This is a genomic window from Shewanella sp. KT0246 (assembly GCF_019654955.1).
In the GTDB taxonomy this organism is placed as follows: domain Bacteria; phylum Pseudomonadota; class Gammaproteobacteria; order Enterobacterales; family Shewanellaceae; genus Shewanella; species Shewanella goraebulensis.
Genome location: NZ_BPEV01000020.1, coordinates 57672 through 108660, shown reverse-complemented (window position 1 = coordinate 108660; position 50989 = coordinate 57672). Strand labels below are relative to the sequence as shown.

41 protein-coding genes (1 of these 41 running past the window's edge) are annotated in these 50989 nt (G+C 41.6%); 24 read left to right on the top strand and 17 right to left on the bottom strand.

The annotated features are described in order from the left end of the window. Positions 1-194, top strand: a 194-nt coding sequence (locus K5Q58_RS11835; RefSeq protein ID WP_220754136.1) for a hypothetical protein, incomplete at its 5' end; no start/stop codon positions are given. Between the two features lie 81 nt (positions 195-275). Here the strand turns inward: K5Q58_RS11835 and K5Q58_RS11830 are convergent. The 3 genes from K5Q58_RS11830 to K5Q58_RS11820 all read right to left on the bottom strand — a co-directional run bounded on the left by K5Q58_RS11830 (position 276) and on the right by K5Q58_RS11820 (position 2959). Beyond that, entirely contained in the window at positions 276-674 is a 399-nt protein-coding gene (locus K5Q58_RS11830; protein WP_055022855.1) for a hypothetical protein, read from the bottom strand. 299 nt (positions 675-973) lie between these two features. Then, entirely contained in the window at positions 974-2617 is a 1644-nt protein-coding gene (gene groL / locus K5Q58_RS11825; protein WP_220754135.1) for a chaperonin GroEL, read from the bottom strand. 51 nt (positions 2618-2668) lie between these two features. After that, a complete protein-coding gene (locus tag K5Q58_RS11820; protein ID WP_220754134.1) occupies positions 2669-2959 on the bottom strand; it encodes a co-chaperone GroES in 291 nt (96 codons plus the stop codon). A 223-nt stretch (positions 2960-3182) separates the two neighbouring features. Here K5Q58_RS11820 and K5Q58_RS11815 point away from each other — a divergent pair, with 223 nt between their 5' ends. Then, complete coding sequence (locus tag K5Q58_RS11815; protein WP_220754133.1) at positions 3183-4574, top strand: MATE family efflux transporter; 1392 nt, start codon at positions 3183-3185, stop codon at positions 4572-4574. 223 nt (positions 4575-4797) lie between these two features. Then, positions 4798-5151, top strand: coding sequence for a hypothetical protein (locus K5Q58_RS11810; protein WP_220754132.1), 354 nt, complete (start codon positions 4798-4800; stop codon positions 5149-5151). Positions 5152-5269: 118 nt separating this feature from the next. Here the strand turns inward: K5Q58_RS11810 and K5Q58_RS11805 are convergent, their stop codons facing one another. Then, a complete protein-coding gene (locus K5Q58_RS11805) occupies positions 5270-5935 on the bottom strand; it encodes an FxsA family protein (RefSeq protein ID WP_220754131.1) in 666 nt (221 codons plus the stop codon). Between the two features lie 254 nt (positions 5936-6189). Between K5Q58_RS11805 and cutA the strand changes: the two genes are divergently transcribed. The 4 genes from cutA (at position 6190) to K5Q58_RS11785 (ending at position 11083) form a co-directional block, all read left to right on the top strand. Further along, positions 6190-6513 carry a divalent-cation tolerance protein CutA gene (gene cutA, locus K5Q58_RS11800; RefSeq protein ID WP_220754130.1) on the top strand — a complete coding sequence of 108 codons (324 nt, stop codon included), beginning with the start codon at positions 6190-6192 and terminating at the stop codon, positions 6511-6513. After that, positions 6510-8384: a protein-disulfide reductase DsbD gene (locus K5Q58_RS11795; protein ID WP_220754129.1), complete on the top strand. Its 1875-nt coding sequence runs from the start codon at positions 6510-6512 to the stop codon at positions 8382-8384. Before cutA ends, K5Q58_RS11795 begins: the two co-directional genes overlap by 4 nt. A gap of 153 nt (positions 8385-8537) precedes the next feature. Next, positions 8538-10190 carry a cation:proton antiporter family protein gene (locus K5Q58_RS11790; protein WP_220754128.1) on the top strand — a complete coding sequence of 551 codons (1653 nt, stop codon included), beginning with the start codon at positions 8538-8540 and terminating at the stop codon, positions 10188-10190. Between the two features lie 113 nt (positions 10191-10303). Then, positions 10304-11083: an ABC transporter permease gene (locus K5Q58_RS11785; protein ID WP_220754127.1), complete on the top strand. Its 780-nt coding sequence runs from the start codon at positions 10304-10306 to the stop codon at positions 11081-11083. 204 nt (positions 11084-11287) lie between these two features. Here the strand turns inward: K5Q58_RS11785 and K5Q58_RS11780 are convergent, their stop codons facing one another. Next, the gene (locus K5Q58_RS11780) at positions 11288-13075 is read right to left on the bottom strand and encodes a flavocytochrome c (RefSeq protein WP_220754126.1); all 1788 of its coding nucleotides are present in this window, start codon (positions 13073-13075) and stop codon (positions 11288-11290) included. A 405-nt stretch (positions 13076-13480) separates the two neighbouring features. Here K5Q58_RS11780 and K5Q58_RS11775 point away from each other — a divergent pair, with 405 nt between their 5' ends. The 4 genes from K5Q58_RS11775 to K5Q58_RS11760 all read left to right on the top strand — a co-directional run bounded on the left by K5Q58_RS11775 (position 13481) and on the right by K5Q58_RS11760 (position 19500). Beyond that, complete coding sequence (locus K5Q58_RS11775) at positions 13481-15478, top strand: ATP-binding protein (protein WP_220754125.1); 1998 nt, start codon at positions 13481-13483, stop codon at positions 15476-15478. Between the two features lie 3 nt (positions 15479-15481). Continuing rightward, a complete protein-coding gene (locus tag K5Q58_RS11770) occupies positions 15482-16855 on the top strand; it encodes a sigma-54 dependent transcriptional regulator (protein WP_220754124.1) in 1374 nt (457 codons plus the stop codon). Positions 16856-17257: 402 nt separating this feature from the next. Further along, positions 17258-18400 (top strand): galactokinase, encoded by a 1143-nt coding sequence (gene galK, locus K5Q58_RS11765; RefSeq protein WP_220754123.1) that lies wholly within the window; start codon positions 17258-17260, stop codon positions 18398-18400. A gap of 65 nt (positions 18401-18465) precedes the next feature. Further along, positions 18466-19500, top strand: coding sequence for an aldose epimerase family protein (locus K5Q58_RS11760; RefSeq protein ID WP_220754122.1), 1035 nt, complete (start codon positions 18466-18468; stop codon positions 19498-19500). Between the two features lie 138 nt (positions 19501-19638). Here the strand turns inward: K5Q58_RS11760 and K5Q58_RS11755 are convergent, their stop codons facing one another. Both K5Q58_RS11755 and K5Q58_RS11750 read right to left on the bottom strand, forming a co-directional pair. Beyond that, positions 19639-20073, bottom strand: coding sequence for a hypothetical protein (locus K5Q58_RS11755; RefSeq protein WP_220754121.1), 435 nt, complete (start codon positions 20071-20073; stop codon positions 19639-19641). Positions 20074-20650: 577 nt separating this feature from the next. Continuing rightward, positions 20651-21631, bottom strand: a complete 981-nt coding sequence (locus K5Q58_RS11750; RefSeq protein WP_220754120.1) for an NAD(P)H-quinone oxidoreductase — start codon at positions 21629-21631, stop codon at positions 20651-20653. A gap of 319 nt (positions 21632-21950) precedes the next feature. Here K5Q58_RS11750 and K5Q58_RS11745 point away from each other — a divergent pair, with 319 nt between their 5' ends. The 7 genes from K5Q58_RS11745 to K5Q58_RS11715 all read left to right on the top strand — a co-directional run bounded on the left by K5Q58_RS11745 (position 21951) and on the right by K5Q58_RS11715 (position 28901). Further along, the gene (locus K5Q58_RS11745; RefSeq protein ID WP_259651328.1) at positions 21951-22736 is read left to right on the top strand and encodes an ABC transporter substrate-binding protein; all 786 of its coding nucleotides are present in this window, start codon (positions 21951-21953) and stop codon (positions 22734-22736) included. Between the two features lie 447 nt (positions 22737-23183). After that, the gene (locus K5Q58_RS11740; RefSeq protein WP_220754118.1) at positions 23184-25640 is read left to right on the top strand and encodes a M1 family metallopeptidase; all 2457 of its coding nucleotides are present in this window, start codon (positions 23184-23186) and stop codon (positions 25638-25640) included. After that, on the top strand, positions 25640-26155 hold the full coding sequence (locus tag K5Q58_RS11735) for a DUF6702 family protein (RefSeq protein ID WP_220754117.1): 516 nt from the start codon (positions 25640-25642) through the stop codon (positions 26153-26155). Before K5Q58_RS11740 ends, K5Q58_RS11735 begins: the two co-directional genes overlap by 1 nt. A 328-nt stretch (positions 26156-26483) precedes the next feature. Continuing rightward, positions 26484-27215 carry a DUF1538 domain-containing protein gene (locus K5Q58_RS11730; RefSeq protein WP_220754116.1) on the top strand — a complete coding sequence of 244 codons (732 nt, stop codon included), beginning with the start codon at positions 26484-26486 and terminating at the stop codon, positions 27213-27215. Between the two features lie 57 nt (positions 27216-27272). Next, entirely contained in the window at positions 27273-28130 is an 858-nt protein-coding gene (locus tag K5Q58_RS11725) for a DUF1538 domain-containing protein (RefSeq protein ID WP_220754115.1), read from the top strand. 22 nt (positions 28131-28152) lie between these two features. Next, positions 28153-28503: a P-II family nitrogen regulator gene (locus tag K5Q58_RS11720; RefSeq protein ID WP_220754114.1), complete on the top strand. Its 351-nt coding sequence runs from the start codon at positions 28153-28155 to the stop codon at positions 28501-28503. Continuing rightward, positions 28500-28901 (top strand): CBS domain-containing protein, encoded by a 402-nt coding sequence (locus tag K5Q58_RS11715; RefSeq protein WP_220754113.1) that lies wholly within the window; start codon positions 28500-28502, stop codon positions 28899-28901. Before K5Q58_RS11720 ends, K5Q58_RS11715 begins: the two co-directional genes overlap by 4 nt. A 122-nt stretch (positions 28902-29023) precedes the next feature. Here K5Q58_RS11715 and rfaD read toward each other — a convergent pair whose 3' ends face one another. The 8 genes from rfaD to K5Q58_RS11675 all read right to left on the bottom strand — a co-directional run bounded on the left by rfaD (position 29024) and on the right by K5Q58_RS11675 (position 37700). Beyond that, positions 29024-29977, bottom strand: a complete 954-nt coding sequence (gene rfaD / locus K5Q58_RS11710) for an ADP-glyceromanno-heptose 6-epimerase (RefSeq protein ID WP_220754112.1) — start codon at positions 29975-29977, stop codon at positions 29024-29026. A gap of 71 nt (positions 29978-30048) precedes the next feature. Further along, positions 30049-31065 carry a glycosyltransferase family 9 protein gene (locus K5Q58_RS11705; RefSeq protein ID WP_220754111.1) on the bottom strand — a complete coding sequence of 339 codons (1017 nt, stop codon included), beginning with the start codon at positions 31063-31065 and terminating at the stop codon, positions 30049-30051. Between the two features lie 217 nt (positions 31066-31282). Beyond that, the gene (locus K5Q58_RS11700; protein WP_220754110.1) at positions 31283-31579 is read right to left on the bottom strand and encodes a hypothetical protein; all 297 of its coding nucleotides are present in this window, start codon (positions 31577-31579) and stop codon (positions 31283-31285) included. Continuing rightward, positions 31576-32046: a DUF4405 domain-containing protein gene (locus tag K5Q58_RS11695; RefSeq protein WP_220754109.1), complete on the bottom strand. Its 471-nt coding sequence runs from the start codon at positions 32044-32046 to the stop codon at positions 31576-31578. Before K5Q58_RS11695 ends, K5Q58_RS11700 begins: the two co-directional genes overlap by 4 nt. A gap of 114 nt (positions 32047-32160) precedes the next feature. Beyond that, positions 32161-34146, bottom strand: a complete 1986-nt coding sequence (locus K5Q58_RS11690) for a TonB-dependent receptor domain-containing protein (protein WP_220754108.1) — start codon at positions 34144-34146, stop codon at positions 32161-32163. Between the two features lie 100 nt (positions 34147-34246). After that, positions 34247-35164 (bottom strand): LysR family transcriptional regulator, encoded by a 918-nt coding sequence (locus K5Q58_RS11685; protein ID WP_220754107.1) that lies wholly within the window; start codon positions 35162-35164, stop codon positions 34247-34249. 308 nt (positions 35165-35472) lie between these two features. Continuing rightward, positions 35473-36210 carry a single-stranded DNA-binding protein gene (locus tag K5Q58_RS11680; RefSeq protein ID WP_220754106.1) on the bottom strand — a complete coding sequence of 246 codons (738 nt, stop codon included), beginning with the start codon at positions 36208-36210 and terminating at the stop codon, positions 35473-35475. Between the two features lie 122 nt (positions 36211-36332). Next, positions 36333-37700 carry an MFS transporter gene (locus tag K5Q58_RS11675; RefSeq protein WP_220754105.1) on the bottom strand — a complete coding sequence of 456 codons (1368 nt, stop codon included), beginning with the start codon at positions 37698-37700 and terminating at the stop codon, positions 36333-36335. 343 nt (positions 37701-38043) lie between these two features. Here K5Q58_RS11675 and uvrA point away from each other — a divergent pair, with 343 nt between their 5' ends. From uvrA to K5Q58_RS11655, 4 genes are all read left to right on the top strand, one after another. Further along, positions 38044-40965 carry an excinuclease ABC subunit UvrA gene (gene uvrA, locus K5Q58_RS11670; RefSeq protein ID WP_220754104.1) on the top strand — a complete coding sequence of 974 codons (2922 nt, stop codon included), beginning with the start codon at positions 38044-38046 and terminating at the stop codon, positions 40963-40965. A gap of 64 nt (positions 40966-41029) precedes the next feature. After that, the gene (locus tag K5Q58_RS11665; RefSeq protein ID WP_259651327.1) at positions 41030-42163 is read left to right on the top strand and encodes a M20/M25/M40 family metallo-hydrolase; all 1134 of its coding nucleotides are present in this window, start codon (positions 41030-41032) and stop codon (positions 42161-42163) included. Between the two features lie 166 nt (positions 42164-42329). Then, entirely contained in the window at positions 42330-44156 is a 1827-nt protein-coding gene (locus tag K5Q58_RS11660; protein ID WP_220754103.1) for a DEAD/DEAH box helicase, read from the top strand. 127 nt (positions 44157-44283) lie between these two features. Continuing rightward, positions 44284-45372, top strand: a complete 1089-nt coding sequence (locus K5Q58_RS11655) for a lipid A deacylase LpxR family protein (RefSeq protein WP_220754102.1) — start codon at positions 44284-44286, stop codon at positions 45370-45372. Here the strand turns inward: K5Q58_RS11655 and K5Q58_RS11650 are convergent. Next, the gene (locus K5Q58_RS11650) at positions 45369-46319 is read right to left on the bottom strand and encodes a DMT family transporter (protein WP_220754101.1); all 951 of its coding nucleotides are present in this window, start codon (positions 46317-46319) and stop codon (positions 45369-45371) included. The two genes, K5Q58_RS11655 and K5Q58_RS11650, sit on opposite strands and share 4 nt — an antisense overlap. 245 nt (positions 46320-46564) lie before the next feature. Here K5Q58_RS11650 and K5Q58_RS11645 point away from each other — a divergent pair, with 245 nt between their 5' ends. Next, positions 46565-47668 (top strand): phosphoribosylaminoimidazolesuccinocarboxamide synthase, encoded by a 1104-nt coding sequence (locus K5Q58_RS11645; RefSeq protein ID WP_220754100.1) that lies wholly within the window; start codon positions 46565-46567, stop codon positions 47666-47668. 64 nt (positions 47669-47732) lie between these two features. Here the strand turns inward: K5Q58_RS11645 and K5Q58_RS11640 are convergent, their stop codons facing one another. Beyond that, positions 47733-48887 (bottom strand): DUF1624 domain-containing protein, encoded by a 1155-nt coding sequence (locus tag K5Q58_RS11640; RefSeq protein ID WP_374758500.1) that lies wholly within the window; start codon positions 48885-48887, stop codon positions 47733-47735. 342 nt (positions 48888-49229) lie between these two features. Here K5Q58_RS11640 and K5Q58_RS11635 point away from each other — a divergent pair, with 342 nt between their 5' ends. Continuing rightward, positions 49230-50989, top strand: partial view of a TonB-dependent siderophore receptor gene (locus K5Q58_RS11635; RefSeq protein WP_220754099.1) — the 5' portion only. The gene runs 388 nt beyond the window's last position; 1760 of the gene's 2148 nt are visible here — the first part of the coding sequence; the start codon lies at positions 49230-49232; its stop codon lies off the right edge, out of view.

The window sequence follows — 50989 nt, the reverse complement described above, 5'->3', positions numbered from 1 at the left end:
GCTCTATATATAAACGAAAGAAAACAAAGTTGCTTACTGGTTGTATGGGCTATGGCGCTTTTGTGGTTTTTAACGACTTGATTTATAAACTACAGTTTGTTCCAGAAAAGAAAGTTACTATTTTTATATACATTGTATTTTATCTAGTTTTATTGGCTTTATTTGATTTTTATATAAAAAAACATCAAAAGTGATAAGAGCAAGTGGTTAAAGTTTACTCTGCCCCTGACGAATCCCCCACTCTCTGACCCCACTTAATCCATCAAATTATAATCTTACTTTTTATCATCGACCTTACAGAATGATATAAAATCATTCTTGTATTTTTCGAAATAATCACTTTCACATATTTGATGTATATTAGTTTTGGCTGCGACTTCCTCTGCATCATAAAGTGACTCAACAATTACAGCATACTTTAATGCTTCTTGCGCATAACCTTGATAAAGCTTTATATCTCTCAGCATTGAATAGGCCATTGAACATTTCTTATCAAGATTAGGGCAGTATCGATTAATGGCTTCTAAATAATCAGTTTCAGCCTGTTTAAAGTCTTTCACTAAAAGATTATTAAAACCTTCACTCATCAATTCGTCAAAACTAAGTTGGTTCTTCTCTTCAGCAATTAAACTCCAATTTATACATAATAAAAACATAAGAAAATAACGTTTCATATCTGAAGACCTTGATTATGACAAACTTGAGTAAGAAATTAGTGAAGTCAGAATAAACTAACTTAAATTAAAACAAAATTACCCTAAGTAATGTTTATATGTCATAACATAAACAAAAGCCCCGATACCGTTAGGTATCGGGGCTTTCAACTTTTTAGTTTCTAAGCTTTTAGGCTAGAGACCAGCAGTGCATATAGCGCTGTATAAATCGGTTAGAACAAGGCGCTTTACCACGACGTTTAGTTTTTCATAAACGAGTGGTGAAGCAACGCAGTTATCACCAATTTAGACAAGCTAGATTACATCATGCCGCCCATTCCGCCCATACCACCGCCCATGCCGCCCATATCTGGCGCTGCTGCGTCTTGTGGAATTTCAGCTACCATTGCTTCTGTTGTGATCATAAGACCTGCAATAGATGCTGCAAACTGTAATGCACTACGGGTTACTTTAGTTGGGTCAAGAATACCCATTTCTAGCATGTCACCGTAGGTGTCGTTACCCGCGTTGTAACCGAAGTTACCTGTGCCGTTTTTAACTGTGTTCGCTACAACTGACGCTTCTTCACCTGCGTTAGTTGCGATTTGGCGAAGTGGCGCTTCCATTGAACGTAGTGCGATGATCACACCGTGTTTTTGGTCTTCGTTGATCACTTCAACTTCAGAGATTTTAGAAGCAACACGTACTAGTGCAACCCCACCTCCAGGAACAACGCCTTCTTCAACGGCTGCGCGAGTTGCGTGTAGTGCATCTTCAACGCGGGCTTTTTTCTCTTTCATTTCAACTTCAGTTGCTGCGCCAACTTTGATAACAGCTACGCCGCCAGCAAGTTTAGCCATACGCTCTTGAAGTTTTTCTTTGTCGTAATCAGATGTTGATTCTTCAACTTGAATCTTGATTTGCGATACACGACCAGAGATTTGCGCTTGCTCGCCGTTACCATCGATGATGGTTGCGTTATCTTTAGTGATAACTACGCGCTTAGCAGTACCTAAATCTTCTAATGTCGCTTTTTCAATCTCTAGACCGATTTCTTCAGCGATAACAGTACCGCCAGTTAAGATAGCGATGTCTTGTAGCATTGCTTTACGACGGTCACCAAAGCCAGGTGCTTTAACAGCTGCTACTTTAACGATACCGCGCATGTTGTTCACAACTAATGTTGCTAATGCTTCGCCTTCAACGTCTTCTGCAACGATAAGCAATGGCTTACCTGTTTTCGCTAACGCTTCTAGGATTGGTAATAATTCACGGATGTTAGAGATTTTCTTATCAACTAATAAGATGAATGGAGAATCTAACTCAACGCTGCCTGTTTCTGGCTTGTTGATGAAGTATGGTGATAGGTAACCACGGTCAAACTGCATACCTTCAACAACGTCTAATTCGTTTTCTAGGGCTTGGCCTTCTTCAACAGTGATAACGCCTTCTTTACCTACGCGCTCCATTGCTGTCGCAATGATTTCACCGATTGACTCGTCAGAGTTAGCTGAGATAGTACCAACCTGAGCAATCGCTTTAGAATCTGAACACTCTTGAGAAAGTGCTTTAAGTTCAGCAACCGCTGCGATAACCGCTTTATCGATACCGCGCTTAAGATCCATTGGGTTCATGCCAGCTGCAACCGCTTTAAGACCTTCAGTCACGATTGATTGTGCAAGAACAGTAGCGGTAGTCGTACCGTCACCAGCAGCGTCATTGGCTTTAGAAGCAACTTCTTTCACCATTTGAGCGCCCATGTTTTCGAACTTATCTTCTAGTTCGATTTCTTTGGCAACTGAAACACCATCTTTAGTGATTAGTGGTGCGCCAAAGCTTTTGTCTAAAACAACGTTACGACCTTTAGGGCCTAACGTTACTTTAACTGCGTTAGCGAGAATGTTTACGCCGTCTAGCATTTTAACGCGAGCGTCACTGCCAAATTTAACTTCTTTTGCTGACATTTGTCTGTTCCTTAAAATTTGAGATGTTTGAAAGCGAGTTAATAACGAGGATTAACCTACAACTGCCATTAAGTCTGATTCTGATAGGATAAGTACTTCTTCACCATCAATCTTTTCTTTCTTCACGCCGTAACCTTCATTGAAAATCACTACGTCGCCAACTTGTACGTCAAGTGCTTTAACAGTACCGTTCTCTAAAATACGACCATTGCCCACAGCAAGGATTTCACCACGTGTAGAAACTTCTGCAGCGCTACCTGTTAATACGATGCCACCAGCTGAAGTTGATTCTACTTCTAAACGCTTAACGATTACGCGGTCATGTAATGGACGAATATTCATCTACGGACTCTCCTAATGATTGCTGCCCACAAACGAGGCGATTAAAACAAATGATAAGGGCAATACTCCCTTTGATGTTTGATATATGGGGGTCGATGCTCACAGTTCCAAGGGGTTTAATAAAAAAACTGCGATTTTTTTGTAAAAATTGTAGCTAGTATTTATTAAACCATAATAAATACTGATAGAATTTGTCTCCCGTTGTCGTGTTAAGTCCAAATTGATGAATGATAAACATGGGTTGCTAAGTGCGCCGATTGGCCGCGTGCTATTAAATATGAGCCTCCCAAACCTTATCGGTATCCTCACCATTTATGGTGGCAGCCTCATAGATACATTTTTCATCAGTCAGTTAGGTACTGATGCGCTTGCTGCTGTCAGTTTTACTTTCCCTGTCGCCATTGTGTTTGCCAGCATTGCCATTGGTATTGGCGCGGCCACGTCGACAAACCTTTCTCGACTTATCGGTGCAGGCAACACCTCCAAAGCCAAAAGTTTCTTATTTGATGCCATGCTGCTGACATTTATCTTAATCAGTATATTGGTCTCGATTGGCATTATGGCAATTGACCCACTGTTTAATTTGATGGGTGCAAACGAGAAGAGCTTACCGCTGATCCACGACTATATGTTGATATGGTTTTGCAGTGCGCCATTATTAGTCCTGCTGATGGTAGGCAACCAAGGCATTCGTGCAACAGGCGACACTCGCTCACCGGCAATTATTATGGCGGTAGCAGCAATAATTAACTTAATTCTCGATCCGTTATTAATTTTTGGTTTAGGGCCTTTTCCCCGACTTGAGATTCAAGGGGCTGCAATTGCGACTTTAGTTTCGTGGGTGGTGGCTTTTACCGTTTCGGGCTACATCCTCATTTATAAAAAGCGCATCTTGGAGTTAATGACCCTTTGCCGAGTTCGTATTACTGCAAATTGGAAAAAGCTTGGTCATATTGCTCGCCCTGCCGCGTTAATGAATATGCTAAACCCTATCGCCAATGGCGTTATTTTAGCGATGCTCGCCCGTGCAGACCAAGCAGCTGTCGCCGCTTTTGGCGCCGGTATTCGCCTTGAAACATTATTTCTGGTGGTGATTATGGCGCTAACTTCAAGTTTAATGCCCTTTGTTGGTCAAAATCTTGGAGCTGGCCAACCTCAACGCGCTAAAGATGGCATGATGCTGGCTTTTCGCTTTGCGTTAGTGTTTCAAACCTTGCTGTATATCCCAATTTTCTTCAGCGGTCATGCTATTGCAGAGTTGTTCAGCCAAGATCCTGCGGTCATTGATTACCTCAGCTTTTATATTCAAGTTTTACCTGCTGCATACGGCCCTTTAGCCATCGTGATTATGTTTGCGACTTGCCTAAATGCTTACCACCGCCCAATGAAATCATTAGTAATTAACCTAGTGCGCTTATTTGCTTTAATGCTGCCTTTAGCGGCTATTGGCTTATATTTAGGTGGCGTTAAGGGCTTACTGATTGCACTGCCTGTGACTAATACCATTATGGGTATAGCTTGTTATGTTATGGCCAGTAAAATCACTGAACCCGACTCAGCCCATTTGCATTACAACAATGACGAAATCAATAGTTCTCCCGACTCTACGCTATAGTGTTATCAAAATAATTTGATCAAGATTACTTTGTGAAGATTGCTTTTATGAAGTTAGCTTCAAGAAATAGCTTTGCAAAGAACCTTTCGTCGAGATCATGATTAAGCTTAATTCATCAGCTATTGCAGCATTGGGCAATTAGTGGTGTATTGATTTAACGGCTCTATTGAAGAGTAAGCTAATTCGGCAAACAAGTAGGCCCTAATATCGCCAAGGAAAGTTCATGAGTAAATCGGTTAATGCTGCGCTGTTAAACGCTTTTGTATGCCCAGGAACGGGCCATTTATATTTAGGTAAAAAAGCCATTGGTTGGGGCATTATCGCGGCCAGTTTTGTGAGCCTATGTGTAATGATGACAGTAATAATAAAACGTGCTCAAGCCATTGCTGATGAGATCGTTGCTGGTAACATTCCGCTGGATTTTTATAGTATTTACGCTGCCGTGCACGACAGTGTCACCAACAACTTACCCCAATCGTTAAACTTAGCCCTGTGGGTTTTATTAGCTTGCTGGATTGGCGGCACGATTAGCGCATTCTGGATGGGTAAAAAAATGGATGACGCTGCTAAGCAGTAGTTTGTTAATAGTAAAGAATCGTTTAATCATTTTTTAAAACCATAGCTTACCAAAAACGCTCAATAAAAAGCCGCTTGAGTTATATGCTCAAGCGGCTTTTTTGTATTCAATTTACATCTTAACGTGTGCGGGTTTTATCCGTATCATTACTGTTATCTGAACTAGCAGGCTCTTTATTACTAGCAGTCTCGCTCGCAGCTTTACTTGAAGATTCTGCACCTTTATCTGTATCAGACTCTTTCGCTGGCGTAATGTCTTTTACTTCCACTTGATGAGTTTCAGGCGTTAGGTCATTAGGATCAAACTTACGCTCAAAATCACCATCAAAGGTATTACCGTCTTGCCCACCAAATGGGCCTTGATTACCAAAAGGGCTTTGGCCTGCTTGACCTTGGAAACCACCTTTAAATCCGCCACCAGCAACCACTCGCATTTGCATACGTTTAAATATATAGCTGGCGATAGGTGAGCGGGTGAATGGAGTTAATAACAACAAACCAATAAAATCAGTCACAAAACCTGGGAATAATAATAATAAACCCGCTGCCGCTAACATCATGCCTTCGACAATTTCTTTACCCGGTGCTTCACCACGTTCAAGCTTAGATTGCACCGACATTAAGGTGCTTAACCCTTGGCTGCGAACCAGCGATACACCGACAATAGCGGTAAGAAAAACTAGCGCAACAGTATTCAATGGGCCAAACACATCCCCTACTGAAATCAACACTGATAACTCAATAGCAGGAACAAGAATAAAAACTAAAAATAAAACTAACAGCATGTTGGCCTCAATTATTTCATTGGGTATGAACAATATATGGGGGTAATCGGGTCTTAATTCAAGACGCATCAAAATTATCGTTAATCACAACTGGATTACGCGACTCACAACGCTAATGTAATTTGCTATTGTACTGAACAAAAGTGAGATACATTAGCGAATTATGATTAAATTCAAAAAGCATTGGCATTAATCCATTTTAGGTGATTAAGCTTAAGCTAACTTTAAGATAAACCAAGGATGATAGACTCCCTATGTCAGCAAGCTATTTATTAGTTATAACAACTTGTCCAGATATCGCCAGTGCTAAAAAGCTCGCCACGGCATTAGTCACTGCGAAAGTTGCCGCTTGTGTACAACTGTATCCGCAAATTGAGTCAGTTTATATTTGGGAAGGTGAAGTTTGTCATAGTAGTGAAGTCGCGATGCACATAAAATGCATGGCAGATAATTATGATGTAATAGAAAAAATAGTGATCGATTTGCATCCCTATGAAGTACCAGAATTAATCGCTACGCCTATTACTCAAGGCTTGCCAAATTATTTACATTGGATAAAAGAAACCTCTCAATCATGAAAAAAATATTTACGTTTTTATTGACCAGTTTACTTCTGCTATCCCCGTTAGCACACAGTGAAGACATTTTTAGCAACAACAATAAGTTCAGCTTCCTTCAGGATGAACCTGAATTAATGCCTGTTGAGCAAGCGTTTGTTTTTGATTACAAGCAAGACGGTAATCGAGTGGCAATTAACTTTGTTATCGCTGAAGGCTATTACCTGTACCGTGACAAACTCACCTTTAGTGCTGATGGTGCCGTTATTGGTGATATCGCGCTGCCCAAAGGTAAGATGCACGACGATGAGTACTTTGGCGAACAAGAAGTTTATTACTCGTTTGTTGAACTGCCATTAGCGCTAAAAGAGGCCGCTACGGGCTCAAAAGTGCAAGTTACTTTTATGGGCTGTGCTGAAGGTAAACTGTGTTATCCGCCAACCAAGCGTGACGTAGACCTTGAAGCGGTTGCTGCCAATGATGGCAAACTGGCTAAAAAGAAAGCCATTATTGGCGATGCACCTAAAAAAGCTGACACCAGCTCACAGGACTATTCAGCGGCCAGTAATCAAGCTGATGCACAAGCTCCTATTACCCAACAAGACAGCTTAAGCCAAATGCTGGCTAACGATAGTCTAATGTGGACCTTAATCATCTTCTTTGGTTTAGGTATTGGTTTAGCACTAACCCCTTGTGTATTCCCAATGTATCCAATCTTGTCAGGCATAATTGTGGGCCAAGGCAAGCAGCTATCGACAGCCAAAGCATTCACTTTGTCGATGGCTTATGTACAAGGTATGGCTATTACCTATTCGCTATTAGGCTTAGTGGTCGCATCGGCAGGACTTAAGTTCCAAGCTGCACTACAACACCCTGCAATTTTGATTTTCTTAGCAGTGATGTTTGTCCTATTAAGCTTATCGATGTTCGGTCTTTACGAGTTACGTCTGCCGGGTAAATGGCAAGATAAGATGAATAATCTGTCGAATAACCAAAAAGGTGGCAACCTGATTGGTGTATTCTTCATGGGAGTGATTTCAGGCTTAGTTGCTTCACCGTGTACTACCGCTCCTTTGTCTGGTGCATTGATTTACGTGGCGCAAAGCGGTGACTTACTGCAAGGCTTCTTAGCACTTTACGTATTAAGCATGGGCATGGGCGTACCGCTACTCATTATAGGTACATCAGGCGGTAAGTTATTACCACGTGCAGGGGCTTGGATGGATATCATTAAGACCATTTTCGGCTTCTTACTGATTTCAGTGTCTATCGTGATGATCGATCGGATCTGGCCTGGGGTTGTCTCTGACGTATTATGGTCAATTTGGGGAATTAGCTTGACCGGTTACTTAATGCATCAGAATAAACTGTCTGAATTTAACTGGAAGCAAACCACTCGCGGCGTGTTGCTGATGCTAACCTTGCTGGCTAGCTTCTCTTATGGTTTTCAAGCTGTAATGTCGGCAATGGGATTACAAGCACCATCAATGAGCAACGAAATCGCACAAACAGCCCAAGTAAAAAAGGTAGAATTTAAACTAATTAAGTCAGTGGAAGATTTAGAGCTTGAGTTAGACAAAGCCAGCGTAAGCGGTAAAAATGTCATGCTAGATTTATACGCAGACTGGTGCGTAGCTTGTAAAGAGTTTGAGCACATCACCTTTAAAGACCCTGCGGTGGTTGAACGTTTAGATCAAATGATTTTACTCAAAGCTGACTTAACTAAAACCGACGCAATTGATATTGAGTTGATGGAACATTTCAGTGTTTTAGGCTTGCCTGCACTTATCATGTTCGATAAAAACGGTGTTCAACGTGAAGATATGCGAGTAACGGGCTTTATGAAGCCTAAACCTTTTGCTGAGCACTTGGATTTATTACTCGAAAAGTAAAATCGCAAAAGCATAACACACTGAAAAAAGACCAATTAAATTTTTAATTGGTCTTTTTTTTATTTTATAATGACTTTTTAATATCAAGTTAATTTATTTCTTATACAATCTACTTACCTACAACCTGTTTTCAACAATTAGAATTAAGGCATTATGGAACCAGCAATTTTCATTATCACCCTAGTCTGCGGCATGCTCGTTAGCCGAGTAGGACTTCCTCCGCTCATCGGATATTTAGCGGCCGGCTTCTTACTGTTTATCTTTGGTGTGCAAGATGAGAGCGTTCCATTATTGCAAGAGCTAGCTGACTTAGGAGTCATGCTATTACTATTCGCTATTGGCTTAAAACTCGATGTAAAAAGTCTGCTTAAATCTGAAGTCTGGGCCAGTTCCAGTCTTCACTTAGTCGGGTCTATTTTATTCTTTTTACCCATACTCAAGCTATTAGGTTTAGTCGGTTTAGATAGACTGATTGATCTTGAAATGAACCAGCTACTGTTGCTGAGTTTTGCGTTAAGTTTCTCCAGTACCGTATTTGCCGTTAAAGTCTTGGATGAGAATGGTGATGGTCAGGCACTTTATGGTCGCATCGCTATTGGTATCTTAATTATGCAAGATATCTTCGCAGTACTGTTCTTAACCATTTCTAAAGGTGAATTCCCCTCTGTTTATGCCTTAGGTTTATTGTTACTGCCCTTATTAAAGCCTGTGATTTATAAAGTGTTTGATCGAGTAGGTCATGGCGAAATGCTGATTTTGTTTGGCCTTGCTATGGCGCTAGTCATGGGCGCTTGGGTATTTGAAGCTGTGGGCTTAAAACCTGATTTAGGCGCCTTGATCATGGGAGTTTTACTCGCTGGTCATGCAAAGTCCTCTGAGCTTGCTAAATCGATTTATTACTTTAAAGAACTCTTCTTAGTCGCCTTCTTCTTAACCATTGGCTTAAATGGTTTACCGACAATTGAGGATGTTGGCTTAGCAGGCTTATTAGTGCTGTTAATGCCGTTTAAAGTGTTACTGTTTTTCTTCATTCTGACTCGCTTTAAACTGCGCGCACGTACCTCGTTGTTCGCCTCGTTTAACTTAGGTAACTACAGCGAATTCGGTTTGATTGTCGCCGCCGTTGCCGCGCAAAAAGGCTGGTTACCGGCAGAGTGGCTCATTATTTTAGCCGTCGCATTAAGTATCAGTTTCTTAATCGCTGCGCCATTAAATGCCAGTGTGAATCGCTTATATCAAAAATTCCACGACACCTTCACCACACTGGAAAGGCACCCACTTCATCCTGAAGATAGACAAATACCTGTGGGTAGCCCTCGCTTCTTAATTTTAGGGATGGGACGAATTGGTTCGGGGGCCTATGATGAGCTTCGTGGTAAGTACAGTGGTGAAATTTTAGGGATTGAACACAAGCAAGATTTAGTCGACTTCCACCGCCAAGAAGGCCGTAATGTCGTACAAGGCGATGCCAGCGATACCGACTTTTGGGAAAAGCTTGAACGTGCACCAAGCCTTGAACTAGTGCTACTGGCTATGCCGCATCATGTCGGTAATATGTTTGCGGTAGAGCAATTAAAAAAGCTCGAATATAAAGGTAAAATCAGCGCAATTGTGCAGTACTCTGAAGATGCACAATCACTTAAAGAGCAAGGTGTGAACAGTGTTTACAACTTGTATGAAGCAGCCGGCGCTGGTTTTGTTGATAACGTGATTCATGAGTTACTTGAGCCCTCATCTGATAATGATACTGAGGCCGATAAAGCCAGTGCGTCACCAGAAATAACTCAGACCTTGAGTAAACCTTAACAGCATAGTTAGCCATTCAATCAGCGTCTTATGATTTCATAAGGCGCTTTTTTATGCTTGAATCAAATCAGCGGTACTGTATTTATAGGAAGCACAAAATTAAATGAGGAATTATGGACATTAGCTGGCTAGCAATGAGTGTATTCATGCTGGTGCTTATCGCGCCACTGGCAATTAACCGCTACTTTCATTTACACCTTGGTAAAGATATTGCCGTTGCCGTACTGCGCATGACGGTGCAAATGGTATTAATTGGCCTTTATCTTAAATTCCTGTTCCACCTCGAAAGCCTTTGGGTAAACTTAATCTGGCTGTTGGTGATGTTATTGGTCGGTGCAAGCGCAATAATTAATAAAGCGAAACTCCCCAAATCGGCAATGATGCTGCCTGTTATCGGAGGCTTATTGCTAGGACTTGTGCCAATACTACTGATAATGATGTTATTTCTGTTTCAACCTACGCCAATTTATAGCACCCAATTTTTAATCCCGACTGCGGGCATGCTGCTGGGTAATAGCCTCAGTGGTAACATTATTGCGCTACAACGTTTATTTTCAGCCTTTGAAGAAAAGCAGCCGCAATATCATGGTGCATTGGCTTTAGGTGCGAGTCCCAAACAAGCGTCGGAGCCGTTTGTTCAACATGCTATGCAGCAATCATTTGCGCCTATTCTTGCTTCAATGACCACCACAGGACTGGTGAGTTTGCCTGGGATGATGACAGGTCAAATATTAGGTGGCGTTGATCCTATTATTGCCGTGAAATATCAAATCATTATTCTCATTGCTATCTTTGCCACCTTAACGATTTCAGTTGCCAGCGCAATTCAGTTAACCATTAATCAATTGCTAAACCACAGCGGAAAGTTGCGATTTAATGCTGCCGATCTTTAATGCTCATTGGATATAGTTCTGACTAAGCGACTAAGCGACTAAGCGACTAAGCGACTAAGCGACTAAGCGACTAAGCGACTAAGCGAAAAATAATAAGCATAAGAAGAGTGAGAATAATAACAAGACAAAAAAAGTGAGCCAAATGGCTCACTTTTAAGTTTGATAGCATCAGGGGAGTAATGCTATCGGTATCTAAATATAAGACTATTTTTTAGAGTAAGCAGCGGCTTGTTCACCCGCTAATCTACCGAAGGTAATGATGTCAGAGATTGCGTTACCACCTAAACGGTTAGCACCATGAACACCACCAGTGACTTCACCTGCGCCGTATAAACCTGGAATCACTTTCTTATCTTCAGATAGGATTTCAGCTTTATCATCAATCGATACACCGCCCATTGTATGGTGAACACCAGGGGTCACTTCAATAGCGTAGTAGTTACCTTCATTCAATGCACGCGGTAAGTTAGGACGTTCAAAGTCAGTATCTTTACCTGAAGCGACCAGTTTGTTGTACTGAGCAATCGATGCCGTTAAGGCTTTACCATCAATGCCAGCTACTTTACCTAGATTCTCAGGAGAGTCAGCTGATGGAACCACCCCAAGCTGGATATACTTATCAATTTTCTTCAGTGATTTACGCACTGAGTCATCAAAGATTAAGTAAGCTACTTTGCCGGTTTGATTAAGAATCGCCGCCGCTGCTTTATCACGAGTAGTGATTTCATTGACGAAGCGTTTACCTTCTTTGTTTACCAAAATTGCGCCGTTACCACGCACCGCTTCAGTTACCATCACGCCACCTTTAACCGATAAGGTTGGGTGAGCTTGAATGTACTTAACGTCAGTCATACCAGCACCAGCATTACCTGCAACATCAAGACCATCACCAGTTGCACCAGGTTGGTTAGTTGAAATAAAGCCTTTTAACTTAGGATCGTATTGAGAAACACGTTCGTTATTGCGACCAAAACCACCCGTTGCCATTACAACAGCATCCGCTTTAATCCAGTAGTAACCTGTGTATTGACCTTTAACCAGTAAACCTTCAACTTTACCAGCATCATCTTTGATGATTTCAACACCACGGGTATTCATGCGCATATCGACTTTACGCTCAAGGGCATTGTCGTAAAGCACTTGAATCACGTGAGCACCCACACCTGCACCACCTGTTGGGCGATGTGAACGGTTAGCAGATGCGCCACCCATACGGCCAACATCATTTAAATCAGCGCCCATTGCTGTCATCCAGTCAACAGAGCCTTTAGAGTGAGAAGTCAGTACTTCAACCAATTTAGGGTCGTTTAAGTCACGGCCACCTTTCATAGTGTCTTTGTACATAGACTCAACGCTATCTTTAATGTCTTTGGCTTTTTGTTGATCAGTCCAAGCTGCATTCATGCCGCCAGCTGCAAGTTTTGCGTTACCGCCAATCACAGGCTCTTTCTCAACTAAAATCACTTTAGCGCCTTTATCGCTTGCAGCCACTGCTGCAGAGAAACCTGCCCCGCCTGAACCTACAACCACAACATTCACTGTGTCACTAGGCGCTGCAGCTAATGCCGCTTTACGGTCTGCAGAATCTTTAGCTAGTTCAGCAATTGAAGGCTCGTAACGCTCCCATTTGCTGCCAAATGGCATATCGAAATCGAAGCTATGGCACGAATCACAATAGACCACTGATTTATCATGACCGCTATGACAAGTAGTACACGCTACATCGCCTGGGAAGTGAGATTCATGGGCATTGTAGTTTTCACGAGTATTGCTTTCAGCCACTTCTGCTAAGGTGCCATGACAAGAAACACATTGTTCATTTTCAAATGTCAGGCTGTCGTTTGATAGCTCGCCACTAGGTAAATGACAGCTTTCACATTCTTGATTTTCTGAGTGAAAATCTGCAAGATTATCAGCTGCAATTGCGCCGCCAACTAACCCTGCTGAACCGAGTAATGCAGCTAAAAGCGCTGCGCATCGTGTTAATTTCATGGTAACTCCTTAAATGTAGCCATGACGCTAATTCGTCACTCTCTGTCATGCCTTATTGGTCATCACATTTGCTACTGAATCTGATTTAACTTAATTTTCACGCTCAATGGCGCTTGGCTCAATCAAACAATTCAGACTCACTTCCAAAGTTAACAGCTGATCACATCTGTCATTTAAAGCTATGCAAAAGTGCATAGTCCAATTGACCACTATGCAATTTCGCATAGTTCTGAGTGATCATCTTCACAATCTCAGTTTGATTAATGGCGCCTATCATATTGGCCACTTTAGTCGCCTTACTGGCATAAGCTTTCTATCAAATTTACGCTCAATGCCACAGTTATGAAGATTATGATTTGCTAAAGTGCAAACTATATCTATCTGTTAGCCATTGAATTTATCTTGATGAAATATTGTCTCTGTTTATTGTTATTACTCAGTTTTCCTTTAACCGCGAAGGAAACGATCGTCTTTGGGGTGCACTCCACGACTGCCCCTTTAGAATGGCGAGATAATGGCGTTGATCAAGGCTTTCATGTAGAACTTATGGATCGCATTGGACAAATGCTAGATAGACCGATAATGGTACGCCGTAAAACCTTTCAACAACTCATGACCGACATGCACGATATTCATAGTCCAATTGATGTTGTGGCGGTAGTTAGCCCAACCAATGTAAGACGTGAGTTAAGCCAATCCGATCCTATTTATGCCACGCATGCCAAAGCGTATACCCTGCAGGGCAAAGATTACATCGACAATTGGTCTGATTTAGTAGGTAAAAGAGTCGCGATTAAAAGTGGTGCTTTTGTTGATGTGTTCTTAACTAATCAACCGCAAAATTTCACCCAAGTAAAAGTCGATTTATATGAAACAGGCTTTCAAAAGTTAATGACTAACGAAGTGGATGTGGTGCTGGCTGAAAACTTTGTCGCAAGACGGTTACAGCCTAAATACCCTTTGGTAAGAAGCTCAAGTGATGCATTGATTTTCGGCGCTTTCACATTTGTCAGTAACCCCTCTGATGCCGCTTTACTTCATGAAATAAATGATGCTTTAAGGCAGCTTAAAATTTCAGGGGAGTACGATAGATTAGTCAACAAATGGTTTGGCATGGGTCGTGAAAAATTCGATATTACTTCGACCCAAAGGAAAATGCTTATTCTATCTATCGTCATTTCGATAATTTCAGCCATAGGCATGTTGTATACCTTTTCAGTCAGCCGCCGCTTAAAGTTCCGCTCTGAAGCCCTTGCCCTTGAGCTGCAACAACGTGAAATTGCCGAGCAAAAAATTCGCTCTTTATCTCAGCAATTTCAGGCAGTACTTGATGGCATTCCCCACGGCATGACCATTTTTGATAAGAAAATGCAGTGCCTGTGGAGCAATGACAATAACCAACTACTAACCCATAGTCAGTTCCATTATGTCGATGGCGCTCCTTTTGTTTTAGCCACTGGTGTGAAATCGGTGATTGAATCTAAAAAGTCTCTTATCGCTGATATGAGATATTTAGCTCAATATTGGCAAGTACAAATTCACCCCATTGCAGAAGAACAAGTCGTTGTATTGCTAGAAGAAAATACCGAACAGCAACACCTTCGCCAAGCGAACGATGAGGCTAGCCGTCTTGCTTCGTTAGGAGAACTGTCAGCAGGGGTTGCCCACGAGATTAACAACCCAACTGGAATCATCATTCATTCAATTGCTCTGTTTGCCGAGGCGATGAAAGATTTGCGCCCTGCAGCAGATTATTACCAACAGCAAAACCCATTTTGGCTAGTGGCAGGGCTTGAGCCACAAGCCGCATTTGATGAAATCAATCACAGTACTGAAGTGGTTGAAGAAAGCGCCAAACGTATTTCACGGATTGTGAATGATTTAAAACGATATGCCTTGCCCAATCTTGCCTCCAATCATCAAGCGATTAGTTTAAATGAAGTGGTGCAAGTCGCTCAGCGCCTAACATCAAACCAACTAAAGCGTTACCAAGTGAGAATGGAACTAGCAGAACCGAGCCCGATGATTAACGGTGATGCCCAGCAATTACATCAAGTGATGATTAATCTGATCCAAAATGCCTGCCATGCGACACAACCCGGCGATGGTCAAATAACCATTAAAACTTATTCGAGTAAGTCAGCGGGCTACATTAGTGTCGAAGATAACGGCAGCGGAATGAACAAAGAAACCTTAAAGCGAATAACAGAGCCATTTTTTACCACGAGGCGATCCCATGGTGGCAGTGGCTTAGGCTTATCGGTTTGCAGCAGAATTTTAAAAGAGCACCATGGCCATATGAAGGTCACCTCAACCATCAATGAAGGCAGTTGCTTCACCTTAGTGTTTAGCTTGCTAACGCCAAACCAACCCAATAATGTTACAGAAGTAGCAAGGAGCTAAATCGTGAAACTCGCCCGTAATATTTTATTAGTTGATGATGAAGCGCCTTGGCTAAGAACATTAGCAGTAACCTTAAACCGTCTTGTGCCAGAGGCCGTGATTGATACTTGCGTTGATAGCCGCCAAGTGATGAACCGCTTAGAAGGAACGGATTATGCGTTAGTGCTATTAGACTTAACCATGCCATTTCATTCGGGTGAGGATTTGTTAGCGCAAATTCGCCTTGAGTACCCAAATACTCGAGTGATTATTGTTACGGGCGTAAATGAAGTCGATACCGCTGTTCGCTGCATCAAAAACGGCGCTTACAATTACTTTATTAAAACCGATGATGTAGCCGATTTAGCCCTAACTGTTCGCCGCGCTTTAGAAGTCGTTGGACTTGAACGTAACTATCACCGCATCAAAGAAAGCTTTTTAAGCAAAACTCTGGCTCAACCGAGCGCATTTAATAATATCCTCACATGCGAGCCTAATTTACTGGATCAATTCCGTTATTTAGAAGCTGTCGCATTTAGCCCAGAACCAATATTAATCTATGGTGAAAGCGGCACAGGTAAAGATGAGTTTGCCAAAAGCTGCCACCAGTTATGCTGTACCGACGCCCCTTTTGTGAATGTAAATTTGGCGGGGATCAGTGAAAGTGCCTTTGAATTACAACTATTTGGTAGACTAAGCCAAGAGCCTGGTAAATCCCAAGCTGGAGCCTTGCATACTGTGGGTAAAGGCTTGCTTTATTTGAACGAAATAGGCGATTTACCCTTATCTTCTCAAGCCAAATTACTGGATGTTCTGCAGCAAAAACAATACTACCCAATTGGCAGTGATCGCCCTTATCCAGTTAATTGCCGCATTATTACCTCAACTCAACACGATTTACTCGAACTGAATAAAAGCGGGCAATTCAGGCGCGACCTGCTGTATCGGTTACGAGCTCATAAAATCCATTTACCACCTTTAAGACAGCGTAAATTAGATATCGCGATGTTGATTAATCACTTTATATCGCTCGCCGCTGAAGAGATGAATTTAACGCCGCCCCAGCAACCCAGTGACTTAGCAATACAACTGCAAAGCTATGACTTTCCTGGTAATTTACACGAACTGAAAGGAATGGTGTTTGATGCAGTTAGCCGTAGTGATGGCATACAACTGAATATCTCGCCTTTTATGGAGGCAATCAACGAGCTCAAATCAACTGCACCTCATTCGAGTACTAGAATTATCTTCCCGCAAGTACTGCCGACTTTGGCTGATATGAGCCAAGCACTGATTGATGAAGCCATGAGCCGCACGGCAAATAACCAAACAGCTGCAGCGCAAATGCTGGGGATCAGTCAATCAGCATTGAGCCGACGCATCACCAAAAAAGACTGAATTTTTCAGAGTAAACAAGCTGACATATTCAAATTATGAATATGTCAGCTCACTTCAGCAATCACTAACATTGTTCGACAAACAGAATAATCAGCCTCCACTAATACCTCTTTTGTGGCACTTCACAACTTAAACAACATGAATTAACTCAAAAAATACTCACATTGATACTCAAATGAAATCAAAATAGTTAATCCTAGTTACACCTCCGACCAATCGTGATATAAATCACATATCTATCGCGCAATTAACTCACTTTCAGCTAAATTTAAAGTTAAGTAAGTCAGTACGATATAAGAAATTTAGTAAGCAACTAATATAAATAACCAATATAAGTCACTCAGATAAGTAACTAAGTACGTAGCTATTACGTAACTCGGCATTCTTTGGAACTGTAACTGTATGTCTAATCCTGCTCAAAAAGCCATGAAGTTGTTCGTGCAAACATTTGGCACTACGGCTGACGACCTGTATCAAGCACCAGGTCGCGTCAATATTATTGGCGAACACACGGATTATAACGAAGGATTCGTTTTACCCGCTGCAATCAATTTTCACACTGTTATCGCGGTTAAGGAACGTAGCGATAATACTTTCAGAGCTGTTACTGATGCTTTTCCAGGTCAAATTGAACAGTGGAAGTTTGGTGAAGAAAGATCAACCAAAGATCAAAGCAGCTGGGGCAAGTATTTAAAAGGATTTACCGCGTCAATGTTTCAATCAGGCCTTAAAGCTAAAGGCCTTGATCTCGCGATTGTAGGCAATGTGCCTTTAGGCGCTGGCATGTCATCTTCTGCTGCATTAGAAGTGGCATTTGGCACTGCAATTAGCTATGCCAGTCAACTGCACTTGTCTCCACTGGCAATTGCACAAATTGCTCAGCGCGGCGAACATCGTTTCGTCAAAACAGAATCAGGAATTATGGATCAAATCATTAGCGCCTTGGCAGAAGCCGATCACGCTTTATTGATTGACTGTTTAGAACTCGATAGTGAGCCTGTTTCGATCCCTGAAAACCTCAGCTTATTGATCGTTGATCCTAATATTGATCGCCAAAGCCTGATTGAACGTTTTGATAAGCGTAAGCAACAATGTGCTGAAATCAATGATTTATTGGCAGTCGAGTCTTTACGTGAAGTCAGTTTAGTACAACTAAACCGTGAAAAAGACGCCCTAGGTGATGAACTTTTTGCTCGTGCAAGACATGTGTTAAGTGAAAACCAACGCACAGTGAATGCAGCAAGAGCACTTGAGCAAAACGACATTACTCGCTTTAGTCAATTAATGGCACAATCTCACGAGTCGATGAAAACAGACTTTGATATTTCGACTGCAGAAATCGACATCTTAGTCAGCATTATCAAGCAGGTAATTGGCACCCGAGGCGGCGTTCGTATGAGTGATGGCTGTGTTGTGGCATTGATCGATCATGAACTTACTGATGCCGTGGTTAATGCCATTGAGGATAAATACCTTAAAGCGACGGCAATTGAAGCGATTATTTACTTATGCTCAGCCAGTAACGGTGCAGGAAGAATAGACTGAGCTTTGAGAGTTCCGGCTTTTAATACTCAATACAATTAACTTACTCTCATCAGGAAGAGACATTAATGATTCAAATCACAGCCCTTAAGCCATGGCAAGATCCACGCGGTGGTCAAATTGAACGGATTCGATTAGATAACGGCAAAGTGGCTGTTGAAGTATTAAGTCTTGGCGGCATTATCCGCAAATTATCCACCGCAGATAAGCACGGTGAACACCAAAATATCGTTTTAGGCTGTGATAGCGTTGCTGACTACCTTGCCCAGCAAGCTTATTTAGGCGCTATTGCTGGTCGATATTCTAATCGTATCGCTAACGGTAAAATGAGTTACCAAGGCACTGAATACCAATTAGATGTTAACCAAGCAACTAACTGCCTACACGGCGGCGCTGATGGCTTTCATTTAAAGCAGTGGCAAATGCAGCCCCTTGAAGATGGCGTTCGATTAACAGCGACTAGCCCTGACGGTGAAATGGGCTTTCCGGGTAATTGTGCGGTGCAGCTTGATTATCGTTTAGAGGGTAATAACTTACTGATTGAAATAGAAGCCACAGTTGATAAGGCCTGTCCAATTAGCTTAACCCAGCATAGCTATTTCAATTTAGAAGGCGCAAGCAGTAAAACGAATACTCAGCATCAGATCCAAGTGGAAGCGCCGCAGTATTTACCAATGAATGATGTCGGCGTACCTATAGCCATTAACTCAGTGACAGGCAGTGATTTAGACTTATCCCAAACAACCTCATTTTCTGTGCAAACTGAGCGCGGAGCATTAACCGCCACAAACGGTTTTGATCATTGCTATGTATTGCAAACTACTCCAGACAATCTCGTGCGATTTGGCTGCCTTTCAAGCCCATTAAGCGGTCGTACAATGACAATTTATACCAACCAACCTGGCGTACAAGTTTACGGTGCGAACTTTCTTGAAGGTGCTATAGGCTTTAATGGCGAAGTATATCAATCACATCAAGCAGTGTGTATTGAACCACAAATGCTACCAGACTCGCCTAATCAGCCAGCCTTGCTCGGCAACGCTTGGATACCTGCAGGCGGGACGTATCGCCACGTTAGTCGCTACGAGTTTGGTACATTATAGCGTTAGTGGAGCTTTAGCGTTGATTATCTAGGCTTAAGAACAAGATAAATTCGCAATAAAAATGGCGCTCCCAAATAGGTTAGCGCCATTTTTTATGCCTTATTAGCAAGTATTTATTGCTAGTTCTCAATAATAACCTTAGTCGTCATTATCGTCATTCATACTCGCTTCAAAGCCAGTATCTTCAAATTCCATATCGTCATCTGCGTCCAGGACATCATCCATGGGTTCGTCTGTCACCACTGGCGCTTTACTTTTTGTTACTGGCGCAGAGTCCGGCACCGAAGACAGTTCAATGTGCGCTTCATGCTTTGCCATAAACTCAGCTCTTGCTGCAAGCCACGCAACGTCATGCTCAGCTTTTGCCGTTTCTAGTTGTGCAGAATCAAGTTCGTGAAGGTTAACTTTAACGATATCTTCAACGTATTCACCAATGGTGTTTCTATTTACATTGAATAAATATATTCGTCCAGGTGACGCCTCTGGCAATTCATTATCATGAATAACAATAGAAGTGCCTCTCGATGTGCGAAGCTCACCAAACCAAACTTGTTTTTTTGCTGTGTTATACATATATGCTAACGCCCTTAAATCAACACATACCTTTGAAAATGCGCTATTTTCAAGCACACCGTTTAATTTATAAACCATACTGCTAACGCATGATTAATGGGGATAATTAATCAAAAAGTTCTCTAAAAATCAATCATTGTTTTATGAACTTTTTGATATTTTGAAGTTGATATGTCTTTTTTAAATCGAGCTTTTCAAGCTGACGTTCCAACACTCTATCGTTCAAAAAACAACCAAACATTTAAAATTCAAATTTAGTTGAAAAATTGCAGCCTTCAAGTCGATAATTCAAAAAATACTGTTTCAAAAATCGTCAATTGAGTGAATAAAAAAGATAATCATGCAAAATCATTATATTGGATAAAATGATGTCCAAATCAGTAGGGTATTTGATGACTAGTTATCAGCACAATTTGAACACTAAGCTAATCGACAATTTAATAATTAACTAGATAGATCACTTGATAACTTAGTCAATAGAGCATTTGATAATTGCCATAACGGATTAGGGCTAATCCGCTAGAACCAGGATAAGAATAGAGCTAAGAATTGGACTAAAACTAGGGGGAAATTAGCCCTAAATTAGTTTTAATACAATTTTACCTTGATGCTGCCCTGATTCCATATATTGATGAGCTGAAATAACATCTTTAAAAGCAAAGACTTTATCGACTTTAATATTCATTCTGCCACTATCCAATAAAGGCCATATATGCTGTTTTAGCCCTTTGGCGATTTCCGCTTTAGCTTCAATACTTTGTGGCCTTAGGGTTGAGCCCGTCCAGCGAATACGCTTGGCCATTAGCCTAAAAATATCCACTTCCGCTTTCATCCCTCGCTGCATCGCGACCGACACCATGCGCCCATCCATAGCGACCACTTTAAGGTTACGGTTAACGAAATCACCACCAGCAATATCAAATACAACATTAACGCCTTTACCTTCAGTGGCATCAAGTATTGGCTGCACAAAATCATGTTGATGATAATTAACAGCAAGTGTTGCCCCTTGCTCAAGACAATAGTGACACTTTTCATCGGAGCCCGAAGTCGCAAACACTTTTGCGCCTAGTGCACTGGCCATTTGAATCGCTGTTGTGCCAATACCACCAGATCCGCCATGAATAAGTACGCTTTCACCAGCGACTAACTCTGCTCTCACCACCATATTGCCCCAAACGGTAAAACAGGTTTCGGGTAAAGCTGCCGCTTGTTCAAAACTGTAACCTTTTGGGATCGGCAAACAATGACTAGCGTCTGTCACAACTTGTTCGGCATATCCTCCCCCAGGCACTAACGCACACACCTTATCGCCAATGCACCATTGAGTTACACCATCGGCCACCGCAATGATTTCACCAGCGACTTCTAAGCCTAGGATACTACTTGCTCCTTTGGGTGCAGGATAAGCTCCTTCTCGCTGTTTAAGATCTGGGCCATTTACCCCAGCAGCATGCACCTTTATCAACACCTGCCCTTGGATTAATGGCCCAAGTTCACTATGACTAAAAGACATCACCTCGGCACTTCCTGTTGTTTCGAATGTCACGTGTTTCATTTAAAAATCCTTTTTGAGGTGTCATTTATTGTTGAACTTGGCCTGCAATGACTGCAATTCTCATCAGCACTGTATTGAATAACTTGGATGCAAAGCCACCTAATTGGTAGATACTTTTGTATCTAGTTGGCATATAAAGGTAATAATAATTAAACTTTATCTTATATAGTGTCGATATAAGGTACTATATGTATCATTATGATTAATGTTGCCGAACAAATACTTTAAAAAAGCATTTTCATTATGGTCAGAAATTAACGCATCTATAGCGCTTTTAGCCAAACGACTAAGACTATCTGGAATTAATATCATTGTGAAAATGACACTAAAAACAGCATTAGCCAAAGTTCTATCCTATCGCACTGCATTATTGTTTTGCATTAGCTGCCTAACATCGTCTTCTATTTCTGCTAAGCCTTTACTCATTGCTTCCGACATTTGGTGCCCTTATGTCTGCGAAGGCCAAACAGGCTATGTCACAGAGTTGACCCAACGCGCGTTTGCCGAAATGGATCAACCCGTTCACTTTATCTCAGTCCCTTTTAATCGTGCATTAAAAGAGGTTCAACAAAGTCATATTGATGCCATATTAGCGATTACTCCAGAGCATGTTTCACAATATAACTTATTCACCGATGACATTATCATTGGGTACGCCAGCAAAGATTTTTACACAACTTCAGGTTTTGCTTGGAAATTTAGTCAGCTTGATGATTTAGACACGGTTCAAGTGGGAATAATTCGAGGCTATGACTATGGTGAAAAATTAAATGAAAAAATTGCTCATTCAAACCGATTCTATTTTGCTACTGGTAACCAACCACTATCGATGAACCTTAAACGCCTTATTAAAGGTCGTTTTCATATCATGATAGGCAATAAGATCGTTATTGAAGACACTGCTAAAAAAATGCAAATTGATGATAAAATTAAATATGCAGGTAGCTTTGGTAAACCACTGCCTTTATACGTTGGCTTTAGTCAAACAAATACCCAAGCGGCAAAAATGTTCGCTAACGGCTTACAAAAGCTAAAGCAAACTGGCGAATTTCAACAGATTTTGGATAAATACAACATAGAACAAACCGACGACACACCATTATGACAACATGATGGATTTTTAGTGCAGAAGCAACACTCAAGCTTAATTAGTCGAATAAGCTTACCAGCTTCAATAGTCAAATTTAAACCAATGTTTATTATCAATTTAATTTAAATATTGTTCAGTAAATCTTGCCATTTTATTTAGCTATTACTGATATTAACTGCAAATTTAACCTACCCCACCAAAAAAAGTTACAAAATGTGTACTTTTGACACATTTGTTATTCCTAAGTGTACAATCCCATTTCGGCCTAAAGCCTCTAATTCACTATTCATAAATAACTAAGCACAAGCCATTAAATACAAGTTACTAAGCATAATAGTCTTTCGTTAAAGTTAAACGTTGCGATTAACCCCATCGTACACAGCTATTTGCCCATCGCTTTAATAAAAATACAAAAATATGTGGCACTCATGGTGTAAATCAAGTGACCACTTTGGAGTAAGCATGAAATTTTATCCTCAGGCTATCGCGCTAGTATTGAGCCTACTGTGTTTACCTTGGGTAAATGCCTCCCCCATTGAGCAGACTAAAGGTGACTTCGAAGATAAGTTTCGTCAATTAGAAGAAAGCCATCCGACGCCCAATGATTATCGTAACGCTGCTGGTGAACCCGGCAAGGATTACTGGCAACAGCAAGTCGATTACAAAATCGATGTTGCGTTAGATGAAACTAAACGCCGCATTGCGGGTAGCGAAACGATTACTTACCATAACAATTCGCCTTATACCCTTAAATATTTATGGCTGCAGTTAGAGCAAAATCGTTTTAGTCCAGATTCTATTGCCGAGCGCAGCAGTACTTTTTCAGGGCTTGGCAATAACGCCAGCGCCTCAGCAAAAGCCCAAGACAAAGCCCCAGCTAAAATCAATTTATCTACCCTACGTCGTCAGCAGTTTATGCAAGATGTCGAACTAGGTTATCAGTTATCTAATATCACTGACGCTAAAGGTAAAGCACTTAAATACGTTATTAATGGCGCGCAAATGCGCATTGATTTACCTCAACCGCTTAAGCCAAATCAAACCACTAAAGTGAACATTGATTTCGCCTTTAATATCTTGGAAGAAGACGCTGTAGGCGCACGTTCAGGTTATGAGCATTTTCCTGATGATAAACGAAAAGGCGGCAACGATATTTTCCTGTTAGCCCAGTGGTTCCCTCGAGTATCTTCCTACTCAGATTATGAAGCTTGGCATAATAAGGAGTTTTTAGGTCGCGGTGAATTCACCTTAGAATTTGGTAATTACGATGTAAAAATGACCGTACCAACAGACCATATTGTTGCTGCAACGGGTGTATTACAAAACCCGAAAAAGGTATTGAGCAAAACTCAGCGCAAGCGCTTAGAAGAAGCAAAAGACGCCAAACGCCCAATATTTATTGTCTCGACTAACGAGGCATTAAAAAATGAGTCAAGCACGCAATCAGGCCAAAAAACCTGGCATTTTAAAGCCGAAAATGTGCGTGACTTTGCTTGGGCTTCATCGCGTAAATTTATTTGGGATGCCAAAGGTTACCAGCAAGGCGGCGACACGATGCCAGAAGTCATGGCAATGTCTTTTTATCCAAAAGAAGGTGGCGAACTTTGGGAGAAATACTCCACTGAATCTGTTATCCATACCATGGAAGTCTATTCACGCTTTACCTTTGACTATCCATATCCATCGGCCATCAGTGTAAATGGCCCAGTGGGTGGCATGGAATACCCAATGATAAGCTTTAATGGCCCACGAACCATTTGGCATGAAGATGGCACCCGCAGTTATACATTATCTGAGAAGCAATTCTTAATAGGAGTGGTCATTCACGAAGTGGGTCATAACTACTTCCCGATGATTGTGAACTCTGATGAACGTCAGTGGGCGTGGATGGATGAAGGTCTTAACAGCTTTTTAGACGGCGTTGCTAGTAAAGAGTGGGATCCTGATTTAGCTTGGGGGCGTGAACCCAGTGATATCATCGAGTACATGAAGTCCAACGTGCAAGTGCCTATTATGACGCAATCAGATAGCATTCTGAAATACGGCCCTAACGCCTACACTAAGCCTGCTGCAGCGCTCAATATTCTGCGTGAAGTGGTATTAGGTCGTGAGCTTTTCGACTTTGCTTTTCAAGAGTATTCACGTCGCTGGGAAAATAAACGCCCAACGCCTTATGACTTTTTCCGCACCATGGAAGAAGCCTCAGGCGTAGATTTAGATTGGTTTTTCCGTGGCTGGTTTTACACCACAGATCATGTTGATATCAGCATAGATAAAGTCTACCAACTACGTTTAGACACCAAAGATCCTGACATCGACTTTGATCGTTTACGCCAAGAAGAAGCCGATAAGCCAATCTCGTTATTCGTTGAGAAAAACCAACAGGCAGGCATGAAACCTTGGGTTGATTTAAATGGTGATTTAGCTGATTTTCATGATGAAAACGATCGCTTTACTGTCACCAATAAAGAACGTAATAAATACCAGTCAACCCTCGCCAAACTTAAGCCATGGGAACGTAAAGCCTTAGCCAGAGCACTAGAAGAAGACAAGAACTATTATGTTATGAATTTCTCAAATCTAGGTGGTCTAGTGATGCCAATATTACTGGAAATGACCTTCGCTGATGGCTCAACTGAAAAACTCACGTTGCCTGCAGAAATCTGGCGCCGTTCACCGAAGGAAGTGAGTAAATTGATTGTCACTGAAAAGTCACAGCAATTGGTCTCTGTTGAGGTCGATCCAAGTTGGGAAACTGCCGATGTAGATATCGAAAATAACCATTATCCACGTCGTATCATTCCATCACGTATTGAGGCTTATAAGAGCGAAAAACGTAAAGGTAAACATCGCCGTGATGTGATGCATGATATCAACACCGAAGTGAAAGAACCTGAAGCTAAGGAATATAAAAAATAATGTCACCACTTATCAAAGTAATTACTTTTTTGTTAGTTATTGCCGCCGTGAGCATGAGTGATAATAGTTGGGCGCATCAGCAAAAAGAGAGCTATAGCAATGTGCTGTTTAATGAGCGCACTGGTAACTTAGAAGTGCAACACCGTTTTTACTTACACGATGCTGAGCATGCCGCTAAACGCCTTTTCGATAGCCATGCCGATTTATTAAAAGAGCCTGTGAGCCGTGAAGCTTTTGCTTATTATGTGCAAGGTAAATTCCATATCGCTGATGATAACCAACAAGTGATTGAACTTAATTTTGTTGGCACTGAGGTAGAAGGTAAGTATTTATGGGTCTATCAAGAGACTCAAATTAATCATCAAACTATGAGCAGTTTCTACATCAAAATGGAAAGCTTACAAGACCTTTGGCCTAGCCAACTTAACTACATCAATGTTGAACGAGAAAAGCAGGTGAAGTCATTAAGATTAGAGGCTGGTGATGCTTGGCAGCATTTAACCCTAAGCCAATAAATCTAAGGCGTTAAATTTAAGCCATTAGATGTGAGCCAACATATCTGATATTTGATATTGAACGCTAAAAGAGACCTAAGGGTCTCTTTTTTTTGCTGGTTACACGCCAGTTTGTTATCGACGACCACCTCGCCTAGCGCACATTTACTTTCACAAATTGATCTAGCTCAAAAACAGTGTAACTTTTGTTAATTTTTTGTTGTTTTACATTATTAGGTTGGCACACTGAATGGTGTAACAAACAGAAACCAACCTTGATACTACCTATGCTTTGATAAGAGAACATTTATCTAAGCCTTTGTCATTATTCATATTCACAGGAGGTGGAATGAGCGGATTAGTCAAGTTATTACAATCTATGCTCGGCAGTTTTCGAGATTTAGTTCCCATCATTTTGGTGGTCAGTTTCTTTGAAATTTTTATCCTGCAACAAGCCCCTGCTAACCTGTTTTCTATTCTTGTCGGCGTCGTTTTTATTGTCTTAGGGTTAACCTTTTTTGTATTCGGTTTAGAGATGGGTCTTTTCCCTATTGGCGAGTCCTTGGCCCATGCACTTGCCCGTAAAGGTAGTACCTTCTGGTTAGTGGTTTTCTCGTTTGCTTTAGGCTTTGGCACAACATTAGCCGAGCCCGCTTTAACTGCCGTCGCAGCGGAAGCCGCTGAAGTGGCCGCCGAAGGTGGCGCTATCGCGGCAACAGAGCAAGCCATGGACAGTTATGCCATGGGACTGCGACTAACTGTTGCTGTATCTGTGGGTCTAGCCATATTGCTCGGGGTTATCCGCATCGTTAAAGGTTGGCCAATTCATTATTTGATCATTGGCGGCTATGTCATTGTGATGGTGCTAACAAGCTTTGCCCCTGAAAATATTATCGGTATTGCCTATGACTCTGGTGGTGTAACAACCTCCACGATTACCGTGCCCTTAGTCACCGCTTTAGGTGTCGGTTTAGCCACCGTCATTAAAGGTCGAAACCCCATGTTAGATGGATTTGGATTAATTGCTTTTGCAAGCTTAACCCCTGTCATCTTCGTTTTACTCTACGGCATGGTGTTATAACAATGAAAAATCTTATTTCGCTCATAAGTGTCAATCAGACCTCTCGGGAGGTTATCAATGGCGTGGATTAGTCAGTTGTTCGATACCTTGTTACTCACTATGCGTGATGTTATCCCAATTGCGACCATCTTATTTGGCTTTCAATTAGGCGTACTAAAACGCCCTATCGCTAACTGGAAAACGGTAGTGCTAGGTTTTGTATACGTGATTTTAGGATTAAGTTTTTTCTTGGTTGGTTTAGAGTTAGCCCTGTTTCCTATTGGTGAAAACCTCGCGAATCAGCTGACCTCACCCAGTATTTTACATCCTGATGGTTCTGCTGGCCCTTACCTGTGGCATGACTATTTATGGGTTTATGTATTTGCTGCAGCCATTGGTTTTAGTACCACCATTGCCGAGCCCTCCTTAATTGCTGTAGCAATCAAAGCTAACGAAGTGTCAGGTGGCACTATTAGCACACAAGGCCTGCGAATTTCGGTGGCCATTGGTGTCGCATTTGGTATCTCACTGGGATGCTTTCGAATTGTAGTCGGTGACCCAATTCATTATTACATCATGGCAGGTTATGTGGTGGTAGTGATCCAAACCTTCTTTGCACCTAAATCAATTATCCCGCTTGCTTATGATTCTGGCGGTGTAACCACATCAACAGTTACTGTGCCGTTAGTTGCTGCTTTAGGCCTGGGCTTAGCCTCTAATGTTGAAGGACGAAACCCATTAATTGATGGCTTTGGACTGATTGCCTTTGCCAGTTTATTCCCGATTATCGCTGTAATGACTTACGCCCAAATAGTGGCGTGGTTAGAGAAACGAAGCAATCAAGCCAGCGAGGAAGAACCGGCAACTGAGCCATCAATGATTAATGCTCAAAACCCAGTATCAAACCTTGAATCTATCTCAAAAAATAGAAACTAATCGATCCGTTAAGGAGTAAACCATGCGATTTAAGCTAATTATCGCGTTTGTAGATGATGTAACCACAGACACAGTACTGGATGCTGCCAGAGAAGCAGGTGCGACTGGTGCAACCGTTATTAACCACGCTAGAGGTGAAGGACTAAAGAAAAAGAAAACCTTCATGGGCTTAGGATTAGATGTACAAAGAGATGTGATTTTATGGTTGGTAGAAGAGCATATGAGCCGCCATATTTTAGAAACCATTTGCGAAGTGGGTGGATTCAATACCAACCCAGGTCAGGGTATTGCCATTCAAATTGATGTTGAAGATGCCGTAGGTGTTGCACATCAAGTCGAAAAACTCACTAATGATATTAAGGATCAAATATGAAGCCGTCGACGCCCATTAAAAACCGTGATGTATTAATGAATCAATATGCCATGATTGACGGCATGTTAACGATCAGCGAAGCCATTGCCATAGCCGTTGAAAAAGACGTGTCTATTCTAGTGGTCAATAAGCGTCATGATCATGATGAATACGGCATGTTATTACTTAGTGATATCGCCAGAAAAGTACTAGCCACTAACAAATCACCTGAGCGAGTAAATGTGTATGAAATTATGATAAAGCCGGTGATGTCTGTGAGTGCTGATATGGACATCCGCTATACGGCGAGGCTATTTGATCAATTCCAAATCAATAAAGCGCCGGTGGTCGAAAATAGCAACATCATAGGTTTTGTTACCTACGATGATATTGTGATAAAAGGCATGGTAAGCCAGTAAGTCAACTCGGTTATCACAGCAAGCGATAAGCAAGACCTATTAGCCAAAGCGCCAATAAAAAAGCCTTGATGCATTTGCAATCAAGGCTTTAATTTATCGGCGGTTAAGTATTTAACCTGGCATTACTGACCGATGAAATGCTGGTCTTTAAGCCAATCTAAATACTCAGGCACTGCTTGTTCAACCGTTTTGAAGACATGGTCGCAACCTACTGAACGCAAAAGAGTTAAATCAGCTTGGGTATAACTTTGATACGCACCCTTTAATTTATCAGGGAAAGGAATGTATTCAATTTCGCCTTTACCATGGTACTGAATAACGGCATTTGCTACATCATTAAAGCTTTGTGCTTCACCTGTTCCGCAGTTAAACACGCCAGACACTGACTTGTTCTGCCATAACCAAATGTTCACTTTAACCACGTCTTCAACAAACACGAAATCACGTAGTTGCTGACCATCTTCATAGCCATCAACACCGGCAAATAAACGACACACGCCGTTCGCTTTGATTTGATTATTGAAGTGGAAGGCAACACTTGCCATGCCGCCTTTATGCTGCTCTCTTGGGCCGTAAACGTTAAAGTAACGAAGACCTGCAACTTGGGCATTAGTGTCTTGTTGACGGACGTATTGGTCAAACAAGAACTTAGAGTAAGCATACACATTTAGCGGTTTTTCAACTTCGCGCTTCTCAACAAAAGTGTCACTGCCACCGTACACAGATGCCGATGATGCATAAATAAATTGCACATCATTTGCTTGGCTATAATGCAGTAATACTTTTGAGTATTCATAGTTATTTTGCATCATAAACTTGCCATCCCACTCAGTGGTCGATGAACATGCTCCTTGATGGAAAATCACTTCTAATTTACCGTCAAACTCACCCGCTTTAATGCTGGCTAAAAAGGCATCTTTATCTAAGTAATCAGCGATTTCGCAATCTGCTAAGTTAAACATTTGCGTGCCATCAGTGAGATCATCAACTGCGATGATATCTGTACGGCCCATTTCATTAAGTGACTTAACTAAATTACTACCAATAAATCCTGCAGCGCCTGTAACCACGATCATAAGCTCAATTCCTGTGTATTGGCGTGAACATACATCACGCTTAAACCAAATCTTGTTTTGTTAGCCTTAACTTAACGGCTAACGTCTGAATAAAATGAATCTAGAAACTCTGCAGCCTCTGTAGCTGCTTTGTCAAAATCAACTAACGCCATATTGCGGCCCGTTCTTTTTCCAACTGGCGGTGTATAAGATAAACGGCGATCATCCGCTGATAACGATTGCCAACGAATATGCGGTGCAGAGCGTCTGCCTGCATAAAACCCTAACGTCGGCACATTATGCAGACCTGCTAAATGCAAAGGCCCGGTTGAGCCCGCGATAAACATATCAGCAGCCACTAATGACTCAGCAAATTCGCTCAAGCTAGATAATGGTTTGGCTTTTTCAACCTTAATGCCTTTTCCAGACAAGATAGCCACCATTTCATCGGCAAGCACTTCTTCTTGGCCGCTGTAAGTGACCACAAACCGACAATCTAACGCAGTACGCTGATTGATATCAATAAGCATATTCGAAAATGACTCAACAGGCACTCCACCCGACGAGCCACCTGTACCAGGATGAGCGAAAATCAATTTTTCTTCACCCTGTTTATTGTAATAGTCTTGCCACTTGTGTTTTTTATTACTCATATCCCAAAAAGGTCGTTTCACTTCTGGAATAGGGTAATCGTGCTCTTTTAAAAAGTGCTCAACAACATTACAGCCTCTTCGCCAAACAGAAATGCCATCTTGATATTGTGCGTTAGTTCTGTGTTTATAGAGATATTGGTACCAATTTAGCGTGGGAACCAGTACATAAGGAATTTGAGCGGGTTTAAGTAGCTTATAAACGCGGTATTGTGACAAGGAAACAATAGCAGCATCATAGTTCTGTTCTTTAATCAGCTTTGCAATAGCCGCATCATCACCTGTATCAATTAAGACGTTATCAACATGAGGGCAAGCTTGTGCAAAGCTTTTAACGACGGGTGCAACAAATACGTCAATCGTAGCATCAGGCATCGCTTGCCTGAGCATACTCAGCGCTGGCCACTTGGTAGTGAAGTCACCAATTTTATCATGGCGAACATACAGAATTTTTTTCATTTACACAGACCCTAAAGCTCAGTTCTAACCAATTAAAGCAACACACGAACAAAAAGCCATTTTATACCAAGTAAAAGCAGTAAACACCCAAGAGGTGTAAAACTTGTTAGCTTGAAATAAAAAAATCCCTGTGTAACAGGGATTCATTTTAACTGACACCGTAGTGCCTTACTAGCCACAACAAGATTGTCGCCCAAGTAAGAACTAAGTTATTGCATTAGTTGTTGATACGTTTTGCTTTGTATAGGCTTTTTAAGAAACCATAAAATTTCATAACGAATACAGTCAATAACATAGGCACACCAATCAATATCAGCTCTTTGACAAACGGTAAGATAAACCGCATATATGACGGAATATCGGGTTTCTCACCATTGCCATGTGAGTAGCCTTGCAGATTAATTTGTTCTGCCCACGGCGTCAGTTCCAGTAATATCAACATCAGACTAATAACCACTGAAATAGCCAAGGCCACGGTTAACCTTGGCTTTAAACGGTAATTTAAATGCTTCATGCTAGCGTCTCCTTAGTCGTCATTCGTTTAGTGAATTTAATAATCCAACTCCAATGCAACGCTAAATGCACACCCAACATCGGCATAATCAACGTGGCAGAGTCATGGTGTATTTTCGACCAAAAATCTTGTATTTCAAGCGGAATCCCAAGGAAAGGAAATATCGCCTCTGAGACTAAAAAACCGCTAACAAATACCAGCAGCATCATCAAATAAATCAGGTAACTCCAAACGATATTAAAGCGTTCTTTTATCGTTACTTTTGAGCATAAACGCTTAAAACTCGATTTAGCCCAATCCCAATGCAAAAGTAGATGGATCATAAATGGGATAATCAACACCACACTAAACCATTCATGTAATGGTAAGCCTGTGGCTTGAGGTGCTGACACTAACATGAAACCGATGAGAAATATCACATCCATGACATAGCGCGTCTTTTGTAAGTTTTGTTTCCAATCTGACATTATATGGATAACCTTGTCGTTGTTATATTGCGAACTATCTGTTGAAACCAACAGTAATCAAGCTAAAGAGGCTCAACTAACTGTTAAGCCTTGAATTGAATCAAATTTTTGGTACTAGAATATGTATGAAGCACTTAGTTTGAAATTACGACCTGACTCATAATCTTGAACCGTATCACTGGTATATGAAGCGTGTGAGTAATACTGTTCATTGAAAATGTTTTCAATACCAAAGTTCACAGTGAGAGCTTCAACATTTGCAGGTAGCCATTGCATCGAAAAATTATGCACGTCGTAGCCTGCTTTCTCGATGATAGTGCCGTCATATGCCACATCGTTACTCAGCGTGACCAGCGAGGTCCAATTGACGCTGATATCATATTCGCTAAATTCATAACCTAATGTGACAGAAGCACTGTCGCCTACTTCATAACGTAACGCTTCACCGGTCTCTTGATTTTCTGAGTTTGATTTAGAGTAGGTAACTCGTGCATTGAATTCGTCTTTACGCAGATTTAACGTAGATTCAAACCCTTCAATATCGTAATCACCAAAGTTAGTGTATTCACCAATTGGCCTGCCTTTACCCACAGACCAGTTATCGATGTAGTCGTTAATTTCTGTCTTAAATAAGTTTAAAGAGAAACCAAGTTGATCTAAGCCAAGCACATCTTGATCAAGGAACAGGATACCGACGGTATTATTCACCCCCGTTTCAGCCTTCAAATCTTGATCAAAAATAGTGTCATATTCAGTATACGTTTCCCTCAAACCTGGACCTTGGAATAGCTCAGTAGAACCTGCACTGATGGTCCATTGATCGTTAATCAGGTACTTAGCAGATAGACCAAAGGTAAAATCGCTCCACGTTTTCTCTAAACCATCGTTCGTGCCAGGCGAGAACATATCGACTTTATAGTGGTTATAACGGACACCAGGAGTAATGAATAACTGCTCAGTTAAGCCGATTTCATCTTCAATGTAAAAGTCATTTGAATTCGCACTTTCTTCATTGTTTGATATACCATCTTCGATATATTTTGATACTTGCTCATAACCTTCGCCACCATAGCGTAAAGTATGCGTCATACTGGCGAGATCAAATTTTGACTCAGCTAATATCGAATAACCGGTATGCTCTGATAGACCTTCAGTATTTGAAGGAGCATAACTTAATTCATTTTGATAAATGCTGGTACGTAAGTTAATCGCATCACCAAGATCAAGTTCGTAAGCGAGGGATAAGCTAGTACGGGTATAGTCAATATTTTGCGTTTCTAGATCATTACCTTCGTTATACTCACTACCAAAATTGGTTTTAATAAAATAGTCACCTTCATCTGTATAGTGATCATAAGACACGACAAAACGGCTAGACTCGCTGACATCCCAACCTAATTTAACGATACCGTTTGCAATGGTGCCATCATTACCTTCGACTTCATTGCCGTCACCGTCTTCAAAGTTGTTTTTATCTGTATAAGTGAAATACACCAAAGCATCGATATTATCGGTTAATTGTGCAAACGAGGTTGCTGATGCACCTGCATAATCGTTGCTACCATAATTAGCATGCAATCGAAGACCAAAATCCTGCTCAGGATCAAGCAAGTCTTTGGCATCTTTAGTTTCAAATGCCACACCACCAGATAAACCGCCCGTTAACACAGAGTTAGTACCGACATTAATATCTACTGCTTTCAAAATATCGGCATTAATTAATAAATTACCTGAATGATGGAACATATTATTATTCTGACTAATGCCATCCACGGTAATGTTAAGGTCTAATTCATCCACACCACGAATATTAATTCCCTGCACCATTGAGTGCGAACCACCAATATCTATACCTGCTTGATCACGCAATAAGTCACTTAAATGATCGGCTTGTTTCTTTTCTATATCTTCAGAAATTAGTGCTGAATTATTGGTAATAGTTGTGCCCCAAACCTGAACTTTTTCGATATTATCAGGGGCTTCAGCAATAGGGATATTTTGAGCATCATCAGCAATGGCTGAGAAAGAAAGCGTGGTGACTAAGCTACTGATAACAATGGCTAGAGGAGTTCGTGAGAATAAATTTTTCGCTGCGTTCATAATCCTAACTTAAACTTTATTTAATATTGAGAATGATTCGTATTAAGCCTTTTAATACAAATCGTCGCAATGGATTAAACATAGCTAGGATGCATAACGACTATTCACATTGTAAATACTTAGATTTAACGAGTTCTCTAAACCACTTACTTACAGGGTCATTGTGGTAACGCTTGTGCCAATAGAGATACATTTGAGTTTGATTAGCTTTCAATTCAACAGGTGATTTTCGTGAAACTATTGCATTTCGACGGCATAACTCATCTGCAAAATGACTGGGTAAATGAAACATAATGTCAGTATTTTCTATCACTGTACCCACGCTAAAAAAATCTTTTAAACGAACAGGAATAGAAATATCTTTAATCCCTAAAGCTTCAAAACAGTGGCCGATTGAGAGGTCGTTTTCTCCCTGCAAAGATATTTGCCCAAAATGACAATGACGCAATACATCAATCGTTAAAGGTGTATCAACAAGAGGATGAGTTTGTGACATGACTAGTTCAAAATCACGTTTGAACAATGGCATTCTATACAGCAATCCTTCAGATGAAGAAGGCTCATGAGCGGTGATAACAAAGTGCACATCTCCCTTCAATAACTCAGAAAAATGCGGCTTGGGTAACGTATCAATTTCTAATGTAATGTGAGGAGCTTGCTCGCGAAAATCGGCTATCGTTGCATCAATTAATCGATTCATCTGTGGAGGTAAACCAAAAACTTTAATCGTCGCTTCACTGGTTTTTGGATCAAAATTTTGTTTGTTTACTAAATTTTCTACCTTGTTGAGAATGATATTTAAATCTTGCTGAATAGATTCTGCTTTAGGCGTTAATTCATAACCCCCAGCCATTCGTATCAATAAAGGGTCATCAAACAACTCTCGTAATTTACCCAATGAACGACTAATAGATGGCTGACTCAATCCCATAGATAAAGCCGTATTACTTATATGCTTTTCTTTTAGTAATTGTTTTAAAATAATAAGCTGGTTTAGGTCGAGTTGAGATAGATTCATAAAGTTATAATCATGGCCACTAAGCGAGATGGGAGAGCACTTTTATTCTAACATTACTGACCAACAATCCCACAACCACAGCAGTCCAATCTAACAACTAAATCCCCCAATTCATTCAACCTACAAAACCAGCTCCCATAAACAATATATTAGGCATCTAGATCAGTAAGAGAGTGAAGTAAGTGCTCCTGACTAGGATTGAATATTGCGTATTAAAAAGCCCCCTAAACGCTTTGCAGCACTTAGGGGGCTTCGATAATATTTAGCTAAACACTCTATCGAAAATAGACTAAGCGTTTTTGTTCAGCCTAGAACGGGATATCGTCATCCCAATCGCCACCTAAATCAGGTGTCGTATTTTGTGGCTGAGGTGTTGGTGCTGGGCGTTGAGCTGGTGCAGATTGCTGCTGGAAACCACCTTGCTGTTGAGCAGGTTGTTGGAATCCACCTTGTTGCTGTTGTGCAGGCGCTGGACGCTGAGCAGGGGCAGATTGTTGGAACCCACCACCTTGTTGTTGAGCTGGAGCTTGAGGCTTAGGCGTGTAAGCAGGCTTTTGAGCAGCTTGTTGCTGAGCTGGCTGCTGGAAACCACCTTGAGCTTGTTGCTGTTGACCGTAACCACTTTGAGACTGCGGAGCACTTTGCTGAGGAGCATTACCGTAACCACCTTGGCCTTGATTCATGCCGCCTTGTTGACCGCCTTGACCACGACTATCAAGCATCTGCATTTCCATTGCATTGATTTCAGTCTTGTAGCGATCTTGACCCGTAGTTTGATCCTGCCATTTGCTGGTTTGTAGTTTACCTTCTAAGTAAACTTTAGAACCTTTTTTCAGGTATTCACCAGCTACTTCAGCTAAACGACGGTACATAACGATGTTATGCCATTCTGTACGCTCTTGCTGCTGACCTTGTTGGTCTTTCCAAGACTCACTCGTTGCCACGGTAAAGTTAGCGACGGCGTTACCATTTGGCATGTAACGAACCTCTGGGTCCTTTCCTAGGTTACCGACCAAAATTACTTTATTCACACCACGACTGGCCATTGAAATCTCCTGCGATTTACCATGTTCTAAATTTAATTACGTTCAAATTCTGTTGAATCAATTATGTCATTTTTATGGACGCTGAAACATCAGCTGTCACACAAAAAACACGAATTTAATTCTTAGCTGACAGAGCCTAACACAGCTCGAGCTTCTCTTAAATCGAATTGATCATCTACTTTCAAATAAGCGGCTTTCTCTTCTATCACCACAATAGCTTCTGCAACGCCTGCAAGCTGTGACAGCTGAGTTGCCATATCTTGAGCATGATTTCTATCTTTCGCTTCAGCTTCAAGCGTATAGCTTTTAAGTAGCACAGGTTTTTCCATGCCGATGGTTAATAACAACCAAACAAACATCAATGCAAGCGCCACAAAAAACACCCCTGAAGCGCCGACCAATTGATAAGCGCCGCCACCTAACATGCCGCCACAAAAAGCACCTAAAAATTGACTGGTCGAGTAAACCCCCATCGCTGAACCTTTATCGCCCATAGGACAGAACTTGGCAATTAGGCTAGGTAGTGATGCTTCTAAATAATTAAAACCGGTAAAAAACAGCACAACTGCGCCACTGAGTACCCATAAATTATCGGCATAAAATCCCATAGCAGCCAAAGCTAGCATCATGATCATGAGTGATATTTGGAACATGGTTTTGGTGTTATTGCGTTTAACCCCGATGATGATTAACGGCACCATCAAGAAAAATGCACCAATAAAGGCAGGGAAATACAACATCCAGTGCTTTTCTTTGACTAAACCAGCATCAACTAAATCCAGCGGCAGCGCCACAAACACGGCTGTTAATACTAAATGAAGAATAAAAATCCCTGCATCTAAACGAAACAACTGTGGATCCATCAGCATACGTTTAAGCTTCGTCGGTGTTGCAACCGTATCGCCTTTGGGCGCTTGAGATACAGGATTTGGTACCAACACCTGAACAATAACCATACCTAACACGGCTAAAATTGCGGTTAAAAAGAATAAACCTTCAAGGCCTGCATATTGGGCAACAATAGGCCCTGCTAGTAGCGATAAAGCAAAAGAGAAACCGATACACATCCCAATAATCGCCATGACTTTGGTACGTTGTTCATCACGGGTTAAATCAGCAGCGAGTGCTAACACTGCAGCAGCAATTGCGCCCATTCCTTGCAGTGCTCGCCCTAACACCACACCATAAATGTGGTCTGACATAGCCGCAACAATGCTCCCGATGGCAAAAATAACTAAACCACCAAGAATGATCGGTTTGCGGCCATATTTATCTGACAACATGCCCATTGGAATTTGCAAGCAAGCTTGGGTTAACCCATAAGCACCAATGGCGATACCAACCCATAATGGCGAGAATCCTTCCAAGTGTTGGCCGTAAAGCGCAAACACGGGCATGATCATAAATAAGCCCATCATTCGTAAGCCAAACACGCTGGCTAGCGAAAATGCGACCTTCTTTTCAATGCCGGATAGTCCATTTTTGGCCATTAAATTGCCCTTAATACTGTATCGATAAAAAATTTTGAGTTGCGCATATTATCACAGCGTCCTAATTTAGCTCAAAAGGAATAATGAACCAAGGTGCAACTGTTTATCGTATTTGCTAATGAGATTAAACAAACAGGTTATAATGTGTCTTACATCGCAGTTCATTAGTATTCGACTTTACTCAACAATACAGTCAAATGAACTGACAATTTAACACTGTACAATACTGTATAAAATACTGTATAAATACAAATTAAAATCTAATCGCAACCATATGCCTTAACTCGTTTGCTAAGATATATACCCCCTATTTCAGCAACCGAGCACAACATCAGAGTGAAGAATGGATACCATTGAAATTCGCGGTGCACGAACCCACAACTTAAAAAACTTTGACCTAAAAATCCCTCGTGACAAGCTGATTGTCATCACTGGCCTTTCTGGTTCAGGTAAATCCTCATTAGCGTTCGACACGTTATATGCCGAGGGTCAACGCCGTTATGTTGAGTCTTTATCAGCATACGCTCGCCAATTTTTAAGTTTGATGGAAAAGCCTGATGTTGACCATATTGAAGGTTTAAGTCCCGCGATTTCAATTGAACAAAAGTCCACCTCACATAACCCACGCTCAACTGTGGGTACCATCACTGAAATATATGATTATTTGCGACTCTTGTTTGCCCGTGTTGGCGAACCTCGCTGTCCGACGCATGGACAAGCATTAGCTGCGCAAACTGTCAGTCAAATGGTCGATAAAGTATTGGAACTGCCAGAAGGCAGTCGCCAAATGTTATTAGCCCCTGTAGTTAAAGCCCGTAAAGGTGAGCATGTAAAACTACTCGAAAGCTTAGCTGCACAAGGCTATGTTCGAGCCCGTATCGATGGTGATGTGTGTGATTTATCCGACCCGCCAACCCTTGATTTACATGTTAAGCACACCATCGAAGTCGTCGTTGACCGTTTCAAGGTTCGTGATGACTTAAAGCAGCGTTTAGCTGAGTCATTTGAAACCACTTTAGAGATGTCTGGCGGCATTGCGGTTGTCGCTGATATGGCTGGTGAAGCTGAAGAAATCGTTTTCTCAGCTAATTTTGCCTGTCCTCATTGTGGCTATTCAATGGCTGAACTTGAGCCACGTATCTTTTCATTCAATAACCCTGCCGGTGCCTGTCAAACCTGTGATGGATTAGGGGTGCAGCAGTACTTTGATGCAGATAGAGTGATAACCAACGGTGAATTATCATTAGCGGGCGGCGCAATTCGCGGCTGGGATAAACGCAACTTTTACTATTTCCAAATGCTCAGTTCGTTAGCTGAGCATTATAAGTTTGATGTTGAAACACCATTTCAGCAGTTAACCGACAAAGTACAAAAGATTGTGCTCCATGGTTCAGGCAAGCAAAGCATTGCGTTTAAATACATTAATGACCGTGGCGATGTAGTGATCCGTAATCATCCATTTGAAGGGATCTTGAATAATATGGATAGACGTTATCGTGAAACAGAGAGTAACTCTGTCCGCGATGAACTTTCTAAATTCATTAATACCCAATCTTGTAAAAGCTGCGGAGGCTCTCGACTACGTGAAGAGGCTCGTAACGTATTCATTGGCGAATTGACCCTACCTCAACTAACAGAATGGTCCATTGGCGAAGCCATGAACTATTTTAAAAAGGTTGAGTTCACGGGGCAAAAAGCGCAAATCGCGGAAAAAATCCTCAAAGAAGTTGGCGACCGATTAGGTTTCTTAGTCAATGTTGGCCTTAACTATCTTAGCTTAGACCGTTCTGCAGATACCCTTTCAGGTGGTGAAGCTCAGCGTATTCGTTTGGCTAGCCAAATTGGCGCAGGGCTTGTTGGTGTGATGTACGTGCTCGATGAACCTTCTATTGGTCTGCATCAGCGTGATAACGAACGTCTACTTAAAACCTTGATCCACCTTCGGGATTTAGGCAACACGGTTATCGTGGTTGAGCATGATGAAGATGCTATTCGCATGGCGGATCACGTGATTGATATTGGTCCAGGTGCTGGTGTTCACGGCGGCGAAGTGATTTGCTCTGGTGGTTTAAAAGATATTATTGAATGTGAAGAGTCAATTACTGGTCAATACATTTCCGGTAAGAAACAAATTCATGTCAGCGAGCAGCGCACGCCGATGGATCCGAAAAAGGTCATTGAACTTTGCGGCGCTACAGGCAACAACTTAAAAAATGTCGATTTAACGATTCCTATTGGATTGTTCACCTGTGTCACTGGTGTATCAGGTTCGGGTAAGTCGACTCTGATTAATGACACCTTCTATAAAATTGCGCACCGCATGTTAAATGGGGCAACCATTGACGAACCTGCAGCGCACAAAAGCATTAAAGGTATGGAGCAATGTGACAAGGTGGTCGATATTGATCAAAGCCCAATTGGCCGAACACCGCGCTCAAACCCTGCAACTTATACAGGCATATTTACCCCAATTCGTGAACTATTTGCCGCGACCCAAGAGTCAAGAAGCCGTGGGTATTTGCCGGGTAGGTTCTCATTCAATGTAAAAGGCGGACGCTGCGAAGCTTGTCAAGGTGATGGCCTCATTAAAGTAGAAATGCATTTCTTACCCGATGTATATGTACCGTGTGATTCATGTAAAGGTAAACGCTATAACCGCGAAACTTTAGATGTGAAATACAAAGGTAAAAACATTCATGAAGTGCTGCAGATGACCATTGAAGAAGCCCGCGTATTCTTCGATCCGATTCCTGCTATCGCGCGCAAATTACAAACCTTAGTCGATGTCGGTTTATCCTATATTTGCTTAGGCCAAAGCGCCACGACTTTGTCAGGCGGTGAAGCCCAAAGAGTGAAGCTGTCTAAGGAGTTATCTAAACGAGATACGGGTAAAACGCTGTATATTCTAGATGAACCGACCACAGGTTTACACTTTGCTGATATTCAATTGTTATTAGATGTATTGCATAGATTAAAAGCGAAGGGTAATACTATTGTAGTGATTGAACACAATTTAGATGTGATTAAAACCGCAGACTGGATTGTCGATTTAGGCCCTGAAGGTGGTTCTGGTGGTGGTATGATTTTGGTCAGTGGCACACCTGAAGATGTCGCCAAAAATACCGAATCACATACTGCACATTTCTTGAAACCATTATTAGAGAAAATGCCTGCAGTTACACAAGCTAAAGTTAAAAAAGCACCTGCGAAAAAAGCGGCAGCCAAGAAAACAGTTAAAAAGGTTGCTGCGAAAACGGATAAATAAAGATGCTAATCTAGTTAACTCAAGTCGGCTTAATCTTATGGGATGATTAGCCAGAGGATATGAAATGGATTTTCAATTAGCGGCTCTGGTGTTAGTTCTAGCCGCCACATTTGCTCAGTCGGTAACGTTAGCATTAGTGATGACTCAATTTTTTGTGCGCTATTTAGCTCAAAAAGTTGAGTTTATTCGCCTTACATCAGCTGAAATAGCGTGCAATAAACCTAGCTTGCTCAAAGCAAATATCTCCCTTTTAAAACCACCCGCCTTATTACCGCTAATTTTTACTTTCGCCATAACTGGCTGCGCTACTCAAAATTGTGGCAACAATCCTGTTAATCATTGGAGTAATCAAAGTCAATTACTCGATGATATCCGCATTTTAAGCAGTAAAGAGTTCGAAGGTAGGAAAACCGCAACTCATGGCGCTGAACTTAGCCGAGAATATATCAAACAACGGTTTAGCGAGCTCAATCTCACTCCTTGGCAAGATGACTTCGACGTGCCCTTCACTTATCGATTTAATTTTTCTAATAAACAAGGCATTAATGTCATTGCCACCATCAAGGCTCAAAATGAAACCGATCGCTGGCGTGTAATCACCGCCCATTACGATCACTTAGGTAAAAAGGGCAACAAAGTCTTTGCTGGCGCTGATGATAATGCTTCTGGTGTTGCCGCAATGCTCGCTATAGCAGAGCAATGGCACGCACAAGGCAATCAAAACGTAAACTTGATGCTCGTCGCAACCGACGCTGAAGAGACAGGATTGTTCGGTTCGTACGCCCTAGTTGAACAGTTAATGGCGGCAACTAACATGCAAGTCGAAATGTCGTTAAATCTCGACATGATTGGGAATCCCTCCCGCCCTAAAGCCATATATGTAGAAGGTGAGAAAAATTTAACTGAATTTAATCAGCTAAAAACTCAACTCCAAGACTATAATCAATTATGTATTCGAGAGAGCCGTTCACGAATGAAAAACGGCAGCATGGTAAAGATAGATTGGTTGCGTGCTTCGGACCATTATCCGTTCCACAAAGTTGGCATACCTTGGTTGTACTTAGGGGTTCCAACACATAAACAATATCACACCATCGACGATACAATAGATACAATCGATATTGGCTTTTTAGCGGCAGTTACAGAAACCGCATTTGAATTAGTCTCAGTGAATAAGCAACAAATTGCTTTTCAATAATCAGGCCAATTTTAAAAAGTTATTGAAAATATATAGTCATATGGGTGAAAGCTTGCTATAATATCGCCCCTTTGACGCGGGAAATCGACACGGGGTTGATTTTCTGTCTGTGAAACTTTAGCGCGAATGCCACTATATTCGTGCATACCCACAAGGCTACAACTCAATGTCATCCGATGAAAGAACTTTCCGCGAACTTGGTTTATCCGAGAATTTGCTTCGTGCCCTTGACGATCTAGGTTACGAAAAACCAACTCCAATTCAGTCTGCAAGTATCGACCCCCTAATGGCTGGTAAAGATATTTTAGGTCAAGCTCAAACTGGTACTGGTAAAACAGGTGCTTTCGCACTGCCTTTACTAAACAGTGTTGACCAGAAGCTGAACGCTCCTCAAATCCTAGTGCTTGCACCAACTCGTGAACTTGCCGTTCAGGTTGCTGAAGCATTTGGTAGCTACGCTAAACACATGAAAGGCTTCCATGTACTACCTATTTACGGTGGTCAAAGCATGCATCAACAATTAAGTGCGCTACGTCGTGGCCCACAAGTTGTTGTTGGTACGCCTGGTCGTGTTATGGACCACATGCGTCGCGGTACATTAAAGTTAGACTCATTAAAAGCATTAGTGCTTGATGAAGCTGATGAAATGTTAAAAATGGGCTTTATCGACGATATCGAATGGGTATTAGAACATAAGCCTGAGAACAGCCAACTTGCACTTTTCTCTGCGACCATGCCAGAGCAAATTAAGCGCGTTGCTAACAAGCATTTATCAGATCCTGTTCATATTAGCATCTCAACCACTAACTCAACTGTTAAGTCTATTGACCAACGTTTTGTTCAAGTGTCTCAACACAACAAGCTTGAAGCTTTAGTTCGTGTATTAGAAGTTGAAAATACTGAAGGTATTATCATCTTCGTTCGTACTCGTAACAGCTGTGTTGAATTAGCTGAGAAACTAGAAGCCCGCGGTTATGCTTCATCGCCATTACATGGTGACATGAACCAACAAGCACGTGAGCGTGCTGTTGAGCAACTTAAGCGTGGCAAGCTAGATATCCTTATTGCTACTGACGTTGCGGCCCGTGGTCTTGACGTTGAACGTATTGGACACGTAGTAAACTACGATATCCCATATGATTCAGAAGCTTACGTACACCGTATTGGCCGTACAGGTCGTGCTGGTCGTACAGGTATGGCGATTCTTTTCGTAACAAACCGCGAAATGCGTATGTTACGTACCATTGAGCGTGCGACTTCAAGCCGCATTTCGCCAATGAAAGTACCAAGCCCTGAAACTGTTGCAGAGCGTCGTTTATCTCGTTTAGGCGAGCAAATCCAAGAAACCATTAACGGTGACTTAGATTTCATGAAGAACGCTGTTGCTGAGTTATGCCAACAACTAGAAATCGATACAGATTTACTTGCTGCGGCATTATTACAACAAGTTCAAGCTGAGCGTCCATTACAACTTCCTGCGATTCAAGAGCGTCAACGTGATTCTCGTGATAGCAGAGATCGTGACAATGGCCGTGAGCGTCCACGTCGTGATTCACGCGGTGGTCGTCCACAACCAACAAGCTTTGGTAGTGCTGAAGGCTTAAAAGATAAGCCAGATGTTAAGATGTGCCGCTACGTAATCGAAGTAGGTCGTGATAATGGTGTTGGTGTAGGTAACATCGTTGGTGCTATTGCTAACGAAGCAAACATCGATAGCCAGTTCATTGGTCAAATTCAATTATTTGATCAAGTAACTTCAATTGACTTACCAGACGGTATGCCAAAAGATGTTCTGACTCATTTACGTAAAGTACGTGTATGTGGCAAGCCTCTAAACATTAAAGAAGCTAGCGATACCGCTTTCCCTGAGCAAAGCGACCGTCCACGCCGTCCACGTAATGACCGCCCTCGTGGTGACAGACCTCGCGGCGATCGTCCACGCGGTGACCGTCCTCGCGGCGATCGTCCACGTAAGCCTCGCGATAGCGAGTAATCGATCACAATATCAACATTATGTTGAGTCACTGATTTAAAAATGGAGCTTCGGCTCCATTTTTTTATGCCTATTGCTGTATAATCTCTCGCCTATTTTGATACCTATTAATACAAGCTTTAATTTAATGTTACTAAATAAGCCTCTATTTCAATATTCTATTGGTGCTATCTCGCTGATCATCACATTGCTTTCTGCGCCAACGTTGGCACAGGGCGTAGCAAAAAGTGCTGCAGCTAAAGAGAGCCAGCAGCTCCATGCAGGTACCTCAAATGGAGATTGGGTTCAATTTACCTTTGAGAATGATGCATTTGGACTGATTAACACCAGTGATGATGACTATAGTAACGGCATAGAATGGAGCTGGGGCAAAGCTGTCGTCAATGACTTTGACGAGCTTGTATTACCTAAATGGCTGCAAGGTTTATATGGCTATAGTTATTTAAATCATGGCGGCAATAGACAATATCAAATTAGTTATAGCGTTTCTCAGCGCATGTATACACCGGATGACTTACAGCAAGCTGCATTGATTGAATCCGATCGTCCCTATTCTGGAACCTTACTATGGGGCACCAAATTACGAAGCTATGGTGATGGTGTGGCAGATAATTTAAGCCTCACATTGGGAGTAGTGGGCCCGGCATCTTTTGCTGAGCAAACTCAAAAACAAGTTCACGAAATCATTGATGCTAAAGAGCCAATGGGCTGGGATAATCAATTGAGCAACGAACCTGTGTTTAAGGTTGAAGCGCAGCGCCTTTACCAATTAGCGTACACACCTCTTTCTGACAACCTTGAATTTGATACTGTTTTCCACGGTAACGCTGGTGTAGGTAATTTAATGAGTGATGTAGGTGCTGGCATGACATTTCGGTTGGGGAATATTCTTTCTCATAGCTACGCCTTTGTTTCTCAGGCTGCATCAAGAAGCAATAATGGCTACATTGTTAAGTCGGCAGATGAGCTAAGTTGGCAGGTATTTGTTACCTTCTACGGCCGTTATGTATTTAACGATATCACTATCGACGGCAACACCTTTACAGACAGCCACTCAGCAGAGTTAACCCACCAGCAAGCAATGATTAACATGGGCTTTATGCTTAATTGGCAAAACTGGGGATTAAGCTTTTCAGCTATTCGTGGCACTGAGCAATATCACGACCAACCCAACAAAGCGAATTTTGCGGCAGTGAACATTAACTATCGCTTTTAATCTTCAAACGCCTTGCTGCTTTTAAGGCGTTTTTGTTGGTACAAAGGCCAGATCTGAACCACAAATACCGAACCAACAATTAAAATAATGCCCAACAACGACCATATATCAATAGCGTCAGCCCTAAAGATATTTGGCCATAATCCTAGTTCAACCACCACAGCATTAGCGGTAAAACTCAGCACTGGCGTCAGAGCTAACATGGCACTGACTTGTGCTGTTGGCCAATACTTCATCGCTTGCCCAAAACATCCGTAGGCTATAAGCGTATTCGCGGCACAGAAAACGATGACTAACCATTGATGATTAGTCATCGACTTAAATTGGCTAAAGTCACTTAATGGCGCCATCAATAAAACACCTAAGCCATAAATAAATAACAACACATTATTTGGCGATAATTTTGTGATTAATGACTTTTGCAGCAGTGCATAACTGGTCCAAGATAATACAGAAAATTGCACGATTAACACGCCAAAGCCTATTTGACTAGCATTGGAAGCCGATACATCCAAGCTTGGATGGAAAAACAATAAAACCCCTAATGCCAAGGTTGCAAAACAAGTTAACTGCAACGCTGTTAAGCGTTCTTTAAAAAATAACGCGCCGCCAAATGCCAAATAAAACGGTGCGGTTTGAAAATTAAGTTGTGCAGTCCCCGGCGATAAATAATCCAATGAATACACAAAGGAGGTGTAATTACACATTAACAGAATGCCCGCAGTTGATAACCGCAGCCAATCCCCTTGAGATAAATCTACAAATTGCCTAAGTGCACCAAAGCGCCACTGTAAAAAATACGTCACCATAAAAGCGACTAGAAACCGAAACCAAGTTAGCGAAACCGGATCAATAAACCCACCTGATAGCTTAAGCGCTATGGGTAAAATGCCCCAAAAAATAACGGCAACCGAAACAAAGATTAGTCCTAAACGGGTATGACTCACGAAATTGGCAACTCTTCTGAAATGAACTCATATTTTGCAACATACTGCCTGAATATAGCCGACTAATAAACCGCTAAAAACGCGGTTTATCGTCTTCAGTATTCGCTATACAGGATTAAGAGTTTAGCCGCCTGATAACCATGGAAATCTTGCTTAATAAAGGTAAAATAGCCGCCATTAAAATAGCTATATATCCTGCTCCATCATGGATAATCCCTACACCTAACATCTAAGGAACACTGGTCATGAGTCTTGCTGATTCAGTTCTCGCAATTAACAATGATTTGCCTATCCGCACCGATAAACCGGTTCATAGCGGTAAAGTCCGCAGTGTTTATTGGCTAACAGATACTGATAGCCGTCGCCTTATTAGCGACAAAGGCTACGATGTCCCTGCTGATACGCCACTGGCTATCATGGTGATCAGTGACCGTATCTCTGCGTTTGACTGTATTTTCCACGGTGAAGGTAACCTGCAAGGTATTCCCGGTAAAGGCGCGGCACTCAATGCGATTTCAAACCATTGGTTTAAGCTTTTTGCTGAAAACGGCTTAGCTGACAGCCACATCTTAGATATCCCACACCCATTTGTATGGATTGTTCAAAAAGCGCGTCCAATCAAAGTTGAAGCAATTTGTCGTCAATATATAACTGGCTCAATGTGGCGTGCATACGCTAAAGGTGAGCGTGAGTTTTGCGGAATAACATTGCCTGAAGGGCTAAAGAAAGATCAAAAATTACCTGAGCTACTGATTACGCCTTCAACGAAAGGGATTTTAACTGGAATCCCAGGTGTGCCAGAACAAGATGATGTTAATATTAGCCGCGCAGACATAGAAGCGAATGTTGAAGCATTTGGATTTGAGCAGGCTTCAGATATCGACTTATACGAAAAGCTTCTTAAACAAGGCTTTAAGGTTATTTCTGATGCTTTGAGTAGTCACGATCAAATGTTTGTCGATACTAAGTTTGAATTTGGTTATGTGGACGACAAAGACGGTAACTCAAAACTGATTTACATGGATGAAGTTGGCACACCAGATTCGTCACGTATTTGGGATGGCGCTGCTTACCGTGATGGCAAGATTGTGGAAAATTCTAAAGAAGGTTTCCGTCAGTTCTTACTTAACCATTTTGACGATGCTGACATATTATTAAATAAAGACAGAATGCCTGAGCGTGAAGCTTTAGCACGTGATAACGACTTACCACTAGAAGCGATGATGAATGTATCTCGTACCTATACTGGTGTTGCTGAAAAAGTCACAGGTAGCAGCATTAAGCTTCCTGAAAACCCTAAAGCTGATATCATTAAAGTCTTACGTGAAAATTACGACTTAATCGATTAGCAAATACAATACATCCTAAAAAGGCGCCTCGAGGCGCCTTTTTTGTGTCTTGTACTAATGAGTTTTATAAGTATTTAATCCAAGCTTGTTTGCTCTGGTGTTTATACTGACTAAACCATTTAGTTGGAAAGTACAGTAACACCGCTAAAATCACTGTCACCGTCCATACCCAACCTATATGGGTAAAGCCATATAAATCACCATAGTTAGGCCCTATAACGTTGATTGCGAACTGATACATAAACAGCAATAGATATAAATGCACAATATAGAAAAACATCGGTGCTGAACCGAAGGTCGATAATATTTTACCGTACTTAGGGTCGACTTTTTCCAGTGCACGTAAGCACAATAAGGTGCCACCTATTGTAACCAACAGAAACGCTAACGACGGTGGATACTTAGTCACATTAAATACCGACTTTAATGTCATCAATAAGCTTTCACCTTGCTGCCAATCTAAGGTTTCACCATAAATATTAAAGCCACGTAAAATGGCAAAAATTGCAAAACACCCCAAACCCAGCCCTATGAGAATTTTGTGGCGTTTAGCATCATCAAAACTCGCGCTGTAAATAGGCGCCATCACATAGCCTAATAAAATCACTCCAATCCAAGGCAAGACCGGATAACTTGCACGAATACCTACAAAATCGTTTGGTAAAATATTACCGCGATCATGCAGTATTGCCCAAATCGTATAGCCCCACTCACCTGGCTCAAAGTTGATTGGCGTCAATGCGTTATGGCCAAATACAATCACTAACCCAATAATTGCCAACCACACTCTTGGCAAACCTATTAATGCCGCTAGCGCTAGCATACTAATACCGATAGCCCACATGACCTGTAACCAAATCATGTCGTAATTACCCATCCACTGGAAGGTAATGACCGTACATTCTAGGGCGATGATAAATAGGCCGCGTTTCATTAAGAATTCACGCCCATTTCGCTGCGGGCCATGTTGAGGATGACTATAAAGCCATGCTGAAACACCCGTTAAAAATACAAAGGTCGGCGCACAAAAGTGCGCCGCAAAGCGACTTAAAAACAGCCCCGTACTGGTACTGTCTAGCATCATAGGATCGCTGACCTGCTCATGGAAAAAGAAACGTTCCCTCACATGATCTAACAACATAATCAACATGACGATACCACGCATAATATCGATACTATCAATGCGTTTTTTTAGCACCGACGGGCTCATAGTGTTCATTTAAAAGCTCTCTTTGGGGGCATTAATGCAGAACGTTTATACAGGTTTTGTCATACCGAATGTATAAAAAAATCAAATAAATTTCGACTTTAGCATTTGGACTATAGCAATCAACTTGGATTGTTTATGTTCTTTGAAGACCACAGCTCAAAACCAACAGCACAATCTCAATAAAGTATTTTCATAAAATTTACAAAACCCACCAAATGTAAATGATAATGATTTTCATTTATATTTGGTTAACTTTTATTTATCATCTGTTGCGAAAAAAACTCAAGCCAGAAAACAACCAAATTTTAATAGTAAGCATTAGGCTTACATAGCAGTTAAGATGATGAAATTATGAAACTTAGTCCCATATACTTGTCCATATTATGTGCTTTTAGTGTCATTCAGTGTGCTTCAGCGGCTGAAAACGATGTTAAAGATACTCCTGATGAAACTACGAACTTAGAAGTCATTGAAGTTAAAGGTCGCTACATCCAAGGCTATAATGCTCACTCTGCAAGCGGCGCATCGCGTCTCGATCTAGCGATTACAGATATTCCTCAATCTGTTTCGGTGATCACTGAAGCACAAATGAAAGACTTCCAGCTAACCGATATCAACTCTGTGCTAGATACCGCGACAGGCATCAATGTTGAACGGATTGAAACTGATAGAACATATTATACCGCACGCGGTTTTGACGTAACCAATTTCCAAATCGATGGTATTGGTTTACCGCTCACCTCGGGTAATAACCATGCTGATGAAGACACCGCAATTTATGACCGAATCGAAGTTATTCGTGGTGCAAATGGACTAATGACGGGAGTCGGTAATCCATCGGCAACAGTTAATTTTATTCGTAAACGTCCAACCGTCGAAGATCAATTATTAATATCAGGCACTTACGGCAGTGATAACAATGCCCGTCTTGAACTTGATGGCTCAATTGCCATTACAGATAAAGTGTCAGCCCGCGCCGTTGCCGTTAAGCACCAACAAGACTCTTACCTTGACCGTTACGAGCAAGATAAGAATGTCTTATATGCGTTTATCGAAGCTGAAATTACTGACAACACGACTATCTCATTGAGCCACAGCTACATTGATAACGATGCAACAGGCAATAACTGGGGCGCTTTACCCCTTTATTATACTGATGGAAGTGCAACCAACTATGATCGCTCAACCAACACTTCTGCTGATTGGTCAAATTGGCAAGTCGAAAAAAATAATACCGTATTTGAAATAAGCCACTACTTTAATGATGACTGGCGTTTACGCGGAACTTATTCTCATAAAGTCACTGACGAAGATACCGAACTATTCTATGTTTATGGCACTCCAGATAAAACCACAGGCTTGGGCCTTACGGGTTACGGCAGTGAGTATGACCTAGATGAAACCACTGATTTAGCTGACTTATATGTTGATGGTAACTTTGATTTATTCGGTCGCAATCACCAACTTGTTGTCGGTATTAACCATGCTGAATTAACGTACAACGACACTTCGTTATACGACTACACCACAGGTAATGGTTTCCCTGCTATGCCAGATTTAAATGATTGGGATGGTAATACACCTAAGCCTACATTTAACGATGGGTTAACTGGCAGTGATGTTCGCACCAAACAACAAGCCGCTTACTTCACTGGTCGATTCAACCTATTTGAAGATATGCACTTAATTGCAGGTGGGCGTTATAACACTTGGGAAGCGAGCGGCGAAGCCTACAGTGTTGACCAAGAAACTGATGCCAGTGAGTTTATTCCTTACTTAGGTATGGTGTATCGCTTTAGACCTGAGGTCATTGCTTACGCCAGTTACACAGAAACCTTCTTAGCCCAAAAAGAGCTTGATATTAATGATCAGATGCTAGATCCGGTCACAGGTGAAAGCAAAGAAATCGGGATCAAGAGTGAGTTATTTGATGGCAATCTGATAGCCAGCCTAGCTTATTTCGATGTGGAACAAACTAACTTAGCCACACTAGATGAATCTACAATTTTGCTTCCACCAGATCAACACCGTTATGTTGGTGCTGACGGAATTAACAGTAAAGGCTTTGAAATCGAATTTGCAGGTGAGCTCTACACAGGCCTTCAAGCCAG

What these genes read in the sequence shown, in the direction of transcription:
- K5Q58_RS11830 (WP_055022855.1), bottom strand. Translation starts at nt 674, where the DNA reads ATGAAACGTTATTTTCTTATGTTTTTATTATGTATAAATTGGAGTTTA.
- groL (WP_220754135.1), bottom strand. Translation starts at nt 2,617, where the DNA reads ATGTCAGCAAAAGAAGTTAAATTTGGCAGTGACGCTCGCGTTAAAATG.
- K5Q58_RS11820 (WP_220754134.1), bottom strand. Translation starts at nt 2,959, where the DNA reads ATGAATATTCGTCCATTACATGACCGCGTAATCGTTAAGCGTTTAGAA.
- K5Q58_RS11815 (WP_220754133.1), top strand. Translation starts at nt 3,183, where the DNA reads ATGAATGATAAACATGGGTTGCTAAGTGCGCCGATTGGCCGCGTGCTA.
- K5Q58_RS11810 (WP_220754132.1), top strand. Translation starts at nt 4,798, where the DNA reads ATGAGTAAATCGGTTAATGCTGCGCTGTTAAACGCTTTTGTATGCCCA.
- K5Q58_RS11805 (WP_220754131.1), bottom strand. Translation starts at nt 5,935, where the DNA reads ATGCTGTTAGTTTTATTTTTAGTTTTTATTCTTGTTCCTGCTATTGAG.
- cutA (WP_220754130.1), top strand. Translation starts at nt 6,190, where the DNA reads ATGTCAGCAAGCTATTTATTAGTTATAACAACTTGTCCAGATATCGCC.
- K5Q58_RS11795 (WP_220754129.1), top strand. Translation starts at nt 6,510, where the DNA reads ATGAAAAAAATATTTACGTTTTTATTGACCAGTTTACTTCTGCTATCC.
- K5Q58_RS11790 (WP_220754128.1), top strand. Translation starts at nt 8,538, where the DNA reads ATGGAACCAGCAATTTTCATTATCACCCTAGTCTGCGGCATGCTCGTT.
- K5Q58_RS11785 (WP_220754127.1), top strand. Translation starts at nt 10,304, where the DNA reads ATGGACATTAGCTGGCTAGCAATGAGTGTATTCATGCTGGTGCTTATC.
- K5Q58_RS11780 (WP_220754126.1), bottom strand. Translation starts at nt 13,075, where the DNA reads ATGAAATTAACACGATGCGCAGCGCTTTTAGCTGCATTACTCGGTTCA.
- K5Q58_RS11775 (WP_220754125.1), top strand. Translation starts at nt 13,481, where the DNA reads ATGAAATATTGTCTCTGTTTATTGTTATTACTCAGTTTTCCTTTAACC.
- galK (WP_220754123.1), top strand. Translation starts at nt 17,258, where the DNA reads ATGTCTAATCCTGCTCAAAAAGCCATGAAGTTGTTCGTGCAAACATTT.
- K5Q58_RS11760 (WP_220754122.1), top strand. Translation starts at nt 18,466, where the DNA reads ATGATTCAAATCACAGCCCTTAAGCCATGGCAAGATCCACGCGGTGGT.
- K5Q58_RS11755 (WP_220754121.1), bottom strand. Translation starts at nt 20,073, where the DNA reads ATGTATAACACAGCAAAAAAACAAGTTTGGTTTGGTGAGCTTCGCACA.
- K5Q58_RS11750 (WP_220754120.1), bottom strand. Translation starts at nt 21,631, where the DNA reads ATGAAACACGTGACATTCGAAACAACAGGAAGTGCCGAGGTGATGTCT.
- K5Q58_RS11745 (WP_259651328.1), top strand. Translation starts at nt 21,951, where the DNA reads ATGACACTAAAAACAGCATTAGCCAAAGTTCTATCCTATCGCACTGCA.
- K5Q58_RS11740 (WP_220754118.1), top strand. Translation starts at nt 23,184, where the DNA reads ATGAAATTTTATCCTCAGGCTATCGCGCTAGTATTGAGCCTACTGTGT.
- K5Q58_RS11735 (WP_220754117.1), top strand. Translation starts at nt 25,640, where the DNA reads ATGTCACCACTTATCAAAGTAATTACTTTTTTGTTAGTTATTGCCGCC.
- K5Q58_RS11730 (WP_220754116.1), top strand. Translation starts at nt 26,484, where the DNA reads ATGAGCGGATTAGTCAAGTTATTACAATCTATGCTCGGCAGTTTTCGA.
- K5Q58_RS11725 (WP_220754115.1), top strand. Translation starts at nt 27,273, where the DNA reads ATGGCGTGGATTAGTCAGTTGTTCGATACCTTGTTACTCACTATGCGT.
- K5Q58_RS11720 (WP_220754114.1), top strand. Translation starts at nt 28,153, where the DNA reads ATGCGATTTAAGCTAATTATCGCGTTTGTAGATGATGTAACCACAGAC.
- K5Q58_RS11715 (WP_220754113.1), top strand. Translation starts at nt 28,500, where the DNA reads ATGAAGCCGTCGACGCCCATTAAAAACCGTGATGTATTAATGAATCAA.
- rfaD (WP_220754112.1), bottom strand. Translation starts at nt 29,977, where the DNA reads ATGATCGTGGTTACAGGCGCTGCAGGATTTATTGGTAGTAATTTAGTT.
- K5Q58_RS11705 (WP_220754111.1), bottom strand. Translation starts at nt 31,065, where the DNA reads ATGAAAAAAATTCTGTATGTTCGCCATGATAAAATTGGTGACTTCACT.
- K5Q58_RS11700 (WP_220754110.1), bottom strand. Translation starts at nt 31,579, where the DNA reads ATGAAGCATTTAAATTACCGTTTAAAGCCAAGGTTAACCGTGGCCTTG.
- K5Q58_RS11695 (WP_220754109.1), bottom strand. Translation starts at nt 32,046, where the DNA reads ATGTCAGATTGGAAACAAAACTTACAAAAGACGCGCTATGTCATGGAT.
- K5Q58_RS11690 (WP_220754108.1), bottom strand. Translation starts at nt 34,146, where the DNA reads ATGAACGCAGCGAAAAATTTATTCTCACGAACTCCTCTAGCCATTGTT.
- K5Q58_RS11685 (WP_220754107.1), bottom strand. Translation starts at nt 35,164, where the DNA reads ATGAATCTATCTCAACTCGACCTAAACCAGCTTATTATTTTAAAACAA.
- K5Q58_RS11680 (WP_220754106.1), bottom strand. Translation starts at nt 36,210, where the DNA reads ATGGCCAGTCGTGGTGTGAATAAAGTAATTTTGGTCGGTAACCTAGGA.
- K5Q58_RS11675 (WP_220754105.1), bottom strand. Translation starts at nt 37,700, where the DNA reads ATGGCCAAAAATGGACTATCCGGCATTGAAAAGAAGGTCGCATTTTCG.
- uvrA (WP_220754104.1), top strand. Translation starts at nt 38,044, where the DNA reads ATGGATACCATTGAAATTCGCGGTGCACGAACCCACAACTTAAAAAAC.
- K5Q58_RS11665 (WP_259651327.1), top strand. Translation starts at nt 41,030, where the DNA reads ATGGATTTTCAATTAGCGGCTCTGGTGTTAGTTCTAGCCGCCACATTT.
- K5Q58_RS11660 (WP_220754103.1), top strand. Translation starts at nt 42,330, where the DNA reads ATGTCATCCGATGAAAGAACTTTCCGCGAACTTGGTTTATCCGAGAAT.
- K5Q58_RS11655 (WP_220754102.1), top strand. Translation starts at nt 44,284, where the DNA reads ATGTTACTAAATAAGCCTCTATTTCAATATTCTATTGGTGCTATCTCG.
- K5Q58_RS11645 (WP_220754100.1), top strand. Translation starts at nt 46,565, where the DNA reads ATGAGTCTTGCTGATTCAGTTCTCGCAATTAACAATGATTTGCCTATC.
- K5Q58_RS11640 (WP_374758500.1), bottom strand. Translation starts at nt 48,887, where the DNA reads ATGAACACTATGAGCCCGTCGGTGCTAAAAAAACGCATTGATAGTATC.